Annotated in this window: 43 protein-coding genes and 2 pseudogenes (1 of these 45 cut by a window edge); 13 read left to right on the top strand and 32 right to left on the bottom strand. The window is 72.6% G+C overall.

Features of this window, described 5'->3' with window-relative positions:
* Nucleotides 1-424: 424 nt before the first annotated feature.
* Nucleotides 425-1,043: pseudogene (locus tag AB0H53_RS19850) on the top strand (LacI family DNA-binding transcriptional regulator).
* A gap of 304 nt (nucleotides 1,044-1,347) precedes the next feature.
* Nucleotides 1,348-2,529: a TerD family protein gene (locus tag AB0H53_RS19845; RefSeq protein WP_362114673.1), complete on the top strand. Its 1,182-nt coding sequence runs from the start codon at nucleotides 1,348-1,350 to the stop codon at nucleotides 2,527-2,529.
* Here AB0H53_RS19845 and AB0H53_RS19840 read toward each other — a convergent pair.
* Nucleotides 2,504-5,623, bottom strand: coding sequence for a cytochrome P450 (locus tag AB0H53_RS19840; protein WP_362114656.1), 3,120 nt, complete (start codon nucleotides 5,621-5,623; stop codon nucleotides 2,504-2,506). The two genes, AB0H53_RS19845 and AB0H53_RS19840, sit on opposite strands and share 26 nt — an antisense overlap.
* Nucleotides 5,624-5,723: 100 nt before the next feature.
* On the opposite strand from AB0H53_RS19840, the gene AB0H53_RS19835 reads away from it, so the two are divergent.
* A complete protein-coding gene (locus AB0H53_RS19835) occupies nucleotides 5,724-6,371 on the top strand; it encodes a PAS domain-containing protein (protein WP_362114653.1) in 648 nt (215 codons plus the stop codon).
* Nucleotides 6,372-6,694: 323 nt separating this feature from the next.
* Here AB0H53_RS19835 and AB0H53_RS19830 read toward each other — a convergent pair whose 3' ends face one another.
* Nucleotides 6,695-8,143: a hypothetical protein gene (locus AB0H53_RS19830; protein ID WP_362114651.1), complete on the bottom strand. Its 1,449-nt coding sequence runs from the start codon at nucleotides 8,141-8,143 to the stop codon at nucleotides 6,695-6,697.
* A gap of 192 nt (nucleotides 8,144-8,335) precedes the next feature.
* Between AB0H53_RS19830 and AB0H53_RS19825 the strand changes: the two genes are divergently transcribed.
* Complete coding sequence (locus AB0H53_RS19825) at nucleotides 8,336-10,186, top strand: endonuclease/exonuclease/phosphatase family protein (protein WP_362114648.1); 1,851 nt, start codon at nucleotides 8,336-8,338, stop codon at nucleotides 10,184-10,186.
* Between the two features lie 226 nt (nucleotides 10,187-10,412).
* Here AB0H53_RS19825 and AB0H53_RS19820 read toward each other — a convergent pair whose 3' ends face one another.
* From AB0H53_RS19820 to AB0H53_RS19795, 6 genes and pseudogenes are all read right to left on the bottom strand, one after another.
* Complete coding sequence (locus tag AB0H53_RS19820) at nucleotides 10,413-10,706, bottom strand: DUF4235 domain-containing protein (RefSeq protein ID WP_362114645.1); 294 nt, start codon at nucleotides 10,704-10,706, stop codon at nucleotides 10,413-10,415.
* On the bottom strand, nucleotides 10,703-10,993 hold the full coding sequence (locus AB0H53_RS19815) for a DUF3618 domain-containing protein (RefSeq protein WP_362114642.1): 291 nt from the start codon (nucleotides 10,991-10,993) through the stop codon (nucleotides 10,703-10,705). The genes AB0H53_RS19820 and AB0H53_RS19815 overlap by 4 nt, the downstream gene beginning before the upstream one ends.
* Complete coding sequence (locus AB0H53_RS19810; RefSeq protein ID WP_362114639.1) at nucleotides 10,990-11,379, bottom strand: phage holin family protein; 390 nt, start codon at nucleotides 11,377-11,379, stop codon at nucleotides 10,990-10,992. Before AB0H53_RS19810 ends, AB0H53_RS19815 begins: the two co-directional genes overlap by 4 nt.
* 701 nt (nucleotides 11,380-12,080) lie before the next feature.
* Entirely contained in the window at nucleotides 12,081-12,308 is a 228-nt protein-coding gene (locus AB0H53_RS19805; RefSeq protein ID WP_362114636.1) for a hypothetical protein, read from the bottom strand.
* An 88-nt stretch (nucleotides 12,309-12,396) separates the two neighbouring features.
* A complete protein-coding gene (gene dapD / locus AB0H53_RS19800; protein ID WP_362114633.1) occupies nucleotides 12,397-13,380 on the bottom strand; it encodes a 2,3,4,5-tetrahydropyridine-2,6-dicarboxylate N-succinyltransferase in 984 nt (327 codons plus the stop codon).
* Nucleotides 13,381-13,474: 94 nt separating this feature from the next.
* Nucleotides 13,475-13,685 (bottom strand): annotated as a pseudogene (locus tag AB0H53_RS19795) (SMR family transporter); the annotation flags it as partial.
* Nucleotides 13,686-13,786: 101 nt separating this feature from the next.
* On the opposite strand from AB0H53_RS19795, the gene AB0H53_RS19790 reads away from it, so the two are divergent.
* Complete coding sequence (locus AB0H53_RS19790) at nucleotides 13,787-14,944, top strand: hypothetical protein (RefSeq protein ID WP_362114630.1); 1,158 nt, start codon at nucleotides 13,787-13,789, stop codon at nucleotides 14,942-14,944.
* An 89-nt stretch (nucleotides 14,945-15,033) separates the two neighbouring features.
* On the opposite strand, the gene AB0H53_RS19785 is transcribed toward AB0H53_RS19790, so the two are convergent.
* Genes AB0H53_RS19785 through AB0H53_RS19750 form a run of 8 tightly spaced genes read right to left on the bottom strand, consistent with a single transcriptional unit; the run spans nucleotide 15,034 to nucleotide 21,593 of the window.
* A complete protein-coding gene (locus tag AB0H53_RS19785; RefSeq protein WP_362114627.1) occupies nucleotides 15,034-15,372 on the bottom strand; it encodes a metal-sulfur cluster assembly factor in 339 nt (112 codons plus the stop codon).
* Entirely contained in the window at nucleotides 15,369-15,833 is a 465-nt protein-coding gene (gene sufU, locus AB0H53_RS19780; protein WP_362114624.1) for a Fe-S cluster assembly sulfur transfer protein SufU, read from the bottom strand. The genes AB0H53_RS19785 and sufU overlap by 4 nt, the downstream gene beginning before the upstream one ends.
* An 11-nt stretch (nucleotides 15,834-15,844) precedes the next feature.
* On the bottom strand, nucleotides 15,845-17,101 hold the full coding sequence (locus AB0H53_RS19775; protein WP_362114621.1) for a cysteine desulfurase: 1,257 nt from the start codon (nucleotides 17,099-17,101) through the stop codon (nucleotides 15,845-15,847).
* On the bottom strand, nucleotides 17,098-17,862 hold the full coding sequence (sufC, locus tag AB0H53_RS19770; RefSeq protein ID WP_362114618.1) for a Fe-S cluster assembly ATPase SufC: 765 nt from the start codon (nucleotides 17,860-17,862) through the stop codon (nucleotides 17,098-17,100). The genes AB0H53_RS19775 and sufC overlap by 4 nt, the downstream gene beginning before the upstream one ends.
* A 7-nt stretch (nucleotides 17,863-17,869) precedes the next feature.
* On the bottom strand, nucleotides 17,870-18,187 hold the full coding sequence (locus tag AB0H53_RS19765) for a bifunctional 3-phenylpropionate/cinnamic acid dioxygenase ferredoxin subunit (RefSeq protein ID WP_362114615.1): 318 nt from the start codon (nucleotides 18,185-18,187) through the stop codon (nucleotides 17,870-17,872).
* Nucleotides 18,187-19,368: a Fe-S cluster assembly protein SufD gene (gene sufD, locus AB0H53_RS19760; protein ID WP_362114612.1), complete on the bottom strand. Its 1,182-nt coding sequence runs from the start codon at nucleotides 19,366-19,368 to the stop codon at nucleotides 18,187-18,189. The genes AB0H53_RS19765 and sufD overlap by 1 nt, the downstream gene beginning before the upstream one ends.
* A gap of 60 nt (nucleotides 19,369-19,428) precedes the next feature.
* Entirely contained in the window at nucleotides 19,429-20,844 is a 1,416-nt protein-coding gene (gene sufB, locus AB0H53_RS19755) for a Fe-S cluster assembly protein SufB (protein WP_362114609.1), read from the bottom strand.
* Nucleotides 20,841-21,593, bottom strand: coding sequence for a metalloregulator ArsR/SmtB family transcription factor (locus tag AB0H53_RS19750; protein WP_362114606.1), 753 nt, complete (start codon nucleotides 21,591-21,593; stop codon nucleotides 20,841-20,843). The genes sufB and AB0H53_RS19750 overlap by 4 nt, the downstream gene beginning before the upstream one ends.
* Before the next feature lie 327 nt (nucleotides 21,594-21,920).
* On the opposite strand from AB0H53_RS19750, the gene AB0H53_RS19745 reads away from it, so the two are divergent.
* From AB0H53_RS19745 to AB0H53_RS19735, 3 genes are read left to right on the top strand one after another with little or no spacing between them, the layout of a single operon-like run.
* Nucleotides 21,921-22,844, top strand: a complete 924-nt coding sequence (locus tag AB0H53_RS19745) for an ABC transporter ATP-binding protein (RefSeq protein ID WP_362114603.1) — start codon at nucleotides 21,921-21,923, stop codon at nucleotides 22,842-22,844.
* Nucleotides 22,844-23,611, top strand: coding sequence for an ABC transporter permease (locus AB0H53_RS19740; protein WP_362114600.1), 768 nt, complete (start codon nucleotides 22,844-22,846; stop codon nucleotides 23,609-23,611). Before AB0H53_RS19745 ends, AB0H53_RS19740 begins: the two co-directional genes overlap by 1 nt.
* Nucleotides 23,612-23,665: 54 nt before the next feature.
* Nucleotides 23,666-24,640, top strand: coding sequence for a COX15/CtaA family protein (locus tag AB0H53_RS19735; protein WP_362114597.1), 975 nt, complete (start codon nucleotides 23,666-23,668; stop codon nucleotides 24,638-24,640).
* Here AB0H53_RS19735 and AB0H53_RS19730 read toward each other — a convergent pair.
* The 3 genes from AB0H53_RS19730 to AB0H53_RS19720 form a co-directional block, all read right to left on the bottom strand.
* A complete protein-coding gene (locus AB0H53_RS19730; RefSeq protein ID WP_362114594.1) occupies nucleotides 24,627-25,715 on the bottom strand; it encodes an amidohydrolase family protein in 1,089 nt (362 codons plus the stop codon). The genes AB0H53_RS19735 and AB0H53_RS19730 overlap by 14 nt on opposite strands.
* Before the next feature lie 78 nt (nucleotides 25,716-25,793).
* On the bottom strand, nucleotides 25,794-26,165 hold the full coding sequence (locus tag AB0H53_RS19725) for a hypothetical protein (protein WP_362114591.1): 372 nt from the start codon (nucleotides 26,163-26,165) through the stop codon (nucleotides 25,794-25,796).
* 96 nt (nucleotides 26,166-26,261) lie between these two features.
* The gene (locus AB0H53_RS19720; RefSeq protein WP_362114588.1) at nucleotides 26,262-27,179 is read right to left on the bottom strand and encodes a heme o synthase; all 918 of its coding nucleotides are present in this window, start codon (nucleotides 27,177-27,179) and stop codon (nucleotides 26,262-26,264) included.
* 433 nt (nucleotides 27,180-27,612) lie between these two features.
* On the opposite strand from AB0H53_RS19720, the gene tkt reads away from it, so the two are divergent.
* Genes tkt through pgl form a run of 5 tightly spaced genes read left to right on the top strand, consistent with a single transcriptional unit; the run spans nucleotide 27,613 to nucleotide 34,299 of the window.
* Nucleotides 27,613-29,700 carry a transketolase gene (gene tkt, locus AB0H53_RS19715; RefSeq protein ID WP_362114586.1) on the top strand — a complete coding sequence of 696 codons (2,088 nt, stop codon included), beginning with the start codon at nucleotides 27,613-27,615 and terminating at the stop codon, nucleotides 29,698-29,700.
* Nucleotides 29,701-29,735: 35 nt separating this feature from the next.
* Entirely contained in the window at nucleotides 29,736-30,854 is a 1,119-nt protein-coding gene (gene tal, locus AB0H53_RS19710) for a transaldolase (RefSeq protein ID WP_362114583.1), read from the top strand.
* 3 nt (nucleotides 30,855-30,857) lie between these two features.
* Nucleotides 30,858-32,390, top strand: a complete 1,533-nt coding sequence (zwf, locus tag AB0H53_RS19705) for a glucose-6-phosphate dehydrogenase (RefSeq protein ID WP_362114580.1) — start codon at nucleotides 30,858-30,860, stop codon at nucleotides 32,388-32,390.
* The gene (opcA, locus tag AB0H53_RS19700) at nucleotides 32,387-33,496 is read left to right on the top strand and encodes a glucose-6-phosphate dehydrogenase assembly protein OpcA (protein WP_362114577.1); all 1,110 of its coding nucleotides are present in this window, start codon (nucleotides 32,387-32,389) and stop codon (nucleotides 33,494-33,496) included. Before zwf ends, opcA begins: the two co-directional genes overlap by 4 nt.
* Entirely contained in the window at nucleotides 33,493-34,299 is an 807-nt protein-coding gene (gene pgl / locus AB0H53_RS19695; RefSeq protein WP_362114574.1) for a 6-phosphogluconolactonase, read from the top strand. The genes opcA and pgl overlap by 4 nt, the downstream gene beginning before the upstream one ends.
* Nucleotides 34,300-34,488: 189 nt before the next feature.
* Here pgl and AB0H53_RS19690 read toward each other — a convergent pair whose 3' ends face one another.
* From AB0H53_RS19690 to uvrC, 13 genes are all read right to left on the bottom strand, one after another.
* Nucleotides 34,489-36,015, bottom strand: coding sequence for a PH domain-containing protein (locus AB0H53_RS19690; RefSeq protein WP_362114571.1), 1,527 nt, complete (start codon nucleotides 36,013-36,015; stop codon nucleotides 34,489-34,491).
* Nucleotides 36,012-36,515 (bottom strand): PH domain-containing protein, encoded by a 504-nt coding sequence (locus AB0H53_RS19685; protein ID WP_362114568.1) that lies wholly within the window; start codon nucleotides 36,513-36,515, stop codon nucleotides 36,012-36,014. The genes AB0H53_RS19690 and AB0H53_RS19685 overlap by 4 nt, the downstream gene beginning before the upstream one ends.
* Nucleotides 36,516-36,519: 4 nt before the next feature.
* Nucleotides 36,520-38,181, bottom strand: coding sequence for a glucose-6-phosphate isomerase (pgi, locus tag AB0H53_RS19680; protein WP_362114565.1), 1,662 nt, complete (start codon nucleotides 38,179-38,181; stop codon nucleotides 36,520-36,522).
* Nucleotides 38,182-38,316: 135 nt separating this feature from the next.
* Nucleotides 38,317-38,652, bottom strand: a complete 336-nt coding sequence (locus AB0H53_RS19675) for an RNA polymerase-binding protein RbpA (protein WP_003957010.1) — start codon at nucleotides 38,650-38,652, stop codon at nucleotides 38,317-38,319.
* A gap of 110 nt (nucleotides 38,653-38,762) precedes the next feature.
* Nucleotides 38,763-38,993: a preprotein translocase subunit SecG gene (secG, locus tag AB0H53_RS19670; protein ID WP_362114562.1), complete on the bottom strand. Its 231-nt coding sequence runs from the start codon at nucleotides 38,991-38,993 to the stop codon at nucleotides 38,763-38,765.
* A 221-nt stretch (nucleotides 38,994-39,214) separates the two neighbouring features.
* Entirely contained in the window at nucleotides 39,215-39,991 is a 777-nt protein-coding gene (gene tpiA, locus AB0H53_RS19665) for a triose-phosphate isomerase (protein WP_362114559.1), read from the bottom strand.
* A gap of 7 nt (nucleotides 39,992-39,998) precedes the next feature.
* Nucleotides 39,999-41,210 carry a phosphoglycerate kinase gene (locus tag AB0H53_RS19660; RefSeq protein WP_362114556.1) on the bottom strand — a complete coding sequence of 404 codons (1,212 nt, stop codon included), beginning with the start codon at nucleotides 41,208-41,210 and terminating at the stop codon, nucleotides 39,999-40,001.
* Between the two features lie 105 nt (nucleotides 41,211-41,315).
* Nucleotides 41,316-42,320, bottom strand: coding sequence for a type I glyceraldehyde-3-phosphate dehydrogenase (gap, locus tag AB0H53_RS19655; protein WP_362114553.1), 1,005 nt, complete (start codon nucleotides 42,318-42,320; stop codon nucleotides 41,316-41,318).
* A 197-nt stretch (nucleotides 42,321-42,517) separates the two neighbouring features.
* Nucleotides 42,518-45,481, bottom strand: a complete 2,964-nt coding sequence (locus AB0H53_RS19650; protein WP_362114550.1) for a M14 family zinc carboxypeptidase — start codon at nucleotides 45,479-45,481, stop codon at nucleotides 42,518-42,520.
* Between the two features lie 270 nt (nucleotides 45,482-45,751).
* Nucleotides 45,752-46,741 carry a DNA-binding protein WhiA gene (whiA, locus tag AB0H53_RS19645; RefSeq protein ID WP_362114547.1) on the bottom strand — a complete coding sequence of 330 codons (990 nt, stop codon included), beginning with the start codon at nucleotides 46,739-46,741 and terminating at the stop codon, nucleotides 45,752-45,754.
* Nucleotides 46,732-47,754 (bottom strand): uridine diphosphate-N-acetylglucosamine-binding protein YvcK, encoded by a 1,023-nt coding sequence (gene yvcK, locus AB0H53_RS19640; protein WP_362114544.1) that lies wholly within the window; start codon nucleotides 47,752-47,754, stop codon nucleotides 46,732-46,734. The genes whiA and yvcK overlap by 10 nt, the downstream gene beginning before the upstream one ends.
* Entirely contained in the window at nucleotides 47,751-48,656 is a 906-nt protein-coding gene (gene rapZ / locus AB0H53_RS19635; protein WP_362114541.1) for an RNase adapter RapZ, read from the bottom strand. Before rapZ ends, yvcK begins: the two co-directional genes overlap by 4 nt.
* 190 nt (nucleotides 48,657-48,846) lie before the next feature.
* A protein-coding gene (gene uvrC, locus AB0H53_RS19630; RefSeq protein WP_362114538.1) for an excinuclease ABC subunit UvrC crosses the window boundary here: on the bottom strand, nucleotides 48,847-49,029 show its 3' end. It continues 1,815 nt past the right edge of the window; 183 of the gene's 1,998 nt are visible here — the last part of the coding sequence; the start codon falls outside the window, past its right edge; it ends in the stop codon at nucleotides 48,847-48,849.

Below are 49,029 nucleotides of genomic sequence, written 5' to 3'. Positions count from 1 at the left end.
ACACCGCCGGTCTGCACAACGTGGCCATGACGTCCAGCCCTTTCATCGGTCCTGAACGCAGGATCACCCCACCCACCACCACCCCGCGCGCCGAGAAATCCCCTCCGGCCCCCTGCTCCGAAGCGGTGACACGGGCCCCCCGGCGCGCCGCCGGCGGTGTCCGGCACGCCCCGCCGGCGGCCCGCGGGGCCCGCCCCGCCCGCCCCCCGGCCGCCGTCCCGCGCCGCCCGGCGGCCCGGCCCGCGCAACTCGGCGCCGTGCGCCCGGCCACCGCCGGTCACCGGGGAAGCGCACGCCGGAGCGCCGAACGGGGGGGTACCGGGAGCTCACGGGCGGGTAACACCCGCGACCGGCGGGTCGGGCGCACCGGCCCGTGGTGCTTCCATGGGGCCCCGCCGAAGGCCGGGTGCCGGGAGGTGACGCGATGGTGACGAGGCGACGCGCGGGCGTGCCCACGCCCGAGGAGGTGGCCGCGCTCGCGGGCGTGGGGCGGGGCACCGTCTCCCGGGTCATCAACGACGCGCCCGGGTGCGGGACTCCACCCGCTCCCTGGTCCAGCGGGCGATCGCCGAGCTCGGCCATGTGCCCGACCGGGCCGCCCGGGCGCCGGCGGGCAGCCGCGCCGGCGCGGTGGCGCTGGTGGTCCCCGAGCCGACGCGGTGGTTCTTCACCGAACCGTTCCGCTCCGACGTCGGGCCCGGCGCCGGCGCCGGGCTCACCGACGCCGATGTGCAGCTGATGCCGACGCTGGTGCGCACCGGCGCTGGACGCGGTGTGCGCCGCGTCGGACGTGATGGCCGCGGGCGCGCCGCACACGCCGCGGGCGGCGGGACGGGCGGGTGCACGGACGACGTGGCGGTGGTCGGGTTCGACGACTCCCCGTCGCCCGGCACACCGATCCCCGGCTGACCTCGGTGGGCCAGCCGGTGGAGGGGATGGGCCGGGCCATGGCCCGGGTGCTGCTGGAGGCGGTCGGCGACCGGGGCGCGGCCCGGCGCCAGGCCGTCCTCGGCACGGAGCTGGTGAGACGCGCGTCGGCGTGAGCCGCCCCGACCGGCCCCGGTGACACGGCGGTTGACGGGTGACGTCCGCCCGGTGCGGCGGCCGGCCTCCCGTGCTGGGACCTCCCGTCCGCCCGGGTGCCCGGGGACGAGTCCCGGGACGACCCGGAGCAGTACGCCGGGAGGCCGGCCGGCGCGCACCGGGAACCGGACGGCACCCTCCGGCCCACGCCCGTCCGGGTGGCGAGTTCCGCGCGGACCCGCCCCCGTGGCGGTACCGGGCCCCGGGCGGTCCCGGGCGGGGGAACGGCGGGGCGGGCTCGCTCGTTACCCCGGCATGACAGCTATGACCCCCGGCTCGAACATCCCTCTCCCCGTCGCCCGGGTGGCGGTGGACGTCGCCGCGCCCGTGCGGCTCGACGTATCGGGCCTGCTGCTCACCGCCGACGGCAAGGTGCGCTCGGACGACGACTTCATCTTCTACAACCAGCCGGCCGGCCCCGGTGTGACGTACCGGTCCGGTGGCGGCGGCGCGCCCGACGCGATCGTGGTGGACACCACCGCCGTCCCGGCCGGCATCGAGAAGATCGTGGTCACCGCGAGCCCGGACGCGGCGGGGCAGACGTTCCAGGGCATCGAACCGACCGCGACCGTCCGTGACGCCGACAGCGGCGGCGAGCTCGCCACCTTCACGCCTCCCGGTCTCGGCACCGAGACCGCGCTGATCGTGGTGGAGATCTACCTGCGGGGCGGCGTGTGGAAGGTCCGGGCGGTGGGGCAGGGTTACGCGAACGGGCTGGCCGGGATCGCCACCGACTTCGGCGTCTCGGTGGACGAGGAGCCCGCCGCCGCGCCGGCCCCGGCGGCCGTTCCCCAGGTCCCCGCGGCCCCGCAGGCCCCCGTCGCCCCGCAGGCACCGGCCGCTCCCCCGGCACCGCCGGCCGGCTCCGGGAAGATCAACCTGGACAAGGGCCGGGTCAGCCTCCGGAAGAACCAGACCGTCTCCCTCGTCAAGGGCGGCCGCCCACTGCTGTCCCAGGTCAAGATGGGCCTGGGCTGGGAGCCGGCCTTCCGCGGCCGGGACATCGACCTCGACGCCTCCGTCATCGCCTACGGCCCCCGGCGCAACCACCAGGACAGCTGCTACTTCGGCAAGCTGTCCATCCTCAACGGCTCCATCAAGCACTCCGGCGACAACCTGACCGGCGAGGGCGCCGGTGACGACGAGGTCATCGTGGTCGACCTGGGGCGGCTGCCCGCCGACACCACCGGCCTGGTGTTCACGGTCAACTCCTTCTCCGGGCAGAAGTTCACCGAGGTCGCCAAGGCCTACTGCCGCCTGATGGACGCGGCGACCGGCGAGGAACTGGTCCGGTTCGACCTCACCACCGCCGAGCCGCAGACCGGCGTGATGATGGCCAAGCTCATCAAGCAGTTCTCCGGCGAGTGGGAGATGACCGCGCTGGGCGACTTCGTGAAGTCCCGGACCGTCCGCGGCATGGTCAAGCCGGCCGCCCAGGCGCTGTAGCGGCGTAGACGTCCTCCACGTACCGCCCCTCGGCGACGAGGCGGTCCAGCCACTCCCCGGCCGCCGCGTCGTCGGCGCCGGGGTTGTGGCGCGTGTACACCGCTCGGAACGCGGCGCGTACGCCGGGCGCCATCCGGGCGGCGTCCCCGCACACGTACACCCGGGCGCCCGCCGCCAGCAGCGGCCACAGCTCGGCGGACTCCGCGTCGATGCGGTGCTGGACGTAACGCTGCCCGGCGACCGGTGCCCGGCTGAAGACCGGGCGCATCGACACGGCGCCCGCGTCCTGCGCCGCGCTCAGTTCCCCGGCGTGCAGGTAGTCGGCGTCCGGGGCGTCGCAGCCGAAGTAGCACAGGGCCGGGCCCAGGCGGCCGCCCGACGCCAGCAGCGCCCGGCGGTCGGCGACGACGCCCCGGAAGGGCGCGAGTCCGGTCCCGGCGGCCACCAGGATCAGCGGCCGGGTGCCGTGGGGCACCCGGAACGCCTCGCGGCACGGCTGGATCCGGGCGAGGACCGTGTCGCCGGGGCGGACCGAGGCCAGGTACGCCGAGCCGGTGCCGGGCGTGTCCGGGCTCACCGAGACCATCAGGTCGACGTGGCCGGGGTCGACGGCCGGTGAGGAGGAGACCGAGTAGGTGCGCGGGCGCATCGGCTCCAGCAGGTCGAGCAGCACCGGCCAGGTCAGCGCCTCCCGCAGCGCAGGGTGGGCCTCGATCAGGTCCAGCAGGCCTGCCGCGCCCGGCTGTGCCGCCCGCAGCGCCGCCCGCTCCGGCGGGCAGGGGTTGAGCTCGGCGAGCCGGGCGAGCCGGCGCGCGTCCGGCCGGTGCCCCAGGTCCACGTGGTGGGTGAGCAGGTCCCGTACGGTCACGGGCCGGTCCACCGCGAGGGCTGCGCGCCCCGGGCGGGCCGGGACCACGTGCAGGACGGTGCCGGGGTCGGCGCCCAGCAGCCGCAGGGCGCGGTCGACCCGCCCGGGCGGGTTGGCGGGCAGCACGGTGAGGTGGTCGGCCGTGCGGTACGAGACGCCCTCCGGCAGCGCCAGCCGGACGAACCGCTTCACCCGGGGGTGCGCCGGGTCGGTCAGGCTCCGGGCGGCGGTCACCGCCATGGGCACGACGCCGTGCCGGGCGGCCAGCGCGTCCAGCGGGCCGCCGGTGAGCTCGGTGACCGTGTACGCGGGCCCTTCGGCGGCCTCCTCGACCGCGGACGCCGGGTCGCCGTACCGCTCCAGCAGGGCCCCGCGCAGGGCGTCGGTGAACGCGCGTACCGCGCCTCCCAGGTCACCGGAGGCGTCCGCCTCGGCCCGGGCGGTCAGCCGGGTGCCGCCCAGTTCGGCGAGCCGGTCGTCGACCAGTCCGGGCACGCGCTGGTAGGTGGCGGCCCAGGTGCGGTCGCCGACGCCCAGCACGGCGTACGGCACGCCCCGCGCCGCGCCCGCCTGCGCCTCCTCCAGCCACTGGACGAACGCGGCGGCGTCATCGGTGGGGCGGCCGTTGTAGGAGGCGGCGACGATGACCACCGGCCGGTCCGCGGGCAGCCCGCCCGCACAGGAGTCCAGCGGCGCGACCGCCGTCTCGCAGCCGATGCCCTCGGCGACGGCGGCCAGGTCCTCCGCGAATCCCCGGCACGTGCCGTAGTTGCTGCCGTGCAGCACCAGCAGCCCGGTGCCGGGACGCACCCGCGCCGGGGCGGTGCCGGCGGTGGCCCGCGCCGGGGCGGCCGGCCGCTCCCGGCGCGGGGAGCGCCGCGTGCGGGGCACGACCATGAGAGTGAGCCCCTCGGGCTTGAGCGTGAGGGACTCCTTGACGCTCAGCAGGTAACCGGTGTGGTCCACCAGCCGGTAGCGGTGCACCAGCATCGCCAGCAGCATGGTCGCCTCGTGCAGCGCGAACTGCCGTCCGATGCAGGCGCGTTCCCCGGTGCCGAAGGGCTTGTAGGCGTGCGCGGAGCGGGCCGCCTCCGCCTCCGGGTCGAACCGGGAGGGGTCGAACAGCTCGGGGTTGTCGCCCCAGACGTCCCCCGCGCGGTGCAGCATCGGCGTCAGGACCACCGCGGACTCCCCGGCGCGCAGCGGGATCCGACCACCGAGCAGGGTGTCCTCACGCGCCTGGCGGCTGAACGCGGCGGCCGTCGGCCACAGCCGCAGCGCCTCGTTGAGCACCTGCCGGGTCCGCCGCAACAGGCCCACCTCCTCGAACGACGGTTCCGGGTCCGGCGCGTCGCCCCACAGCCCGTCCACCTCGCGCTGGAGGGCGCGCAGTTCACCGGGGTGCTTGGAGAGGTAGTACAGCGCGAAGGACAGGGCACCGGAGGTGGTCTCGTGGCCGGCGATGAGGAAGGTGATGACCTGGTTGCGGATGTTCTCGTGGGTCAGACCGGAACCGAGCATGAGACCCATCAGGTCGTCGCCGCCCCGCTCCCCCGACGCCGTACGGGCGCCGATCACGTCGTCCACCACGGAGGCCAGGTGGTCGGCGTCCGCGCGGAACGCCGCGTCCGCCTCGCGGTGGTCCTCCTCCGGGAGCCGCCCGAGGCGGTTCATGCTCCACTCCAGGCAACGCACCATGGCCTGGACGAACGGGTGTCCCTCGGGGCGCTCGAAGGAGCCGAAGTCGTAGCCGAAGCCGGCCAGTCCGATGGTGTCGAGGGTCATCCTCGTCATGTCCTCGGGGACGTCGACGGGCCGGCCGGCCGCCATCCGCGCGTCCCAGGAGCGGATCAGCCGCCGGGCCACCCGCAGCATCACCGGGTGGTAGGTACGCATCGAGCCGAGCGCGAAGGCGGGCATCAGCACGTCGTGCGCCCTGGTCCAGTTCGGTTCGTCGTTGTACGCGGTGAACAGTCCGTCGTGCGCGAACTCACGGACGTTCTCCAGGGCGGGGCCGACGAACTTGGTGAACCGCCGCTCGTCGCAGAGTTCGGCGACCAGGCCGGGATCGCTGACGAAGAGGGTGTCACGGCCGTGCAGCCGGCGCAGGAACACGGGACCGTGGCCGCGTACGAGGTCCATGGCCTGCTGGACGGGGGTGGCCGTCGGGCCGGTGGCGGTGATGTCCACGACGGGTACGCCGGGAAGGGTGGGGCTCTGGGTCATGCCACCACCCTCGCTCCGGGGCCCCGGCCACCTTCGCGTGCGCACTACATGATTCTGTAGTCGGGTGCGGGGATCACGCGGAGACGAGAGCCAGTTGGGCGTGCCGGAGGACATCCTGGACAGCGGGGACCTGGTGGACTGGCGCAATCGCGCGCTGCTGGTCTTCGACCGGGTTCCGGTGCCCATCGCGGTCTGCCGGACGGACGGTCTGATACTGCTGGCCAACCCGGCGATGGCGGCGGAGTGGGGCACCCGCCCGGGCCGGCTGCCCGGCCGCAACGTGCTGGAGCTGTTCCACCCGCGCTCGGCCGACCAGGTGCACCGCATCGTGGAGGCGGTCCGGCTGGGCCACCGGTCCCGCTACCCGGTGCAGGTCCACTGGTCCGCGCCGGACGGCCGCGAGCGGCACGGGGAGCTGACCGCCGACACGGTCAGCGACTCGGCCGACGCCCCGCTGTGGCTGCTGGTGCTGCTGCGGGTGCTCGGCGACCGCCCGGCGCCCCGGCGGGAGGCGGCGGAGGTGGGCCCGGCCGAGAAGCGGATCCTCGCCCTGGCGGCGGGCGGCGCCACCACCGACCGCATCGCCCGGTCGGTCGGCCTCACCGTCGACGGCGTCAACTACCACCTCACCCGGCTGGCCCGGCGCTGGGCCGTCCCCAACCGCACGGCCCTGATCGCCCGCGCGTACGTCCTGGGCGTCCTGTCCCCGGACGCCTGGCCGCCGACGGCCCGCGAGGACACCCCCTGACCGGCCGCCGGGCCGGCCGGGCCGGGCCGGGCGGGGCGGACCGGGCCGGGGAGCGGGTACGGCCGGCGGGCCGTACGGCCGGCCGCCACAAGCGGGGAGCCGGTGCGGACGGGAAGCGGACGGGCCGGGGAGCCGGCGGGCCGGGGAGCGGACGGGCCGGGGAGCCGGCGGGCGGCCGGCGGGTCACCGGCGCCGACACCCGTACGGTCCGGCGGCCGGCGGCGTCCGGTCCGACGGGCCACGGGCGCGACCGCCCCAGGGGCCGGGGGCCGGGCCCGTCGGGACGGGGGGCGCCCCGACGGCCCCGGTCGTCCGGTCCGGGATCAGGCGCCGGCGCGGGAGCGGGCCTTGAAGGCGGCCTTGCGGGCCTCCTTGGCCATCCGCTTGTCCCGGTGCAGCCGGCCCATCGCCTCCAGCACCTCGGGCGTCGCCGGGTGCTCCACCCGCCACGCCGCCTCGAAGAAGCCGCTGTGCTGCCCGGTCAGGCCCTCGACCAGGTCCTGGAGCTCGTCCAGGTCGCCCTCGGCGTCCAGTTGCGCCGCGATGGTGTCGACCGCCAGCCAGAAGATCATGGACTCCGGCGGCGCGGGGACGTCCGCCGCGCCCCGCTCGGCGAGCCACACCCGGGCCAGGCCGCCCAGCTCCGGGTCGTCCAGCACCTCCCGGACGGCCGGCTCGGCGTCGGCGCCGACCAGGGCGAGTGCCTGCTGGCAGTGCAGCCGGCGCAGCGGCGATCCGGCGTCGGCGCCCTTCGCCGCGGCGAGCAGCTCGCGTGCCGCGGGCAGCGGCTCCCGCCCGGCCAGCCACTGGGCCGTCTCCGCCCGGGCGGACGGCTCGGGGAAGCGGGCGAGCCCGTCGAGCAGCGCGTCGGCGCCCTTGTCGGCCAGGTCACCGACGGCCGGGGCGTCCACACCGGCCTCCAGCAGCCGGGAGCGCACCCCGTACAGGCCGAGCGGGGTCAGTCCGACCATGCCGTACCGGGTGACGTCCTCGTCGTCGACGGGCGGCGCGGGCTCCTCGCCCTCCTCCGCCATCAGCGCCTCGTCGACCGGCGTGTACTCGACCAGGCCGGCCGGCTCCAGCACCCGGAACTGGTCGTCCAGCCGCATCATCGCCTCCGACACCTGCTCCAGCACGTCGTCGGTGGGTTCGGCCATGTCGTCGGGGACGATCATGGACGCGGCGAGCGCGGGCAGCGGCACCGGCCCCTCCCCCGGGCCGCCCTCGGTGACGGTGAGCAGGTACAGGTTGCCCAGTACGCCGTCGAGGAACTCGGCCTCCGCCTCCGGGTCCCAGTCCAGCGCGTCCAGGTCGAGTTCGCCCGCCTCGCCCGCGACGTCCGCGATGCCGTCGAGCAGGGGGGCGGTGGCGTCGGCGAACGCGGTCTCCAGGGCGTCCAGCCAGAGCCCCAGGATGTCCTGCGGCGAACCGCCGGTGACCAGTGCGAGGTTGTCGCCGGCGGTCGCCGTCCCGTCGCCGGCCTCGTGGTCCGTCGGGTCCGTCACGACGACGAGCCCGGTGTCGACGGCGACCCGCCACGCCTCACTCGCGTACGCCATGCCGTCGTCGTCGGCCTCCAGGCCGAGCACCGCGGCGGCCTCCGGCAGCTGTTCCTCGACCAGTTCACCGCCGGTGCCGACCCTGGTGGCGGGCCCCGACCAGCGAGCGAGCCGGACGGCCCGGGCCAGCAGGGGGGCGGCGAGCGCGTCCCGCGCCAGCTCCGCGTCCGAACGCAGCCGCACCGGCGGCAGGGTGGGGCGGTCTCCCGACATCAGGGGTATCTCCTCGGGCGTACGTGGTTCCAGGCGGCCCCCAGCGTAGACGTATTCGGGCGCCTCCCCCTCGGTTCATGTACCGGTCAAGCCCCGTCCACCCGGGAACCCTTGACAACCCCCCTCCTCACACAAGACATTGACGCGCGTAGATCACGTTCTGCCCCCACCTCCCACCCTCGGAGCTCTGTGATGTCCTCATCCCTGCCGGCCGCCATGCCGAGAACCGCCGCCGTCTCGGCCGCCGTCGCCGCCGCCCTGGCCGCCGGCCTGCTCACCGGCTCGGCCGCCAGCGCCGCCGGCACCGCCGCCGAACCCGTCCGCATCCACGACATCCAGGGCACCACCCGCATATCCCCGCTCGTCGGGCAGCAGGTCACCGGGGTGTCCGGCGTCGTCACCGGGGTGCGGACCCACGGCTCGCGCGGCTTCTGGTTCCAGGACACCCAGGTCGACGCCGACCCCGCCACCAGCGAGGGCGTCTTCGTCTACACGGGCTCCGCCCCGGCGGTCGCCGTCGGTGACGCGGTCACCGTCTCCGGCACCGTGGGCGAGTACGTACCCGGCGGCGCGAACTCGGGCAACCAGTCCCTCACCCAGATCACCAAGCCCACCGTCACCGTGGTCTCCTCGGGCAATCCGGTGCCCGCGCCCGTGACGGTCTCCGACCGGTCCGTCCCCTCGGCGTACACCCCCGCCGGGGACCCGGCGGCCGGCGGTTCCGTCAACGGCCTGCCACTCCAACCGCGTTCGTACGCCCTGGACTACTACGAGTCCCTGGAGGGCGCCAATGTCCGGATCGGCTCCTCCCGGGTGGTCGGCGCCACCGACCCGCACGCCGAGCTGTGGGTGACGGTGAAGCCCCGTGAGAACGCCGGCGCGCGCGGCGGGGCCGTCTACGGCTCGTACACCGCGCAGAACACCGGCCGTCTGCAGATCCAGTCGCTCACCCCGGTCTCCCAGCAGCCCTTCCCGAAGGCGAACGTCGGCGACTGGCTGACCGGTACGACCGAGGGTCCGCTGGACTTCAACCAGTACGGCGGCTACACCCTCGCCGCCCGTACCCTGGGCACCGTCAGCGACCGGGGCCTGGAGCGCGAGACGACCGAGAAGCAGCGCCGGGGTGAGCTGGCGGTGGCGACGTACAACGTCGAGAACCTCGACCCGACCGACCCGCAGGCGAAGTTCGACGCGCTGGCGAAGGCCGTGGTGGAGAACCTGGCCTCGCCCGACGTCGTCGCCCTGGAGGAGATCCAGGACAACAACGGCGCCAGGAACGACGGGACGGTCGCCGCCGACGAGACGCTGAGGAAGTTCACGGCCGCGATCGTGGCCGCCGGTGGCCCGGCGTACCAGTGGCGTTCGATCGACCCGGTGAACAACAAGGACGGCGGCGAGCCGGGCGGCAACATCCGCCAGGTCTTCCTCTTCAACCCCGAGCGGGTGTCGTTCACCGACCGCGCGGCCGGTGACGCCACGACCGCGACCGGTGTCGTACGGGAGAAGGGCCGGGCCGCCCTCACGCACTCGCCCGGCCGGATCGACCCGGCGAACACCGCCTGGGACAACAGCCGCAAGCCGCTGGCCGGCGAGTTCTCCTTCCGGGGCCGCACCGTGTTCGTGATCGCGAACCACTTCGGCTCCAAGGGCGGCGACGAGTCGCTGGTCTCGCACCACCAGCCGCCGAACCGTTCCTCCGAGACCAAGCGCCTCCAGCAGGCCCAGGCGGTCAACACGTTCGTCAAGGACGTCCTGGGCGTCCAGCGCGACGCCGCGGTCGTCGTCCTCGGCGACATCAACGACTTCGAGTTCTCGCCGACCACGAAGGCGCTGACGGACGGCGGCGCGCTGTACCCGGCGGTCATGTCGCTGCCGCGGAACGAGCGCTACTCGTACGTCTTCCAGGGAAACAGCCAGGTGCTGGACCAGATCCTGACCAGCCCGTCGATCCGCCGCTTCGAGTACGACAGCGTGCACATCAACGCCGAGTTCGCCGAACAGGACAGCGACCACGACCCGCAGGTGCTGCGCTTCCGCCCGTAGGGCCGCGTCCGCCGGCCCGGCCGCCCGCGCCGCGCACCGGCGCGGACGGTCCGGCGCGGACGGTCCGGCCGGCGGGGTTCGGCTGGGGGTCGCTCGCCGGCGACCCCGCTCCGGCTCCACCGGGCAAGGTCCCGGCAGTGTCACGGGCCGCCGCGCGGACGCCCCGGGGCGTCGGCGCGGCGGCCCGTGACATCCCCGGTGGTCCGGGGGCCGGCCGGAGCCGGGGTCAGCCCGGCCAGGTACCGGTCAGACGGCGGACGCCCACCGCGCCGCCGCGGTCCACGGCCGCCTTCACCACGGCGAAGATGGCACCCTGCACGGCAGCCGCCAGCAGGATCTCCTTCCACTCCCGGTCCTCGTCCATCGCGTCCGGCGCGTCGCCGTTCCCGATCGCCGCCCACGCCCGCGAGAACAGCGTGCTCGCCAGGGCACCGCCGCCGAAGCCCAGGAGCATCCCGACCGGCCGGTAGAGCAACTTCTGCTTGCGCTTGCGCTTGTTCTTCTCCGCCACCGCGCTCACCCCCACTTCCCGCGGCGCCGGAGCTGCCGCACGACGATTCCCGCTACGACCACCGCGACCAGGGCCGCGATGACGGGGCCCTGGTGGCGCCGGCCGGTCTCCACGGCCTGGAGCGCCGTGTCGCGCACCGCCTCGGGGGTCCGGTCGTGGACCGCCTGGGCCGCGCGCCGCTTCACATCGGTCTTCGCCATGAGCTGGTCGATGGTGTCGCCCAGCTCCTGCCGTTTGCGCGCCGCCTCCCGGCGGAGCTCGTCGGGCCCCGGCTTGCCGGGTGTCTCAGGTGTCATCGGTGGACCCTCTCCTTGATCTCGTCGACGTCCGAGCGCACACTGTCGATCGCCCGTTCCGGCTTGGGCGGCACCGCCTTCTTCAGCTGCTTGCGACCCAGGACGGCCAGCACGCCGGCCACGGCGAGGAAGACGACGGTCGCGATCAGGACGGCCGCCCACACGTCGAGCGCCAGCGCCAGCAGCGCGGCCAGCGTCGCCCATACGCCGATCAGCCCGACGTACCCGAGGGCCGCCGCGGCTCCCAGCAGGCCGCCGCCCTTGCCCGCGCGTTTGCCCTTCTGCGCCATTTCGGCCTGCGCGGTGCGCAGCTCGGTCCTGACCAGGTCGGAGAGCTGCTCCGACGCCTGCTTCACCAGCTCACTGACCGACGGTTCTCCGGCCACGCGGATCGCCTCCCATCTCGTTACGGGGCGTACAGGGTCGTACGGGAAGGCTCGGGTACCCCGGCGGGGCGGTTGTGGAACCACGCCGTCGCACCGATGGCGCACCGGCCGACGCGGCGCACTGTCCAGCGAGGCTTCCACCGGGGGGACCCCACGGCCCCTCCACCCCGTCCGGCCGCGCGCTCCGCGCGATGGTGAGGCCTGCGCCGCCGCCGGCCGGCTCGGCCCGGACCGGGCGCGAGCTCGCCGCCTCCCTGGTGGCGGACGCTGCCCCGGGCTGTTCCTGAACGGCCACCGGTGAGCCCCCGCCGACCGGGCGACGAGAGGACGGCGCCGGTACGGGCGGTGCGCGAGGCTGCCGGGCCGCGCACCCGCCGGCGTACGACTCGGGCGGTGCGGGGCTGCGCCCGCCCCGGTACGCGGTGGGCGGCGCGGGCTTCGGGCTTCATCAGCACGGTGAGGGGCCGATGGTGGCGCCGGGCCGCCGCGCGCGGTACTCAACGCCGCCGACGCGGTGGCACGGCGGAGGCCGCCCGGCTCAACGCCCTGCCGCTGCCGGCGGCGCTGACGAGGGCGTCCGGGGCGTGCCGGGCACGGTGATCGTGAAGGTGCTGGCCGGCCGCGGGACCGGTGCGCGAACCGGTGCGGCCCGCGGACCGGGAGACGGTCCGCGGGCCGCGGGCGGCGTGCCGGGAGCTGCTTCAGCCGGCGGAGTTCTCGGTCATGTGGGTGGCGCCGAGGACCGTGGCGTGCTCCAGGACGTCCTCCAGCGGGTCGTCGATCTGCCCGGTCGAGATGAGCGCGATACGGGGACCGTTGTCGGAGCCCTGGTGCGTCTCGTCGGCGTACGCCACCGAGGAGGTGAGCGCGACGGGCAGCGCCGCCGCCAGCGTCAGCACACCTGAAACGATCAACCTGCTGGTCTTCATGTCGGTTCCTCGCCTTGCCTGTTCGTCCGATCGGTGCCGACCTGTTTATCCACCCGACCGGCCCAAAGGTCACGCACCATCACACGAATCAGTTGTGGCTGTGCAGGATGTCGTTCAGACCGCCCCAGACCGCGTTGTTGGGGCGGGCCTCGACCGTGCCGGTGACGGAGTTGCGGCGGAAGAGGATGTGGGAGGCACCGGACAGCTCGCGGGCCTTGACGATCTGCCCGTCGGGCATGGTGACCCGGGTACCGGCGGTGATGTAGAGACCGGCCTCGACCACGCACTCGTCGCCGAGGGCGATGCCGACGCCCGCCTCGGCACCGATCAGGCAGCGCTCCCCGACGGAGATGATCACGTTGCCGCCGCCGGAGAGGGTGCCCATGGTGGAGGCGCCGCCACCGATGTCGGAACCGTCGCCGATGACGACGCCGGCGGAGATGCGGCCCTCGACCATGGAGGTGCCGAGCGTCCCGGCGTTGAAGTTGACGAAGCCCTCGTGCATGACGGTGGTCCCGGCGGCGAGGTGGGCGCCGAGCCTGACGCGGTCGGCGTCGGCGATGCGGACACCCCTGGGGGCCACGTAGTCCGTCATGCGCGGGAACTTGTCGACGCTGGTGACCTGCAGGTGCAGGCCCTCGGCGCGGGCGTTGAGCCGCACCCTCTCGATGTCGTCCACGGCCACGGGACCCAGGCTGGTCCACGCCACGTTGGCGAGCAGCCCGAAGATGCCGTCCAGGTTCTGGCCGTGCGGCTTGACCAGGCGGTGGCTGAGCAGGTGCAGGCGCAGGTAGGCGTCGTGCGCGTCGAGCGGCTTGTCGTCCAGCGAGGCGATGACCGTGCGGACGGCGATCACCTCGACGCCGCGCCGGGCGTCCACGCCGACGGCCTTGGCCGCGCCCTCACCCATGAGGTTGACGGCCTCGTCGGCGGTGAGCCGCCGGGTGCCGGAGGGGCCGGGCTCGGCCGTGAGCTCGGGAGCGGGGAACCAGGTGTCGAGAACGGTGCCGTCGCCGGCGACGGTGGCGAGTCCGGCGGCGACGGCGCCGGTGGTGCGAGGTGCAGAAGTCATGACACGAAACCTAACCGGCGGCGCCCCGCCCGGGCGAACCGGTCTCAGGTCCCGGTCGGCACGGCACCGCCGGCGGCCCTCCGGAATGCCTCTTCGCGTACGCCGTTCCCACCGGCAGGGTGCGCGGTGTCCGCCGAGCAGGGCGAAGGCGAGCAGGTGAAGGCGAGCAGGTAGCCCGCCGCGGTGAGCAGCGAGGGCCAGAGCCGGGTGAAGCCGTGGCGGTACTTCACGGCCGCCGTGCCGGCCACCTCCGCCGCGACCGCCGCGGCCGGCAGTCCGTATCCCGTGCGTACGAGCGTGCGCACGGCTGTGTACAGGCGTACGCATCGGTGCCGGATAACGTGTCCACGTCAGAAGACCGGCTCGGCCGACCGGGCCGGGGATCGACAGGGAGTGACGACGACGCATGACGCACACCATCGCGGGGGACCAGCCTCCGGGCGCGCACGGACCACGGGACCCGCACGCCCCCCAGGGCCCCGGTGCCCCGGGTGGCCCGCAGGGCCCGGGCGCCCCGTACGGCTGGGGTGGTGGCTGGGCCCCTCCCCCGCCGCCCAGGCCGGGCGTGATACCCCTGGCTCCGCTGGGCCTCGGTGACATCCTGGGCGGCGCCTTCACCACGCTGGGCCGCCACTGGAGGACGCTGCTGGGCGTCGCGCTCGCCGTGTACGGCACGGCGGCCCTGGTGATCGGCGCCGGGCTGGGCGCGGCGTACCTGGCGGTCGGGAGCCGGCTGGACCGGATGCTGCACTGGACGGGCGGGGTGTCGCCGGCCCCGGGCGACTTCCTGCCGCTGGTGTACGCCTTCGCCGGGGCGTACCTCTTCGCCGCGGTGGTCCTGCTGATCGCCGGCGCCATGGTCCAGGCGAGCTGCGCGGCCGTGCTCCAGGAGGCGGTCCTGGGCCGGCCGGCCACGTTCGGCGCGGTGTGGCGCCGGGCGTGGCGGCGGATGGGAGCGGTACTCGGCACGGTGCTGCTGGTCGCGCTGGTCGCGGCCGTCCCGGCGCTGCTGCTGCTGGGCGCCTTCGTCGGACTGGTCCTGTCGTTCGTCTCGATGGCCCTCGACGGCTCGTCCGGGTTCGGGCTGTTCCTGCTGTGCCTGCTGGGCGCGCTGGTCACCGGCCCGGTGGCCGCCTGGCTGTGGGTGCGCTACAGCCTCGCCCCGGCCGTCGCGGTCTTCGAGGGGGCGGGCGCCCGGACGGCGATGAGCCGCTCGGCCCAGCTCGTGCGCGGCTCCTGGTGGCGGATCTTCGGCATCGCGCTGCTCGGCTACGCCATCGCCGCCCTCGCCAACTACCTCGTCCAGCTGCCGCTGTCGCTGCTGAACATGCTGCCCTCCACCCTGACGGACCCGGACGAGACCTCCGGCAGCGCCCTCGCCGTCACGCTCCTGCTCACGACCCTGGTGGTCGGCCTGATCGCCGTGGTGGTCGGGCAGATCCTCACGGCGGCCTTCCCCGTCCTGGTGACCGGCCTGCTCTACGTCGACCAGCGCATCCGCAAGGAGGACCTGGCGGCGGCCCTGGCCCGGGCGGCGGGCGCCGATTCCCCCGCCGGCCCCTGACGCGCGAACGGCCGTGCCCGCCAGTACGCACTGGCGGGCACGGCCGTCGCGGGCCCGGGGCCGAACGCCCCGGGCCGGAAGACAAGGTGTCAGACGTTGAAGCCGAGGGCGCGGAGCTGCTCCCGGCCGTCATCGGTGATCTTGTCCGGGCCCCACGGCGGCATCCAGACCCAGTTGATCTTCAGGTCGCTGACGATGCCGTCGGTCGCGGACTTGGCCTGGTCCTCGATCACATCGGTCAGCGGGCAGGCCGCCGACGTCAGCGTCATGTCCAGCGTCGCCACGTTCGACTCGTCGACGTGGATGCCGTAGATCAGGCCGAGGTTGACGACGTCGATGCCCAGCTCGGGGTCCACGACGTCGTACAGCGCCTCGCGGACCTCCTCCTCGGACGCCGGCTTCATCTGGACCGTCTCGTTCTCGCTCATGCGCTCTTCCTCTCCGCGCCCTCACCCAGTGCCTGGGCCGTCGCGTCCTTCCACGCCATCCAGCTCAGCAGCGCGCACTTCACCCGGGCGGGGTACTTGGAGACACCGGCGAACGCGACGGCGTCCTCCAGGACGTCCTCCATCCGCTCGTCGGGCTCGATCCGGCCCTTGGACTGCATCAGCTCCAGGAAGGTGTCCTGGATCGTGCGCGCCTCGTCGAGCTCCTTGCCAACCAGCAGTTCGTTCAGCACGGAGGCGGAGGCCTGGCTGATGGAGCAGCCCTGCCCCTCGTACGAGACGTCCGCGATGCGCGAGCCGTCGTACTTCACCCGCAGGGTGATCTCGTCGCCGCAGGTGGGGTTGACGTGGTGCACCTCGGCGTCGCCGTCCCGCAAGCCCCGCCCGTGCGGGTGCTTGTAGTGGTCCAGGATGACGTCCTGGTACATCGAATCCAGCTTCACGCGTCAGCCCCTCATCCGAAGAAGTTGCGGACGTGCTCCAGGCCGTCGACCAGGGCATCGACCTCGGCCGGCGTGGAGTACAGATAGAAAGACGCCCGGGTGGTCGCGGGAATTCCGTACCGCAGGCAGACCGGCCGCGCGCAGTGGTGGCCCACCCGGACCGCGATGCCCTGCTCGTCCAGTACCTGGCCCACGTCGTGCGGGTGGATGTCGCCGAGCGTGAAGGAGATCGCCGCGCCCCGGTCCTCGGCCGTCACCGGGCCGACGATCCGCAGGTCGGGAACCTCCTGGAGGCGGCGCAGCGCGTACTCGGTGAGCGCGTGCTCATGTGCGGCGATCTTGTCCATGCCGATCGCCGACAGGTAGTCCACCGCCGCGCCCAGACCGACCGCCTGGGCGATCGGAGGCGTGCCCGCCTCGAACTTGTGCGGCGCGGGAGCGTACGTCGAGGAGTTCATCGACACGGTCTCGATCATCTCCCCGCCACCCAGGAACGGCGGGAGGTCCTCCAGCAGCTCCTGGCGCCCCCACAGCACGCCGATGCCGTTGGGGCCGCACATCTTGTGGCCGGTGAAGGCCACGAAGTCGGCCTGGAGGGCCTGCACGTCCAGCACCATGTGCGGGGCGGCCTGCGAGGCGTCGATGCAGACCAGCGCGCCCACGTCCTGGGCGCGGCGCACGATCGCCTCGACCGGGTTGCGGGTGCCCAGGATGTTGGAGGCCAGCACAAAGGAGACGATCTTCGTCTTCTCGTTGATGATCTCGTCGATACCGGAGAGGTCGAGGCGGCCGTCGTCGGTCAGCCCGAACCACTTCAGCTTCGCGCCGGTGCGCTGCGAGAGCAGCTGCCACGGGACGATGTTGGAGTGGTGCTCCATCTCCGTGATGACGATCTCGGTGTCCTGGTCGACCCGGTAGGGCTCGTCGGCCCAGCCGAGCATGTTGGCGACGAGGTTGAGCGACTCGGAGGCGTTCTTGGTGAAGATCACCTCGTTGCGGCTCGGCGCGTTGATGAAGGCGGCGACCTTGTCGCGCGCTCCCTCGTACAGCGCCGTGGCCTCCTCGGCCAGCACGTGCACGCCACGGTGCACATTGGCGTTGTGCTGCTCGTAGTACTCGCTGAGCACGTCGAGCACCTGGCGCGGGAGCTGCGAGGTCGCCGCGTTGTCCAGGTACACGAGCTTCTTGCCGTCGTGGAGCACCCGGTCGAGGATCGGGAAGTCCTTGCGGATCGCCTCGGTGTCGAGGAGGCCCGGCAGCTGCGTCACGCGGATACGCCACCCTTCGTGTATGCCTCGTAGCCCTCGGCCTCCAGCTTGTCGGCGAGCTCGGGGCCGCCCGACTCGACGATCCGGCCGCCGGCGAAGACGTGGACGTGGTCGGGCTTGATGTACCGCAGGATGCGCGTGTAGTGCGTGATCAGCAGGGTGCCGACCTCACCGGTCTCGCGGACCCGGTTGACGCCCTCGGAGACGATGCGCAGCGCGTCGACGTCCAGGCCGGAGTCGGTCTCGTCCAGGACGGCGATCTTCGGCCTGAGCAGTTCGAGCTGAAGGATCTCGTGGCGCTTCTTCTCACCGCCCGAGAAGCCCTCGTTGACGTTGCGCTCGGCGAAGGCCGGGTCCATGTTGAGGCGCTGCATGGCCTCCTTGACCTCCTTCACCCAGGTGCGCAGCTTGGGGGCCTCGCCGCGCATCGCGGTGGCGGAGGTGCGCAGGAAGTTGGAGACCGACACACCGGGGACCTCGACCGGGTACTGCATCGCCAGGAACACGCCGGCGCGGGCACGCTCGTCGACGGACATCTCCAGGACGTCCTCGCCGTCGAGCGTGACGGTGCCGCCGGTGACCGTGTACTTGGGGTGGCCGGCCAGCGAGTACGCGAGGGTCGACTTGCCGGAGCCGTTGGGGCCCATGATGGCGTGGGTCTCGCCCTGCTTCACGGTCAGGTCGACGCCCTTGAGGATCTCCTTCGTGGCGTTGTCGGCCTCGACGGAGACGTGCAGGTCGCGGATTTCAAGCGTTGCCATGGGTGACTCAGGACTCCTGGGTGACGGAGACGAGCACATCGTCCCCTTCGATCTTTACGGGATATACGGGGACGGGGCGCGTCGCGGGAAGGCCGGACGGCTTGCCGGTACGGAGGTCGAAGCTGGAACCGTGCAGCCAGCACTCGATGGCACAGTCCTCCACCTCGCCCTCCGACAGCGAGACGTTCGCGTGCGAACAGATGTCGTTGATCGCGAACACCTCCCCGTCGGTCTGGACCAGGGAGACCGGCGTGCCGTCGATTTCCACCCGCTTCGGGGTGTCCTCCTCCAGCTCGCTCAGCCCGCAGGCTCGGACGAAGGCCATCAGACGGACGCCTCCAGCTCCGCCTCGATCTTGGTGAGGAGGCGCTCCTCCACGTCCGGCAGACCGATCTGCTGGACGAGCTCGGCGAAGAAGCCGCGGACGACGAGACGGCGGGCCTCGACCTCCGGGATGCCCCTGGCCATCAGGTAGAAGAGCTGCTCGTCGTCGAAGCGGCCGGTGGCCGAGGCGTGGCCGGCACCGGCGATCTCACCGGTCTCGATCTCCAGGTTGGGCACGGAGTCGACCCGGGCGCCGTCGGTCAGAACCAGGTTGCGGTTCATCTCGTAGGTGTCGGTGCCCTCGGCCGCCGCGCGGATGAGGACGTCACCGATCCACACGGCGTGCGCCTGGTCGCCCTGGAGGGCGCCCTTGTACACGGCGTTGGACTTGCAGTGCGGGGTGTTGTGGTCGACCAGCAGGCGGTGCTCGTGGTGCTGGCCCTTGTCGGTGAAGTACAGGCCGAACAGCTCCGCCTCGCCGCCGGTGCCGGCGTAGCTGACGCGAGGGTGGAGACGGACCAGGTCACCGCCGAAGGTGACGATGACGGACTTGAAGCTCGCGTCCCTGCCGACCAGCGCGTTCTGCTGGGCGACGTGGACGGTCTTCTCGTCCCAGTCCTGGACGGAGACGACGGTGAGCTTGGCGCCGTCGCCCAGGACGTAGTCGACGTTGGCGGCGAGCACCGCGTCGCCGGTGTGGTCGATGACCACGACGGCCTCGGCGAACGCGCCGAGCTCGACGACCTGGTGGGCGAAGGCCGTGCCGCCCTCGCCGTGCACGGCGATCCTGACCGGCTCGGTGAGCACGGTGTCCTTGGGCACGGTGACGACCGAGGCCTTCTCGAAGGCGGAGTACGCCTGGGCGGCGATCCGGTCCACCGGGGTGCCGGCCCTGCCGAGCCGCGCGTCGTCGCGGCCGACCGTCTCGACGGTGACGCCCTCGGGCGCCTCCACCTCCACCCGCACCCCGTCGCCGGTGGCGATCGCGGTGCCGTCGTGCAGCCCGCGCAGGCGGTCCAGCGGAGTGAACCTCCACTCCTCCTCGCGGCCGTGCGGGACGGGGAAGTCCGCCACGTCGAAGGACGGGGGCGCGCTCATCCGGGTGGCGACGGTGGACTCGGCGGCCACCGCGATGGAACCGGCGGTGGTCGAGCCCGCCGGGATGTTCTGGGCCTCAGCCATGGCTGTCGTGGTGCTCGCTTTCTCAGTCAAGAAGTCTGGCGCTGCTGCGTGCGGGGGGCGTCAGCCCACCGCGCCTTCCATCTGCAGCTCGATCAGCCGGTTGAGCTCCAGCGCGTACTCCATGGGCAGCTCCTTGGCGATCGGCTCGACGAAGCCGCGCACGATCATCGCCATCGCCTCGTCCTCCGACAGGCCGCGGCTCATCAGGTAGAAGAGCTGGTCCTCGGAGACCTTGGAGACGGTCGCCTCGTGGCCCATGGACACGTCGTCCTCCCGCACGTCCACGTAGGGGTACGTGTCGGAACGGGAGATCGTGTCGACGAGCAGCGCGTCGCACAGCACGTTGGACTTGGACCCGGCGGCACCCTCGCCGATCTCGATGAGACCGCGGTAGGAGGTGCGGCCGCCGCCCCGCGCCACCGACTTGGAGACGATGTTGGAGGAGGTGTTCGGGGCCATGTGGACCATCTTGGCGCCGGCGTCCTGGTGCTGGCCCTCGCCCGCGAAGGCGATGGACAGGGTCTCGCCCTTGGCGTGCTCGCCCATCAGGTAGACGGCCGGGTACTTCATCGTCACCTTGGAGCCGATGTTGCCGTCGACCCACTCCATGGTCGCGCCCTCGTAGGCGACGGCGCGCTTGGTGACCAGGTTGTAGACGTTGTTCGACCAGTTCTGGATGGTCGTGTAACGGCAGCGGGCGCCCTTCTTGACGATGATCTCGACCACGGCGCTGTGCAGCGAGTCCGAGGAGTAGATCGGGGCGGTGCAGCCCTCGACGTAGTGGACGTAGGCGTCCTCGTCGACGATGATCAGCGTCCGCTCGAACTGGCCCATGTTCTCCGTGTTGATGCGGAAGTAGGCCTGGAGCGGGATCTCGACGTGCACGCCCTTCGGCACGTAGATGAACGAGCCGCCGGACCACACCGCGGTGTTCAGCGACGCGAACTTGTTGTCGCCGACCGGGATGACCGTGCCGAAGTACTCCTGGAAGAGCTCCGGGTGCTCCTTGAGCGCGGTGTCGGTGTCGAGGAAGATGACGCCCTGCTCCTCCAGGTCCTCGCGGATCTGGTGGTAGACGACCTCGGACTCGTACTGCGCGGCGACACCGGCGACCAGGCGCTGCTTCTCCGCCTCGGGGATGCCGAGCTTGTCGTACGTGTTCTTGATGTCCTCCGGCAGGTCCTCCCAGGACTCGGCCTGCTTCTCGGTGGACCGGACGAAGTACTTGATGTTGTCGAAGTCGATGCCCGACAGGTCGGAGCCCCAGCTCGGCATGGGCTTCTTGTCGAACAGGCGCAGACCCTTCAGCCGAAGCTTCAGCATCCACTCGGGCTCGTTCTTCTTCCCCGAGATGTCGCGGACGACGTCCTCGGAGAGACCGCGCTTGGCGGTGGCGCCGGCCGCGTCCGAGTCGGCCCAGCCGTACTCGTACCGACCCAGGCCCTCAAGCTCGGGGTGGCTGATCTCGGTGGTCATGCGGGGTTCCTCCCGGCCGTACTGGTGGATGCTGATGGGGTTGTGGTCTGCGGGGTGCCGTGCGTCGGGATGTACGTGGTGCACACCCCGTCTCCGTGCGCGATGGTCGCCAGCCGCTGGACGTGGGTCCCCAGGAGCCGGGAGAAGATCTCCGTCTCCGCCTCGCACAGCTGGGGGTACCGCTCCGCGACGTGCGCGACCGGGCAGTGGTGCTGGCACAGCTGCTGTCCGACCGGGGCGTTGCGCGCCGTCGCAGCGTACCCGTCCGCGCTGAGCGCTCTGGCGAGCGCCTCGGCGCGCTTCTCGGGCGGCGCCGCCTCGACGGCCTCGCGGTACGCCTCGGCCTGGGTCCGGATCCGGTCCCGGGCGAAGGCCGCGACGGCGGCCTCCCCTTCGGGGCCGCCGCCCGCGGCGCGCTCGATCCAGCGCAGGGCGTCGACCGCGAGCTTGTCGTAGGACTGGTCGAAGGCGTCCCGGCCGCAGTCGGTCAGGGCGAACACCTTGGCCGGCCGTCCCCGGGTGCGGGCGCCGTAGACCCGCTGCTCGCGGGGGGCCACGACGTCGTCGGCGACCAGGGCGTCGAGGTGGCGCCGGACGGCGGCCTGGGTCAGCCCGAGGCGCCCGGCCAGCTCCGCCACGGTGGACGGGCCGTGGTCCAGGATGGACCGCGCGACCCGGTTGCGCGTCGAGCGCTCTCCGGTCGCGAGCTCCTCCCCTGGAGTCGTGGGGGCCTCGCCAACGTTTTTCACAACGCCATTGTTGCGTAATTCCCGAGGGAGTGACAAGCGGCGTCGGGATCACCGGCGGTGCCGTACATCACTAAGGGAAACCTAACCTGACCTGCGGAAACGATCACCTGACGGCGACTTCCGGCCTGCCGCCGGGGCCGCGCCCACGGCGCTCGCCACACCTCCGGGACCCCCTCTGACCGGCGCCTTCGGCATTCCGCCGGGCCGGCGGCGGCCGTTCCCGGCGCCCTCTTCCGGACGCGTCCGCCCCTTTGCGTCCGATCGGGTGGGGCACCGTCCCGCGCCCCCGTGCCCCGCCGGGCCGGGGACGCTCCTTAGACTCCCCCCATGCGATACGAGTCCGTCGTCCAGGTCCGGGGCCTGGTCAAGCGGTACGGGACCAAGACCGCGGTGGACGGCCTCGACCTCGATGTCGGCGCCGGGACGGTCACCGCCGTCCTCGGCCCCAACGGGGCCGGCAAGACCACCACCGTGGAGACCTGCGAGGGCTACCGCCGCGCCGATTCCGGCACCGTGCGCGTCCTCGGCCTGGACCCCGTCACCGACGCGGCGCGGCTGCGGCCCCGCGTCGGCGTGATGCTCCAGTCCGGCGGCGTCTACTCCGGCGCCCGCGCCGACGAGATGCTGCGGCACATGGCCAGGTTGCACGCCCACCCCCTGGACGTGGACGCGCTGATCGAGCGCCTCGGACTCGGCTCCTGCGGGCGCACCACCTACCGCCGGCTCTCCGGCGGCCAGCAGCAGCGCCTGGCGCTCGCCATGGCCGTCGTCGGCCGGCCCGAGCTGGTCTTCCTGGACGAGCCGACCGCCGGCCTGGACCCGCAGGCCCGCCGGTCGACCTGGGAGCTGGTGCGCGAGCTGCGCGCCGACGGGGTCACGACCGTGCTGACCACGCACTACATGGACGAGGCCGAAGAGCTCGCCGACGACATAGCGATCATCGACGCGGGCCGGGTCGTCGCCCAGGGCAGCCCCGAGGAGCTGTGCCGGGGCGGCGCCGAGAACACCCTGAGCTTCACCGGCCGTCCCGGCCTGGACCTCGCCTCGCTGCTGAAGGCACTGCCCCACGGGACGGCCGCCGCCGAGCTCACCCCGGGCGCGTACCGCATCAGCGGCACGGTCGATCCCCAGCTGCTCGCCACGGTCACCACGTGGTGCGCGCAGCACGGGGTGATGCCCGAGGGCATCGCGGTCGAGCGCCACACCCTCGAAGACGTGTTCCTCACGCTCACCGGCAAGGAGCTGCGCTGATGAGCGCCGGTACCCACACCCCCAGGCCGGGCGCCGCGCCGGTCGGCAGGATGATCGTCGCGCAGGCCGCGTTCGAGACCAGGATGCTGCTGCGCAACGGGGAGCAGCTGCTGCTCACCGTGGTGATCCCGTCCCTCCTGCTGGTGCTGTTCTCCACGGTCGACGTCGTCGACACCGGCGAGGGCCGGGCGGTGGACTTCCTCGCCCCGGGCGTCCTGGCGCTCGCCGTGATGTCCACGGCCTTCACCGGCCAGGCCATCGCGACCGGCTTCGAGCGGCGGTACGGGGTGCTCAAGCGGCTGGGCGCCTCCCCGCTGCCCCGCTGGGCGCTGATGACCGCCAAGACCCTGGCGGTGCTGGTCACCGAGGTGCTCCAGATCGTCCTGCTGACGGTGATCGCCCTGGCGCTGGGCTGGTCGCCGCGGGGCAACCCGCTGTGGGTGCTGCTGCTGCTCGTACTGGGTACGGCGGCGTTCTCGGGCCTCGGGCTGCTGATGGCCGGCACGCTGCGGGCGGAGGCGACCCTGGCCGCCGCCAACCTGGTGTTCCTGCTGCTGCTGGTGGGCGGCGGGGTGATCGTGCCGCTGGACAGGTTCCCCGGGGCGGCGCGGTCGGTGCTGGAGCTGCTGCCCATCTCGGCGCTCTCCGAAGGGCTGCGGGACGTGCTGCGGCACGGGGGCGGGCTGCCGGGCGCCGAGCTGGGGATCCTGGCCGCGTGGGCGGTGCTGGGGCTGGGCGCGGCGGCGCGGTTCTTCCGCTGGGAGTGAGCCCCGTGTCCGTTCCGCACCCCTCGTGAATCCGTGCACAAGCGCCCGCCTACCATGGAGCGCGTGTTGACCCCCCTCGCCCACATCGCCCGGCGCTGGACGCCCTCCCCCAGGACGCTCCGGCGCGCCGCGCTCTCCGCCGTCGTCATGACCGTCGTGATCATCGTGACCGGTGGCGCCGTCCGGCTGACAGGTTCCGGCCTCGGCTGCGACACCTGGCCCAAGTGCACGGACGACAGCCTGTTCACCACCTCCGAGCAGGGTGTCCACGGCGCGATCGAGTTCGGCAACCGGATGCTGACGTACGTGGTGTCCGCGGCGGTGGGCTGGGTGATCGTCGCGGCCCGTGCCGCCAAGCCGTGGCGGCGGCGGTTGAGCCGTCTGGGCTGGCTGCAGTTCTGGATCGTGGTGCTCAACGCGGTGATCGGCGGCATCACCGTGCGGCTGGAGCTCAACCCGTGGACGGTGGCCGTCCACTTCCTCGCCGCCAACGCCCTGCTCACGGTGACCGTGATCACCTGGGTACGCGCCGGTGAGGGCGACGGCCCGGCGCGCCCGCGGGTGCCGGGACCGGTGCGCAAGCTCGGCTGGACACTGGTGGTGGTGGCCGGACTGCTGGTGGCGGCCGGTACGACCGTGACGGGCTCCGGCAAGCACGCCGGCGACAGCAGCGACGTGCCGCGCATGCCGTTCGACTACACGTCCGTCGCCCAGGTCCACGCGCTCTTCGCGTGGGTGGTGTGCGCGCTCGCGCTGGCCATGTTCTTCGTGCTGCGGGTGGTGGACGCCCCCCGCGACACCCGGGCCCGCGCCCGGGACCTGCTGCTGGTACTGGTGGCCCAGGGCGGCATCGGTTACGTGCAGTTCTTCACCGGGGTCCCCGAGGTACTGGTGGGCCTGCACATGCTCGGCTCGGCGCTGATGTGGATCGCGGTGCTGCGCCTGGCACTGTCCCTGCGCGAGCGTCCGGCCGCCCGGGCCGCCGACGAGGCACCCGTCCGGCCGGACGGGGCGCTCACGACCGCCTGAGCCCGTAGACGCGCCGGGCGTTGCCCGAGGCGATCATGCCGGCGACCCGCTCCGCGTCCCGGCGCGACCAGGCCCCGTCGCCGGCCCAGTCGGCCAGCACCCGGCCCAGCCCCTCCCGGAAGACCCGGGCGCCGACCAGGTGCAGCTCGGGCAGCGTCCCCCCGCCGCTGGAGAACATCAGCTTCCCGAACGGCGCGAGCTCCAGGGTCTCGGCCAGTACGGCCGCCGCCCGCGCCCCGGTCCGCGCCAGGGCGTTACCCAGGAGGTCGGCGTACACATGCGGGTGGACGGCCGCCAGGTACGCGACCTGCCGGTGGTACGGGTAGCCGTGCAGGAGCACCAGGTCGGTGCCCAGTCCGGCGGTGGCCTCGGCGAAGGCGGCGAGCGGTACGGGGCCGGCCACGCCGACGTGGAGCTGGAGCGGCCGTCCCGAGGACACCGCGATCCACAGCAGGTGCCGCAGCAGCACCGGGTCGGTGAGTTCGTCGCCGGCCCGCCGCCCGGCCAGCCAGCGGCCCGCGGCGCCCCGCACCTCACCGGGCCCGGGCGGCTCGGGCGTCAGGGCCAGGGCGGGGCGCACCCCGGCGGCCGAGGCGAAGGCGACGGCGGAGCCGGCCGCTGCGTGGACCGCCTCGGCGAGGTTGGCGAGCAGGGCGTCCACGGTGCCGGAGGTGTCGGCGACCTGCTGGGCCAGCGGTTCCAGGCGGACGACCTCATGGGCCTCGGCCGCGCCGGCCGCGGCCATCTCCACCGGCCCGGTCAGGTCGCCGGGCAGCCCGGTGTCCACCAGATAGGTGTCGATCCCGGTGGCCCTCAGCAGCCGCCGGCCCGTCTCCAGGACGCCGAGCTCCCGTCTTCGGGCCAGGTAGTGGGCGGGCGGGCAGTGCGGCTCCAGACCGAGCAGCGGCGGGCACCAGCGCCGTACCGCGAACCCGGTCTGGGTGTCGAAGAAGGTGGTGCCGGGCGCGGGCGGCCCGGCGCCGGGGCCCAGGCGCGCCTCGAACGTGCCGAGACCCAGCTCGGTGCGGAGCACCCCGTGGCAGTACTGGTCCACCAGCGTCGGGGTGTCGATCATCACGAGGGCTCCCTGCGGGACGCGGTGGACGGCTGCTTCCACCGGTCCCAACGGGCGAACCCGGCGCGAGGTGTTGCCTCAGTCGGTCCGGTCGTTGGACGGGCCGCCGACCTGGATGCCGGCCATCCGGCTCCACTCGTACGGGCCGGTGCGCACCTTCGCCGCGAACTCGCCGTCGAAGTTCTCGTGCAGGGTGATCCCGGCCAGGTCGGCGGCGCGCCGCGCGACCTGGTGCGTGGGCGCGACGAGGTCGCCCCAGCCGCCGTCCTCGCCGACGAGGACGATCCGGGTGCCCATCTGCCCGAGGTGGGCGAGCTGCCCCTCGGCGCCGCCGTGCTCCCCGGCGAACGCCTGGATCTGCTTGGCGAGCCGGGCGGCCTTGCGCTCGGCGCGGGCGTCCTGCCCGGCGTCCTGCTCGCTGGTCTCAACGCTCTGTGCGGTCTCTGCCATGGAACAGGATGCTACTCGCGGGTAGATCGAACTGGCGACGGGCGGGCCACGTGGCCTTGACCACGTGGTCCGCCCGTCGGCGGGGCCGGGGGGCCGCTAGCGCAGGAAGGGGTCCACCGCCACGGCGACGAACAGCAGGGAGACATAGGTGATGGACCAGTGGAACAGCCGCATCTCCTTGAGCTTGCCGCCGGTCTCGCCCGCCTTGGCCCGGTTCTGCAGCCCGTGCGCCTCCCACAGCCACCAGCCGCCGGTCGCCAGCGCCACCGAGGTGTAGAACCAGCCGGTGTAGCCGAGCGGCGTCAGCAGCAGCGAGACGGCGACCATGACCCAGCTGTAGAGGACGATCTGGCGGGCCACGACCTTGTTGGAGGCGACGACCGGGAGCATGGGCACGCCCACCCGCGCGTAGTCCTCCTTCACCTTCATCGACAGCGGCCAGTAGTGCGGCGGAGTCCAGAAGAAGATGACGAGGAAGAGGATGACGGCGGCCCAGGACATCGAGTCGGTGACGGCGGACCAGCCGATCAGCACCGGCATGCAGCCCGCGATACCGCCCCAGACGATGTTCTGGGCGGTACGCCGCTTGAGGATCATCGTGTAGACGACGACGTAGAAGAGCAGCGCGCCCAGCGACAGCCAGGCGGACAGCCAGTTGACCAGCAGGCCGAACCAGAGCGTGGAGACCACGGCCAGGGTGAGGCCGAAGACCAGGCCCTCGCGGGGCGAGACCATCCCGGTGACCAGGGGCCGCTGCGAGGTGCGGTCCATCAGGGCGTCGATGTCGCGGTCGATGTACATGTTCAGCGCGTTCGCGCCGCCCGCGGAGAGGTAGCCGCCCAGGCAGGTGGCGAGCACCAGCCACAGGTCGGGGACGCCCTGTTCGGCGAGGAACATCACCGGGACCGTGGTGATCAGCAGCAGCTCGATGATCCGCGGCTTCGTCAGCGCCACGAAAGCCTTGACACGGGCCCCGAACGGCCGCTTGCCCGCGCTCGTCCCGAGCTCCCCCATAGCCCTTCGGGCCTGGGAGGTACCCACACCCGCCGGACGGGATTCGACGGCCGTCACGCACACCCCTGACAGAGACATCCCAGCGAGCCGCTCCGGACGGTGAGGGCCCGGTCGAGACTCGCGCGTACCACGCCACTGTAGACGTTGCCCATACCTCGTCCTCCGGTGGGGTGGGTCGTGTTGGACCGGGTGCGTGAAAGGGCGGATTGCCGCTCGATTGAGCTAAGGAAGAGGCGCGAATGAGCGGTCAGATGAGCGGCCCCGTATACACATGGTGAATGGGCGACGGCCCAGTCAGGAGGCGGACAGCGACCGCTGCCCGCACTCTGGAATGACTCGAAAAAATGCACGTTCCCACGGGGGTAGGCTCGACAACGGCCGGTGGGATCTACGTCACCGGTATTCGACATGTGGAGAGGAGCCCTGACTCAGGGTGAGCACCAAGCCGACCACCACAGACCTCGAGTGGACCGAATTGGACCAGCGGGCCGTTGACACCGTCCGTGTCCTGGCCGCGGACGCCGTACAGAAGGTCGGCAACGGCCATCCTGGTACGGCGATGAGCCTGGCCCCGGCCGCGTACACCCTCTTCCAGAAGGTGATGCGGCACGACCCGGCGGACGCCGACTGGACGGGCCGTGACCGCTTCGTGCTGTCCGCGGGCCACTCGTCCCTGACGCTGTACATCCAGCTCTACCTGGCCGGCTTCGGCCTGGAGCTGGACGACCTGAAGGCCTTCCGCACCTGGGGCTCGAAGACCCCGGGCCACCCGGAGTACGGCCACACGGTCGGCGTCGAGACGACGACCGGCCCGCTGGGCCAGGGTGTGGCCAACGCCGTGGGCATGGCGATGGCCGCCCGCTACGAGCGCGGCCTGTTCGACCCGGAGGCGGCGCCCGGCACCTCGCCGTTCGACCACTTCGTCTACTGCATCGCCGGTGACGGCTGCCTCCAGGAGGGCATCTCCGCGGAGGCGTCCTCGATGGCCGGGCACCAGAAGCTCGGCAACCTGGTGCTGCTGTGGGACGACAACCACATCTCGATCGAGGGCGACACCGAGACCGCCGTCTCCGAGGACGTCACCAAGCGGTACGAGGCGTACGGCTGGCACGTGCAGCGCGTGGAGCCCAAGGAGAACGGCGACCTCGACCCCGAGGCGCTCTTCGCGGCGATCCAGGCCGCCAAGGCCGAGACCGAGCGCCCCTCGTTCATCGCGATGCGCTCGATCATCGCCTGGCCCGCGCCCAACGCGCAGAACACCGAGGCCGCGCACGGCTCGGCGCTCGGCGACGAGGAGGTCGCGGCCACCAAGCGGGTCCTCGGCTTCGACCCGGAGCAGAGCTTCGAGGTCTCCGACGAGGTCATCGCGCACACCCGCGCCGCCCTCGACCGCGGCCGCGAGGCCCGCGCCGAGTGGGAGAAGAGCCTCCAGGAGTGGCGCGACGCCAACCCCGGGCGCGCCGCCGAGTTCGACCGCATCGCCGCGGGCGAGCTGCCGGCCGGCTGGGAGGAGAAGCTCCCGGTCTTCGAGTCCGGCAAGGCGATCGCCACCCGCGCCGCCTCCGGCAAGGTCCTCCAGGCGCTGGGCGGTGTGATCCCCGAGCTGTGGGGCGGCTCCGCCGACCTGGCCGGGTCCAACAACACCACCATCGACAAGACGTCGTCGTTCCTGCCCAAGGGCAACCCGCTGCCGGAGGCCGACCCGTACGGCCGCACCGTCCACTTCGGCATCCGCGAGCACTCCATGGCCGCGGAGATGAACGGCATCGCGCTGCACGGCAACACCCGCATCTACGGCGGCACCTTCCTGGTGTTCTCCGACTACATGCGCAACGCCGTCCGGCTGTCCGCCCTGATGCACCTGCCGGTGACGTACGTGTGGACGCACGACTCGATCGGTCTGGGCGAGGACGGCCCGACCCACCAGCCGGTGGAGCACCTGGCCTCGCTGCGCGCCATCCCGGGCCTGAACGTGGTCCGCCCGGCCGACGCCAACGAGACCGCCATCGCCTGGCGCGAGGTCCTGCGCCGCTGGACCAAGGAGTTCGGCAAGGGCGCCCCGCACGGTCTGGCGCTGACCCGCCAGGGCGTTCCGACGTACGAGCCCAACGAGGACACCGCGCGCGGTGGTTACGTGCTGGCCGAGGCCGAGGGCGGCGAGCCGCAGGTCGTGCTGATCGCCACCGGCTCCGAGGTGCACCTGGCCGTGGAGGCCCGCGAGCGGCTCCAGGCGGAGGGCGTGGCCACCCGGGTCGTCTCGATGCCGTGCGTCGAGTGGTTCGAGGAGCAGGACCAGGGGTACCGGGATGCCGTGCTGCCGCCGTCGGTGAAGGCGCGGGTCGCGGTCGAGGCCGGGATCGGCCTGACCTGGCACCGGTACGTGGGTGACGCGGGCCGCATCGTCTCGCTGGAGCACTTCGGTGCCTCGGCGGACGCCAAGGTGCTCTTCCGGGAGTACGGCTTCACGGCGGAGAACGTGGCCGCCGCCGCCCGGGAATCGCTCGAAGCCGCAGCGCGCTGACGCCGGTATCCGAACTAGTAGGAGATGCAATTCTCATGACAGACGCACTCAAGCGCCTCTCCGACGAAGGCGTCGCGATCTGGCTGGACGACCTGTCGCGCAAGCGGATCACCTCCGGCAACCTGGCCGAGCTGATCGACCAGCAGCACGTCGTGGGCGTCACCACCAACCCCTCGATCTTCCAGAAGGCCATCTCGCAGGGCGACGGCTACGACCAGCAGCTGTCGGACCTGGCGGCCCGTGAGGTGACCGTCGAGGAAGCCATCCGCATGATCACGACGGCGGACGTCCGCGACGCCGCCGACATCCTGCGCCCGGTCCACGACGCGACCCAGGGCCAGGACGGCCGGGTCTCCATCGAGGTCGACCCGCGCCTGGCGCACCACACCAGGGCGACGGTCGCCGAGGCCAAGCAGCTCGCGTGGCTGGTGGACCGGCCGAACACGCTCATCAAGATCCCGGCCACCGAGGCGGGCCTGCCGGCGATCACCGAGGTCATCGGCCTCGGCATCAGCGTCAACGTCACGCTGATCTTCTCGCTGGAGCGCTACCGCAAGGTCATGGACGCCTACCTGGCCGGCCTGGAGAAGGCCAAGGAGCGCGGCCTGGACCTGTCGAAGATCCACTCCGTGGCGTCCTTCTTCGTGTCCCGGGTGGACACCGAGATCGACAAGCGGCTGGACTCGCTGGGCACCGACGAGGCCAAGGCGCTGCGCGGCAAGGCGGCCCTCGCCAACGCGCGGCTGGCGTTCCAGGCGTACGAGGAGGTCTTCTCCTCCGACCGCTGGGCGGCGCTGGACAAGGCGCAGGCCAACCGGCAGCGTCCGCTGTGGGCTTCGACCGGTGTGAAGGACCCGGCGTACAAGGACACCCTGTACGTCGACGACCTCGTCGCCCCGGGCACGGTGAACACCATGCCGGAGGCCACCCTGGAGGCCACCGCCGACCACGGCGACATCCGGGGCAACACCATCGCCGGCACCTACGAGCAGGCCCGTGCCGACCTGGACGCCTTGGAGAGGCTGGGCATCTCCTACGACGAGGTGGTCCGGCTCCTCGAGGACGAGGGCGTCGACAAGTTCGAGGCGTCCTGGAACGACCTGCTCAAGTCGACCGAGGCGGAGCTCAAGCGCCTCGCCCCTTCGGAGGCGTAAACCTTGAACGCAGTTCATGGAGCGAATCCGCTCCGTGACGCCGCTGACCGACGGCTCCCGCGCATCGCGGGGCCGTCGGGTCTGGTGATCTTCGGCGTCACGGGCGATTTGTCCCGTAAAAAGCTGATGCCTGCTGTCTACGACCTGGCCAACCGCGGTCTGCTGCCGCCGGGCTTCTCGCTGATCGGCTTCGCCCGTCGCGAGTGGCACGACGAGGACTTCGCCGACGAGGTCTACCAGGCGGTCAAGCAGCACGCCCGTACGCCGTTCCGGGAGGAGGTCTGGCAGCAGCTGAGCCAGGGCATGCGCTTCGTCCAGGGCAACTTCGACGACGACGAGGCGTTCGAGACCCTGAAGAAGACGATGGAGGAGCTCGACCAGGCCCAGGGCACCGGTGGCAACTTCGCCTTCTACCTCTCCGTACCGCCCAAGTTCTTCCCCGTGGTGGTCCAGCAGCTGAAGAAGCACCAGCTCGCCGAACAGGCGGGCGGTTCCTGGCGGCGCGCGGTCATCGAGAAGCCCTTCGGTCACGACCTGGCCTCCGCCAAGGAGCTCAACGAGATCGTCCACGAGGTCTTCGCGCCCGACCAGGTCTTCCGGATCGACCACTACCTGGGCAAGGAGACCGTCCAGAACATCCTGGCGCTGCGCTTCGCCAACACCCTCTTCGAGCCGATCTGGAACCGGTCCTACGTCGACCACGTCCAGATCACCATGGCCGAGGACATCGGCATCGGCGGCCGTGCCGGGTACTACGACGGCATCGGCGCCGCGCGTGACGTCATCCAGAACCACCTGCTCCAGCTGCTCGCGCTGACCGCGATGGAGGAACCCGCCTCCTTCGACGCCGACGCGCTGGCCGCCGAGAAGACCAAGGTGCTGGGCGCGGTACGGCTGCCCAAGGACCTGGGCAGGTCCACGGTGCGCGGCCAGTACGCGGCCGGGTGGCAGGGCGGCGCCAAGGCCGTCGGCTACCTGGAGGAAGAGGGCATCGACCCCCGGTCGAAGACCGACACCTACGCCGCGATCAAGCTGGCGATCGACAACCGCCGCTGGGCGGGCGTCCCCTTCTACCTGCGGACCGGCAAGCGCCTGGGCCGCCGCGTCACCGAGATCGCGGTCGTCTTCCAGCGCGCCCCGCACTCCCCCTTCGACCACACGGCGACGGAGGAGCTGGGCCACAACGCCCTGGTCATCCGCGTCCAGCCGGACGAGGGCGTGACCATGCGGTTCGGCTCCAAGGTGCCGGGCACCTCGATGGAGGTGCGGGACGTCTCCATGGACTTCGCGTACGGCGAGTCCTTCACGGAGTCCAGCCCGGAGGCGTACGAGCGGCTCATCCTCGACGTCCTGCTCGGTGACTCCAACCTCTTCCCGCGCACCGAGGAGGTCGAGCTGTCCTGGAAGATCCTCGACCCGATCGAGCAGTACTGGGACCGGCACGGCAAGCCCGCGCAGTACCAGTCCGGGACCTGGGGTCCGGTCGAGGCGGACGAAATGCTCGCACGAGACGGACGGAGCTGGCGCCGGCCATGAAGATCGACCTTACGGACACCACGTCGAGCAAGATCAACAAGGCGCTGGTGCAGGGACGGCGGGCCATCGGAACGCCGGCCGTCGGCATGGTGCTCACCCTGGTCATCGTCACCGACGAGGAGAACGCCTACGACGCCCTCAAGGCCGCCAACGAGGCGTCCCGCGAGCACCCCTCGCGCAAGCTCGTCGTCATCAAGCGCGTCTCGCGCTCCCCCCGGGACCGTGCCCAGGCGCGCCTGGACGCCGAGGTCCGGGTGGGTATCGACGCGGGCACCGGCGAGACGGTGGTGCTGCGGCTGTACGGCGAGGTCATCGACCACGCCCAGTCGGTGGTCCTGCCGCTGCTGCTGCCGGACGCCCCCGTGGTGGTCTGGTGGCCGGTGAACGCCCCGCTGGACCCGGCCAAGGACCCGCTGGGCGCGCTGGCCCAGCGCCGGGTCACCGACACGTACAACGCGGAGCACCCGGTCAAGGAGCTGACCGCGCGCGCCGAGGCGTACACCCCGGGTGACACGGACCTGTCCTGGACCCGGATCACCCCTTGGCGCTCGATGCTGGCGGCGGCTCTGGACCAGGTCGCCTGCGAGGTCAACGCGGCCGAGGTGGAGGGCGAGGAGTTCAACCCCAGCGTGGAGCTGCTGGCCATGTGGCTGGCCGACCGGCTGAAGATCCCGGTGAAGCGCTCGCAGTCGCAGGGGCCCGGGCTGACCGCCGTACGGCTGGAGACGGACGCCGGTCCCATCGTCCTGGACCGCGCGGACGGTTCTCTGGCCACCCTCTCCATCGAGGGCCAGCCGGACCGCGCGGTGGCGCTCAAGCGCCGCGAGACCTCCGAGCTGATCGCCGAGGAGCTACGCCGGCTGGACCCGGACGACACCTACGCTTCCGCGCTGCGCTACGGGGTCGACCGGCTGGGCGAGCAGGCCCGCGAGGGCTCCGGCGGGGCCGGCGGCGAGACGGCCGGGACCACCGGGACCACCGGGGACAACACCGGGGCGGGCCCGTCGGCCGGTGAGGGCGCCGGCGAAGGCGCGCCGGCCGGGGGCAAGGCCGCCCCGGGCGCGAAGAAAGCGTCGGCCGCGGCCAGGAAGGCGGCCACCAAGTGAGCGTCGCGCCGCGGCTCGTGGTGCACCGCGACAAGGAGCTGATGGCGCAGGCCGCGGCGGCCCGGCTGATCACGGCCGTCGTGGACGCCCAGGCCGCCCGGGGCTCCGCCTCGGTGGTCCTCACCGGCGGCCGCAACGGCAACGGCCTGCTCGCGGCGCTCGGTTCGGCTCCGGCCCGGGACGCGGTCGACTGGTCGCGCCTGGACCTGTGGTGGGGCGACGAGCGGTTCCTGCCGGACGGCGACCCGGACCGCAACGACACCCAGGCCCGCGCGGCGCTGCTCGACAGCGTCCCGCTCGACCCGGCGCGGGTGCATCCGATGCCGGCCGCGGGCGGGGCGCACGGCACGGACGTGGACGCCGCGGCCGCGGCGTACGCGGAGGAACTGGCCGGGGCGGCCCGGCGCGAGCACGGCGGGCCGGGCACGGCGGGCGATGTCCTGGTGCCCGCGTTCGACGTCCTGCTGCTGGGCGTCGGGCCGGACACGCATGTCGCCTCCCTCTTCCCGGAGTCGCCGGCGGTACGGGAGACCGGGCGCGCGGTCGTCGGCGTGCGCGGTGCGCCCAAGCCGCCGCCGACCAGGATCTCCCTGACGCTCCCGGCCATCCGGGCGGCGCGTGAGGTGTGGCTGCTGGCGGCGGGCGAGGACAAGGCGGAGGCGGCGGCGGTCGCCCTGTCGGGCGCGGACGAGGTACGGGCCCCCGCGGCCGGTGCCCACGGCCGCTCCCGGACGCTGTGGCTGCTGGACGAGGCGGCCGCCTCCCGGCTGCCGCGCGGCCCGCGCCGGCCCGACACGGCCTGAGCGTCCGTCGGCCCACCTGGGCCGGGGCCCGGTTCCGCCGACAGGGCGGACCGGGCCCTTCGCCGTCCGGGCGGGCCGCTCGGCCGGCCGCGGGCCGGGCGGCGACCAGGACCGGCCGTGCCCGCTCGGGCCGGCGGTGTCCATCCGCGCAAGGCGCCTGGGCCGGCTTACGGGCGCGCGGGCCGGGGCTCACGCGTCGCCCGGCTCGCTTCGTTCCAGGAACGGCTCCAGCAGGCCGGGGACGGCCGCGGCCGCGAACCCCAGCCCTTCGCTCTGTCCGGCGTCGTACACGTGATACGCCCCGGAGCCGGCCGCCGTCGTCGCGGTCAGCGTGAGCAGTCCGGCACGGCGCTGGAAGTACGACTGCCGCACCGTCCAGCCGATGACCCCGGGCCGCTGGAGGGCGGCCGTGGTGCGCCGCACCGTGCCGGAGCGGGTCACCAGGTAGCCGCCGGTGATGCCGTGCCCCAGGGCGCGGTACGCGTCGAGAGCCAGGACCACCGCGAGCGGCACCAGTACCAGCGCGCAGACCCCGGCGACGTACAGCAGGACGTCGGTGAGTACGGCCCCGAGGACGGCGAGGGCCACCACCGGCACCAGCGCGGCCGTCAGGGACCAGCGCAGGCGCCGGGCACGGGCCGCGCGCGGGTGGCCGGTGAGCGGCGCGCCGGTGGGCGCGGCGCTCTCGCGCAGGACCCGAGCCGCCACCTCGTCGGCCAGCGCTCGGGGCACCGCCGGCAGCAGCGTCCTGTGGTCGCCGTGCCGGTCGTCCTTCCCGGCGGTGATGCCGGTGGCGATCGCGTCGACCCGGGCGGCGCGGCACGTCCGGACGCCGAGCGGCTCGACAAGCTCCACCCCGCGCAGCCGCCGCTCCTCGACGGACAGGGAGCGGGAGGTGAGCAGGCCCCGCCGGACCCGGAGCGTGCCGCCGGGCTCGCGTTCCAGCCGGTAGTTCCACCACATCTCGACCCACAGGCCGAGGGAGCCGACGACGCCCGCGAGGAGGGCGGCGGCGGCGAGTGCCACCACGGTCCACACCAGTGGCGTGTCCGCGAACCGGTCGCCCATCCAGTCGATGACCTGGCGCTGGGCACCGAACCAGTCGCTGACCTGCATCACGGAGCCCGCCGCCGCGCCGCCCAGCAGGGGGGCGACGAAGGAGAGCGGGGCGTACCGGATCCAGCCGGGGTCGAGAGCGGCCAGTTCCCCGTCCGGGTGGCTTCCGGGCCCGGGGTCCCGGGCGCGGTCGAGCAGTTCACGCCGCAGCCGCTCGCCCTCGGCCCGGGTGACCGGGTCCAGCTCCAGCGTGGACTCGCCGCCGCCGGTGTGCTCACCGGTGCCGATGCGGACCTTCACCAGCCCGAGGAGGCGCAGCAGCGGATGCGCCGTCAGATCGACGCTGCGGATCCGCTCACGGGCCAGCGAACGGCGCTTCACCAGGAACAGCCCGGTGTGCAGCTCGGCCCGGTCGGCTCCGAGGCGGTACCGGGTGCGGCGCCAGCGTACGTAGTCGGCGCCCACCGCCCCGGCGACGAGCAGCACCGCTCCGGCGAGCACCAGGCCGAGCGCCCGGGGGGCGGGCAACGCGCCGGCCAGTCCGAGGAAGACCGGCACCGAGCCGCCGGCCGCCACCCCGGCCATGGCCAGGGCGGTGACCAGCAGGGTGCGCCGGTCGAGCCGGAGCCAGCCGTCCCGGTGCCCGCCGGGCCCGGTCATGTCGCGTCCCCGGGTGTGGCCCGGGTGATGCGGGTCAGCCGCTCGGCGAGTTCGGCGGCCAGCTCGTGGTCGAGGCCCTCGATCCTGACGGCGCCCTTGGCGGAGGCGGTGGTGACGGTGACCGTGGCGAGCCGGAACGCCTGCTCCAGCGGGCCGCGCACGGTGTCCACGGTCTGGATCCGGGACATCGGCGCGATCCGCCACTCCTGCCGGAGGTAGCCGGTGCGGACGTAGACGGCGTCGTCCGTGACCTCCCACCGGTGGACCGTGTACCACCAGCGGGGGAGGAACGCGGCGCAGACCGCCCCGAGCACCGCCAGGACCGCCGCCGGGACCAGCAGCCAGGTCCTGGCGGGCTGGATGACCGCCGCCAGCACGGCCAGGACCGCCACCGGCACGGCGGTCAGCAGCAGCCACTGGGTGCGCCACCAGGCGACGACCCGCTCGTTCAGCGTGTGACGCGGCGGTCGCAGCCGTACCGCGCTCTCCCCCGTGGTCATCGGTTCAGCGACCTCGCAGCGCGCGGTAGCGGTCGGCGAGCGCGGCGGTCGAACTGTCCAGCCGCTCGCCGGTCCCCCCGCCGGTGAGCACCGGTTCGATCCGCTTGGCCAGCACCTTGCCGAGCTCGACGCCCCACTGGTCGAAGGAGTCGATGTTCCAGATCGCGCCCTGGACGAAGACCTTGTGCTCGTACAGCGCGATGAGCTGCCCCAGTACGGACGGGGTCAGTTCGTCGGCCAGCACGGTGGTGGTGGGGTGGTTGCCGCGGAAGGTCTTGTGCGGCACCAGCTCCTCCGGGACGCCCTCGGCCCGTACCTCGTCGGGCGTCTTGCCGAAGGCCAGCGCCTGGGTCTGGGCGAAGAAGTTGGCCATCAGCAGGTCGTGCTGCGCGACCAGGCCGGGCCGCAGGTCCTCGACCGGCTTGGCGAAGCCGATGAAGTCGGCCGGGACGACCTTGGTGCCCTGGTGGATCAGCTGGTAGTAGGCGTGCTGCCCGTTGGTGCCGGGGGTGCCCCACACGACCGGTCCGGTCTGCCAGTCCACCGGCCTGCCGTCGCGGTCGACGGACTTGCCGTTGGACTCCATGTCGAGCTGCTGGAGGTACGCCGTGAACTTCGACAGGTAGTGGCTGTAGGGCAGCACGGCGTGGGACTGCGCGTCGAAGAACGCGCCGTACCAGACACCCAGCAGACCCAGCAGCAGCGGCGCGTTCTCCTCGGGCGGCGCGGTGCGGAAGTGCTCGTCGACCAGGCGGAAGCCGTCGAGCATCTCCCGGAAGCGGTCGGGTCCGACGGCGATCATCAGGGAGAGGCCGATGGCGGAGTCGAACGAGTACCGGCCGCCGACCCAGTCCCAGAACTCGAACATGTTGGCGGTGTCGATGCCGAAGTCCTCGACCTTCCCGGCATTGGTCGACAGCGCCACGAAGTGCTTGGCGACGGCCTCCTGACCGGCATTCAGCCCGGTGAGCAGCCAGTCGCGCGCGGAGGTGGCGTTGGTGATCGTCTCGATGGTGGTGAAGGTCTTGGAGGCGATGACGAACAGCGTCTCGGCCGCGTCCAGGTCGCGGATCGCCTCGTGCAGGTCGGCCCCGTCGACGTTGGAGACGAACCGGAAGGTCAGGTCGCGCCGGGTGTAGGAGCGCAGCGCCTCGTACGCCATGGCCGGGCCCAGGTCCGAACCGCCGATGCCGATGTTCACCACGTTCTTGATCGGCCTGCCGGTGTGGCCGGTCCACTCGCCGGAGCGGATCCGCTCCGCGAAGGCGGCCATCCGGTCGAGCACCGCGTGCACCGCGGGGACCACGTTCTCGCCGTCGACCTCGATCACCGCGTCGCGCGGGGCGCGCAGCGCGGTGTGGAGGACGGCCCGGTCCTCGGTGGTGTTGATCCTCTCGCCGCGGAACATCGCGTCCCGCAGTCCGACCACCCCGGTGGCCGCGGCGAGCTCGCGCAGCAGCCCCAGCGTCTCGTCGGTCACCAGGTGCTTGGAGTAGTCCAGATACAGGTCACCGACGCGCAGGGTGTACGCGGCGCCCCGCCCGGGGTCGGCGTCGAACAGCTCCCGCAGGTGGGTGTCGCCCAGTCGCTCACGGTGCTCGCCGAGCGCGGTCCACTCGGGCATCCGATTGAGCCTGGTACGGCTTTCTGCTTTCTTCTCGGACATCAGCCCACTTCTCCTCGTACCTGCCTGCTTGCCCCGCTGCCCCTCCAACCTAATTGATCAGCCGGGCGAACGGCGCGCCCCCCGCGCATGACGAGGGGCCCTGCCCGCACAAGGCGGGCAGGGCCCCTCAACTGATCAGATCTCGCCGCGGAGTTTCGCGAGCGCCTCGGCCAGGATCGCCTCACCGTCCGCGTCGCTGCGCCGCTCCCGCACATACGCCAGATGCGTCTTGTACGGCTCGGTGCGCGGCGGGTCCGGCGGGTTGTCCCGGTCCTGGCCTGCCGGGAAACCGCACCGCGGACAGTCCCAGGTGTCCGGCACCTGCGCGTCACTGGCGAAGCTCGGCTGCGTCTCGTGCCCGTTGGAGCACCAGAAGGAGATGCGGAGACGCGGCGCGGATTCGCCCCGCTCGGCCTCCCCCATCGGCCCCGCTCCGACCCGGCTTCCCCGGATCGCGTTGCCACTTGCCACGGTCGTAACTCCCTGCGTGATGGTGCTCGAAGATGCCCCAGTCTACGTAAGGCCCAACGCGCGTCCAGTGATTGGAGTTACACCCCTTCCCGAGACGCGGAACCGATGGCTCAGCCGTCCAGCTTCACCAGCAGCGCGAGAACGACAATGCAGGCGAACCACAGCAGACCGACCACCACGGTGATCCGGTCCAGGTTGCGCTCGGCGACGGACGAGCCACCGACGGACGACTGCATACCGCCGCCGAACATGTCGGAGAGACCGCCGCCCTTCCCCTTGTGCATCAGCACCAGCAGCATCAGCAGCGCGCTGAAGACGAGCAGGGCGATCGAGAACCCCATAACCACGGCTGGTCCCTCTTCCTGGCAAATCTCTCGGACTTCTACGGACGGCGGGGGCCGGCGGCTCTTCACGAGCCTGCCCGGCCCCCGCAAGGGTACGACGGATCCGCCCCACCGCATACTCTCGGCCGCCGGTCCGCCCCGGGGGGCGGACCGGGGCCCGTACCGGTGGCCGGCCCGCCGGGCCGCTCCCCGCCCGGGCACGGGCCCCGCCCGTCAGCTCACTGGTCGCGGAACCGAACGATCTTGACGAACTCGTCCGCGTCCAGCGCCGCGCCGCCCACCAGGGCGCCGTCCACGTCCGGCTGCGCCATGATCGCGGCGACGTTGGAGGACTTGACGGAACCGCCGTACTGGATGCGCACCTTGTCGGCCAGTTCCTGGGAGTACAGCTCGGCGAGCCGGCCGCGGATCGCCCCGCAGACCTCCTGCGCGTCCTCGGGGGTGGCGACCTCGCCGGTGCCGATGGCCCACACCGGCTCGTAGGCGATCACGACCGTCCCGGCCTGCTCGGCCGGGATGTCCTTCAGGCCGCCGTCGAGCTGGGCGAGCGTGTGGGGAACCTGCTCGCCGGCCTTGCGGACGTCGAGGCCCTCGCCGACGCAGAGGATCGGGGTGAGCCCGTGCTGGAAGGCGGCCTTGACCTTGGTGTTGCAGAGCTCGTCGCTCTCGCCGTGGTACTGGCGGCGCTCGCTGTGGCCGACGGCCACGTACGTGCACTTCAGCTTGGCGAGCATGGAGCCGGAGATCTCACCGGTGTACGCGCCGGACTCGTGCGCCGAGATGTCCTGGGCGCCGTACTTGATCTTCAGCTTGTCGCCGTCGACCAGGGTCTGGACCGACCGCAGGTCGGTGAAGGGCGGCAGGACCGCGACCTCGACGTGGTCGTAGTCCTTGTCGTTCAGCGCGAAGGCGAGCTTCTGGACGTGGGCGATGGCCTCGAGGTGGTTGAGGTTCATCTTCCAGTTGCCCGCCATCAGCGGGGTGCGGGTACTCATAAAAGGCTCAGTCCTCCAGTGCGGCGAGGCCGGGAAGCGTCTTGCCCTCGAGGTACTCGAGGCTGGCGCCGCCACCGGTCGAAATGTGTCCGAATGCGTTCTCGTCGAAGCCCAGGGTGCGCACGGCGGCGGCCGAGTCGCCACCGCCGACGACGGTGAATCCGTCGCAGTCCAACAGGGCCCGGGCCACGGCCTTGGTGCCGCCCGCGTAGTCGGGGTGCTCGAAGACCCCCATCGGTCCGTTCCAGAACACCGTGCCGGCGTCGGCGAGCTTCGAGGCGTACAGCTCGCGCGTCTTCGGGCCGATGTCCAGGCCCTCCTGGTCGGCCGGGATGGCGTCCGCGGCGACGGTCTGCGGGTGGGCGGGCGCCTTCGTCTTCAGGTCCGGGAAGTCGGCCGAGACCAGGACGTCGACCGGGAGGACGAACTCCACACCGCGCTTCTCGGCGCGCTCCAGGTACTCCAGGCAGGCCGGGACCTGGTCCTCCTGGAGGAGGGAGATGCCGACCTCGTGGCCCTTGGCCTTGAGGAAGGTGTACGCCATGCCGCCGCCGATCAGGATGCGGTCGGCCTTCTCCAGCAGGTGGTCGATGACACCCAGCTTGTCGGAGACCTTGGCGCCGCCGAGCACGACGACGTAGGGGCGCTTGACGTCGTCGGTGAGCTTCCTGAGGACGCCGACCTCGGTGGCGATCAGGTAGCCGGCGTAGGCCGGCAGCAGGCGCGGCAGGTCGTACACGGAGGCGTGCCCCCGGTGCACGGCGCCGAAGCCGTCGCCGACGTACACGTCCGCGAGGGCGGCCAGGCGGGCGGCGAACTCGGCCCGCTCGGCGTCGTCCTTGGACGTCTCACCGGCGTTGAAGCGCAGGTTCTCCAGGACGGCGACCTGGCCGTTCTCCAGGCCGGCGACGGCGGAGTGGGCCTCGGAGCCGATGGTGTCGCCGGCGAAGGCGACGGGCCTGCCGAGCAGCTCGCCCAGCCGCGCGGCGGCGAAGCGCAGGGTGAACGCGGGGTCCGGGGCGCCCTTGGGGCGGCCCAGGTGCGAGGCCACGACGACCTTGGCACCGGCGTCCAGGAGCGCCTTGACGGTGGGCAGGACGGCGCGGATGCGGCCGTCGTCGGTGATGGTGTCGCCGTCCAGCGGCACGTTGAGGTCGGCGCGGACGAATACCCGCTTGCCCTCGACCCCTTGGCGGAGAAGTTCGTCGATCGTCTTCATGTGTTTCTGACTCCTTGGAAGATCAACGCAAGCCGCAGGGCTCGTACAGCGCGCCGTCGCGCTGCCCGAGCCCTGTGCTCACATCGAGGTGCCTGCCCTTGGTGCTTAGAGCTGGCCGCCGACGAAGACGGTCAGGTCGACGAGGCGGTTGGAGTAGCCCCACTCGTTGTCATACCAGCCGACGACCTTGACCTGCTTGCCCTGGACCATGGTGAGCAGCGAGTCGAAGGTGCAGGAGGCCGGCCAGTTGACGATGTCCGAGGAGACGATCGGGTCCTCGGTGTACTCCAGGATGCCCTTGAGCTGACCCTCGGCGGCCTTCTGGAAGGCGTTGTTGACCTCGTCCTTGGTGACCTCGCGGTCCAGCTCCAGGACCAGGTCGGTGACCGAGCCGGTGGGGACCGGGACGCGCATGGCGATGCCGTCCAGCTTGCCCTTGAGCTGCGGGAGGACCAGGGCGGTGGCCTTGGCGGCACCGGTCGAGGTCGGGATGATGTTCTCCGCGGCGGCGCGGGCGCGGCGCATGTCCTTGTGCGGGAAGTCCAGGATGCGCTGGTCGTTGGTGTACGCGTGGACCGTGGTCATCATGCCCTTGACGATGCCGAAGTTCTCGTCGAGGACCTTGGCCATCGGCGCCACGCAGTTGGTGGTGCAGGAGGCGTTGGAGATGACGTGGTGGTTGGCCGCGTCGTACTTGTCCTGGTTGACGCCCATCACGATGGTGATGTCCTCGCCGCTGGCCGGAGCCGAGATGAGGACCTTCTTGGCGCCACCGGCGATGTGCTTCTCGGCGTCGGCCTTCTTGGTGAAGATGCCGGTCGACTCGATGACGATGTCGACGCCCAGCTCGCCCCAGGGGATGTCGGCCGGGTCGCGCTCGGAGAGCACCTTGATGGTGTGGCCGTCGACGGTGATGGTGTCGGCGGTGTGCGACACCTCGGCCTTGAGGCGGCCGAGGATGGTGTCGTACTTCAGCAGGTGGGCGGTGGTCGCGGTGTCACCCAGGTCGTTGACAGCCACGATCTCGATGTCTGCACCCTGCTCCAGCAGCGCGCGGAAGTAGTTACGACCGATGCGGCCAAAGCCGTTGATGCCTACGCGGATCGTCACGAAACCGATCTCCTCGTTGGTACGCCGGTTTGTGATGCCGGCGAGTTGTATGGGATGTCCCCGACCGCTTACGACCCTACCTCCCCGGCGGTCACGGAGTGACATCGAGCGCACCCGTACGACCCGGGTCGGGCCCCCGGTTCCCGCCTACCGGCGGGTAGGTCCCCGGGGGCCGTCGTATCCGCGGCTACTGGCTGTCAGCGCCGCAGCGCGCGGAGCGCCCCGCCGAGGAGGCGGGTCCGCTCGGCGGACCCGGGCACGTGTTCCAGTCCGAAGCCGAGCAGGACGGTGTCACGGGTGGTGACGGCCGCGCTGGAGTGGAACAGCGCGGGCGAGCGCGTCCAGTCGCCCCGGCCGCCGGGGCTGCCGGGCGGCGGCCCGGGGAGGGACCAGTCGCCGAGCGAGACCTCGAAGCCCTCGGTGCCGCGGGCGGCGCCGCCGACGACCAGCTCGGTGGCGTCCACGAAGGCGCCGGTGCCGCCGGTGCCCGAGTCCGTGACGTACGACAGGGAGAGCTCGACCCGCTTGCCCGCGTAGGCGCTCAGGTCGACGCCGGCGCTCCGCCAGCCGTTGGAGGCACCGGTGAACGCGTGCCAGCTCCCGGTGGTGCCGGTGGCGGCGCAGCCGTCGGGGCCCAGGGTGAGGTAGCGGGCGAGGAAGGGGTGGCCTCGCAGGTAGAAGCCCTCGCCGCAGTCGGCGGGCACCTGGGTGGAGGTGTTGCCGCCGAGGTCGGGCAGGGTCGTCCAGTCGTCCCCTCCGGCGGTGCGGGCTTCCACGATCACGTGGTCGTAGCCGGGTTCGGTGTCGTGGCTGAGCCGGAAGCGCAGGGCGGGCCGGGCGGACGCCGCCACACCGGTCAGGTCGACGGTGCGGGTCAGCCGCATCCAGGCGTTGTCCGCGTGCCCGGCGGCGGCGAAGGAGGAGCCCTCGTACGGCTCGAACGGGGTGCGCGTGCCCGGATAGTCACCGGCCGGGGCGCTGCGGAACCGGGGGAACCGGTCCGGCGGCAGGGTCTGCGAGGTGACCGTGTAGGCGCCGGCGTCGTCCAGCGGATTGCCGGGCGCCGCGGCGAGCGGGGCCCTCACGCCGGTGAGGCGGCCGGCGCCGGCGAAGGCGGCCGGCGCGGAGAGCCCGCTGCGCCGGTACGCCCCGAGGTAGTACTGGGCGAAGTCGTCGGAGTCCGCCCGCCCGATGCCGACCCGGCCGCCCGCCCGCTCACCGGCGTTGATCAGCTTGCCGCCCTCGTTGAGGTAGTCGCGCACGGCGAGCGTGGTGGGCCCGCCGGGCCGCTCCGCGCCGGTGTACCACAGGACCGTCCGGAAGTGGCCGAGCACCCCGAGCGGGTGGGGCGTGCCCTGGGTGGCGACGTCCCAGACGGCGGCCCGGCGGCCGTTGCCGGCGAGCGCCTCGCGGTAGGCGGCGGAGTGCCGGGCGGGCGCGGTGCCGCCCTCCTCGGCCAGCACCAGGACGTCACCGCGCGGGCGCGGCGCGATGGTGTAGGTGAAGGGGGTGGAGGCGACGCGCCTGCCGTCGCGGGTGCGGGCGGTGAACCAGACCTCGACCGTGTCGCCCGGTTCGCCGTCCTGGACCCGGGCCCGGTACTGGTCGTAGTAGATGTTGTCCTCGCCGCCGTACGTCTCGCCGCCCTGCCAGGCTTCGAGCCGCTGGTCGTGCGTCCGGCCGCCGTTGACGCGGTACTTCAGCTCCTTGTCGCGCAGTGACTTGCGGGCGGTGACGGAGACCTCCTGGTCGGCGCCGTCGTACGCGTAGGAGGTGGTGAAGGCGTCCGGGACGAAGTCGGGCGCGGGCGTGCCGACCGGGGACACCGGCCGGTCGGGGCGGGCGGCCGACTCGGCGACGGCGAGCGCGAACGGGACGTTCTTGGCGAACTCCTGCTGGATCAGCTTCTCGTCGTCGGGGAAGGTGAAGATGGAGGCGCAGTCGGCCGGATTCCAGGCGTCGGCGGGGTCCACCCGGGAGGCGGTGGCGCAGGTCGACATCTCCGGGGTGAACATCTGCATGCCGTTGACGTTGGCCGCGTGTCCGTCGGCCTCGCCGTTGGTGGTGTAGAGCTCGGAGGACACCTGCGGGCGGTAGCCCGGCACGGCGGGCTGGGCCGGCGTGCCGGCGAGCGCCTTGAGGGCCACGTCGTCCGGGGTGTCGGTGGCGACCTGCCAGCCCACGCCGTACAGGATCAGCTGGGCGGCGGAGTGGTAGTTGACGCCGTACTGGAAGCCGATGCGGCGCTGGAAGGCGTCCAGCGCCCTGGTCTCGGGCTCGGACATGGGGCCGGTGCCGCGATAGGTCTCGCTCGCCGGGTCCGGTGACGAACCCTCGTTGTCGTAACCCCACTTGTAGGAGAAGTTGCGGTTCAGGTCGACGCCGTCGCCGGGGGCGATCCGTCCGTCGCCGTCGTTGTCGCGCAGGTTCTTGCGCCAGAGGCGGTTGGCGGGGGCGGCGTGGGTGTGGTCGTAGCCGTCGGGATTGGCCGAGAGCACGAACCACAGTTCGGTGGTGTCGACGATCCGGGTCAGGCGCGGGTCCTTGCCGTAGCCGGCGAGGTAGTGGTGGAGCAGCCGCCGGGTCATCTCGGGGGTGATCCACTCGCGGGCGTGCTGGTTGGACAGGTACAGCGTGGCGGGCTTGCTGCCGTCCCGGGACTTCCTGGCGCCCTTGGTCACCTTGAGGGCGAGGATGTCCTGGCCCTTGACGCTCCTGCCGATGCTGACGACCTTGGTGAGGGCCGGATGGGCCCGGGCGGTCGCCAGGATCTCCTCCTTGAGGCCGCCCGCCCCGCCGTACGGGCGGAAGACGCCGTCGCCGGCGGCGGCGACCCGTTCGCGGGCGGTGGCCGGCAGGGTGTGCTCGGTGAGGCGGACGCCCTTGGCCCGCAGCTCACCGGCCTGCCGGCCGGTGAGGTACAGCTCGACGGTGGCCGCGCCCCTCGGGGGCACCTGTTCGCTCAGCTCGTGGCCGTCGGTGCCGGCTTCGAGCAGCAGTGGTACCTGTTCCCTGGTCACGTGCGCGCGCCATACGGACAGGGCGGACCGGTCGTCGCCGTCCGCGCCGTCGTTCCGCTCGGCTCCGGCGGCGGACGGTGTCGCCAGCCCGGCCACCAGCACGGAAACCGCGGCGAGGATCGCTCCCGCTCTGCGTCTCATGAGCCCCCCTTGCTGTTGGGTGCCACAGGTGTGGACGGACGTCAGGCTGGTGAGACTTCATGATCATGTCAATACCGCGTCGCGGGGGCGGCCCCGGGCGGGAGGGCCGGGTGGCCGGGACAGGCCGGTGCGCCCGGGCCGCGGGGCGGCCGGCCGCGGTGCGGGTGGGGCGAGGCGGGTGAACCGGGCCGGAGTGGGGCGGGTGGCCGGGGCACCGCCGCCGGCACTCGGGGGCGCCGGCAGCGGTCGGTGGTCGGGACGGGCAGCGGGTCAGCCGACCAGGCCGTCCGCCATCTCCTCCGTCAGGTTGGACTCCGTACCCGGGATGCCCAGGTCCTGCGCCCGCTTGTCGGCCATGGCCAGCAGCCGGCGGATCCGGCCGGCGACGGCGTCCTTGGTCAGCGGCGGGTCGGCCAGCGCGCCCAGCTCCTCCAGCGAGGCCTGCTTGTGCTCCATGCGCAGCCGGCCGGCCGCCGCGAGGTGCTCGGGCACCTCCTCGCCGAGGATCTCCAGCGCGCGCTGCACCCGGGCGCCGGCCGCGACCGCCGCGCGGGCCGAGCGACGCAGGTTGGCGTCGTCGAAGTTGGCCAGCCGGTTGGCGGTGGCCCGGACCTCGCGCCGCATCCGCCGCTCCTCCCAGGCCAGCACCGAGTCGTGTGCGCCCAGCCGGGTCAGCAGTGCCCCGATGGCGTCCCCGTCCCGTACCACCACCCGGTCCACGCCCCGGACCTCGCGGGCCTTGGACGGGATGGAGAGCCGGCGGGCGGCGCCGACCAGCGCGAGCGCGGCCTCCGGGCCCGGGCAGGTCACCTCCAGGGAGGACGAACGGCCGGGCTCGGTCAGCGAACCGTGCGCCAGGAAGGCACCGCGCCAGGCCGCCTCGGCGTCACAGGTGGCGCCGGAGACCACCTGCGGGGGCAGGCCCCGGATGGGGCGGCCCCGGCCGTCGACCAGACCGGTCTGCCGGGCCAGCTGGTCGCCCCCGGCCACCACCCGCACCACGAAACGCGAGCCACGGCGCAGACCACCGGGAGCCATCACGATCAGCTCCGAGCCGTGCCCGAAGATCTCCGCGACGTCCCGTTTCAGGCGGCGTGCCGCCATCGCCGTGTCCAGCTCCGCCTCGATCACGATCCGGCCGCTGACCAGATGCAGTCCGCCCGCGAATCGCAGGATCGACGAGACCTCCGCCTTTCTGCAGCAGGTCCGGGTGACGGGGAGTCGGGAGATCTCGTCCTTCACCGCTGCCGTCATCGCCATGGGCCGATCCTTCCATGCATCCGAAAAATACGGTCGTACGCGGCGGCCAGCAGCTCCGGGTCGTGCTTCGGGGAACCGTCCGGCCGGGCCACCGGGGCCAGCTCGACCGCGGCGCCCAGCCGCTTGGCGGCGTCGGCGAGAGACTCGCGGTCGGGCACGGCGGCCTCGTCGGCCAGCACCACGTCCAGGGCGAGTTTAGGGGCGTGTCGTCCCAAAACCTCCAAATGACGCTGCGGAGAGAAGCCCGCCGTTTCGCCGGGCTGCGGCGCGAGGTTCAGCGAGAGGACCCGGCGGGCCTTGGTCTGGACGAGGGCGTCCAGCAGCTCGGGCACGAGCAGGTGCGGGATCACCGACGAGAACCAGGAGCCCGGGCCCAGCACCACCCAGTCCGCGTCCAGCACGGCCGCCACCGCCTCCGGCACGGCCGGCGGGTCGTTCGGCACGAGGTGCACCGACTGCACCTCACCGGGGGTGAGCGCCACCGTCGCCTGGCCGCGGACGGTGTCCACGTCCTCCGGGCGTGCCGGGTCGTGGCCCCTGACCAGCGCCTGGAGCTCCAGCGGCACGGCGGACATGGGCAGCACCCGGCCGTGCGCGCCCAGCAGCCTGCCGACCAGGTCCAGGGCCTGCACATGGTCGCCGAGCTGCTCCCACAGGGCGACGATCAGCAGATTGCCCACCGCGTGCTCGTGCAGGTCGCCCTTGGACTGGAAGCGGTGCTGGATGACGCGGGCCCAGGTCTGGCCCCAGTCGTCGTCGCCGCACAGCGCCGCCAGGGCCTTGCGCAGGTCCCCGGGCGGCAGCACGCCCAGCTCCTCCCGGAGCCGGCCGCTGGAACCCCCGTCGTCGGCGACCGTGACCACCGCGGTCAGGTCACCGGTGATACGGCGCAGGGCGGCGAGGGACGCGGACAGGCCCATGCCGCCGCCGAGGGCGACGACCTTGGGCTGGGTACCGCGTCGGCGGAGCGTACGGACCGACAGGGAACTCGTACGCCGGCGGTACGGCTTCACTCGCGCCCCATGTCCCGGTGGACGACGACGGTCTCGACCCCTTCGGAGGCGAGGCGGGCGGCGAGCTTCTCGGACATGGCCACGGACCGGTGCTTGCCGCCCGTGCAGCCGACGGCGACCGTGACGTACCGCTTGCCCTCGCGGCGGTAGCCGGTGGAGATCAGCTGGAGCAGCTCGGTGTACCGGTCGAGGAACTCCTTGGCGCCCGGCTGGTTGAACACATAGCCCGACACCTCCTCGTTGAGACCGGTGTACGGGCGCAGCTCCGGCACCCAGTGCGGGTTGGGCAGGAACCGGCAGTCCACCACCAGGTCGGCGTCGACCGGCAGCCCGTACTTGTAGCCGAAGGACATGACGGTGGCGCGCAGCTCCGGCTCCTCGTCCCCGGCGAACTGGGCGTCCATCTTGGCGCGCAGCTCGTGGACGTTGAGGCTGGAGGTGTCGATCACCAGGTCGGCGTCGCCGCGCAGCTCGCGCAGCAGGTCGCGCTCGGCCGCGATGCCGTCCACGATCCGGCCGTCGCCCTGGAGCGGGTGCGGGCGGCGCACCGACTCGAAGCGGCGTACCAGGGCCTCCTCGGACGACTCCAGGAAGACGATCCGGCGGGTCACCTGCTTGGCGTCGAGCAGGGCCAGGGACTCGCGCAGGTTGTCGAAGAACTGGCGGCCGCGCACGTCGACCACGACGGCGATGCGGGCCACATTGCCCTGGGAGCGGGCGCCGAGCTCCACCATGGTGGGGATCAGCGCGGGCGGCAGGTTGTCCACGACGAACCAGCCGAGGTCCTCCAGGCACTTGGCGGCGGTGCTGCGGCCCGCGCCGGACATGCCGGAGATGATCACCAGCTCGGGAATGGCCGCCTCGGCGGCCTCGCCGGCCTCGATCGTCGTGCCCGTACTCACGTGTGCTGCTCCGTCTTCTGTGTCTTCGCCGGCCTGGCCGGCAGCGGCCGGCGGGCCGGCCGGGGCCGCCTCCGCGCCGGCGGGGGTGCCCGCCGGGCCCGGCGCCCCGGGGATCCCGGCGCCCGTGGCCGCCGGGGCGGGGGCGGGTGCGCCGCTGTCCGCGGTCGCTCTGTCGTCGGCCGGTCCGTGCTCAGTCATCTCTCGTTCCCCCGTCGTCGTCCATGATCTCTCCTGTCGCCGTGTTCACGGCGGGGGCCGCGGGAGCCGCCTCAGCAAGGGCAACAGCCACGGCTTCCGCGGTCTTCCGGCCCAGCCCGGGGACCTCGCAGATCTGCTCGATCGTCGCCTGCCTCAGCCGCTTCACCGAGCCGAA

Origin of the sequence: Streptomyces sp. NPDC050856, from assembly GCF_040653855.1 — a bacterium.
In the GTDB taxonomy this organism is placed as follows: domain Bacteria; phylum Actinomycetota; class Actinomycetes; order Streptomycetales; family Streptomycetaceae; genus Streptomyces.
The sequence above is the reverse complement of the archived record's forward strand: the minus strand, read 5'-3'. Positions and strand labels throughout refer to the sequence as shown.

What these genes read in the sequence shown, in the direction of transcription:
- AB0H53_RS19845 (WP_362114673.1), top strand. Translation starts at nt 1,348, where the DNA reads ATGACCCCCGGCTCGAACATCCCTCTCCCCGTCGCCCGGGTGGCGGTG.
- AB0H53_RS19840 (WP_362114656.1), bottom strand. Translation starts at nt 5,623, where the DNA reads ATGACCCAGAGCCCCACCCTTCCCGGCGTACCCGTCGTGGACATCACC.
- AB0H53_RS19830 (WP_362114651.1), bottom strand. Translation starts at nt 8,143, where the DNA reads ATGTCGGGAGACCGCCCCACCCTGCCGCCGGTGCGGCTGCGTTCGGAC.
- AB0H53_RS19825 (WP_362114648.1), top strand. Translation starts at nt 8,336, where the DNA reads ATGTCCTCATCCCTGCCGGCCGCCATGCCGAGAACCGCCGCCGTCTCG.
- AB0H53_RS19815 (WP_362114642.1), bottom strand. Translation starts at nt 10,993, where the DNA reads ATGACACCTGAGACACCCGGCAAGCCGGGGCCCGACGAGCTCCGCCGG.
- AB0H53_RS19805 (WP_362114636.1), bottom strand. Translation starts at nt 12,308, where the DNA reads ATGAAGACCAGCAGGTTGATCGTTTCAGGTGTGCTGACGCTGGCGGCG.
- dapD (WP_362114633.1), bottom strand. Translation starts at nt 13,380, where the DNA reads ATGACTTCTGCACCTCGCACCACCGGCGCCGTCGCCGCCGGACTCGCC.
- AB0H53_RS19790 (WP_362114630.1), top strand. Translation starts at nt 13,787, where the DNA reads ATGACGCACACCATCGCGGGGGACCAGCCTCCGGGCGCGCACGGACCA.
- AB0H53_RS19785 (WP_362114627.1), bottom strand. Translation starts at nt 15,372, where the DNA reads ATGAGCGAGAACGAGACGGTCCAGATGAAGCCGGCGTCCGAGGAGGAG.
- sufC (WP_362114618.1), bottom strand. Translation starts at nt 17,862, where the DNA reads ATGGCAACGCTTGAAATCCGCGACCTGCACGTCTCCGTCGAGGCCGAC.
- AB0H53_RS19765 (WP_362114615.1), bottom strand. Translation starts at nt 18,187, where the DNA reads ATGGCCTTCGTCCGAGCCTGCGGGCTGAGCGAGCTGGAGGAGGACACC.
- sufD (WP_362114612.1), bottom strand. Translation starts at nt 19,368, where the DNA reads ATGGCTGAGGCCCAGAACATCCCGGCGGGCTCGACCACCGCCGGTTCC.
- sufB (WP_362114609.1), bottom strand. Translation starts at nt 20,844, where the DNA reads ATGACCACCGAGATCAGCCACCCCGAGCTTGAGGGCCTGGGTCGGTAC.
- AB0H53_RS19745 (WP_362114603.1), top strand. Translation starts at nt 21,921, where the DNA reads ATGCGATACGAGTCCGTCGTCCAGGTCCGGGGCCTGGTCAAGCGGTAC.
- AB0H53_RS19740 (WP_362114600.1), top strand. Translation starts at nt 22,844, where the DNA reads ATGAGCGCCGGTACCCACACCCCCAGGCCGGGCGCCGCGCCGGTCGGC.
- AB0H53_RS19735 (WP_362114597.1), top strand. Translation starts at nt 23,666, where the DNA reads ATGGAGCGCGTGTTGACCCCCCTCGCCCACATCGCCCGGCGCTGGACG.
- AB0H53_RS19730 (WP_362114594.1), bottom strand. Translation starts at nt 25,715, where the DNA reads ATGATCGACACCCCGACGCTGGTGGACCAGTACTGCCACGGGGTGCTC.
- AB0H53_RS19725 (WP_362114591.1), bottom strand. Translation starts at nt 26,165, where the DNA reads ATGGCAGAGACCGCACAGAGCGTTGAGACCAGCGAGCAGGACGCCGGG.
- AB0H53_RS19720 (WP_362114588.1), bottom strand. Translation starts at nt 27,179, where the DNA reads ATGGGGGAGCTCGGGACGAGCGCGGGCAAGCGGCCGTTCGGGGCCCGT.
- tal (WP_362114583.1), top strand. Translation starts at nt 29,736, where the DNA reads ATGACAGACGCACTCAAGCGCCTCTCCGACGAAGGCGTCGCGATCTGG.
- opcA (WP_362114577.1), top strand. Translation starts at nt 32,387, where the DNA reads ATGAAGATCGACCTTACGGACACCACGTCGAGCAAGATCAACAAGGCG.
- AB0H53_RS19690 (WP_362114571.1), bottom strand. Translation starts at nt 36,015, where the DNA reads ATGACCGGGCCCGGCGGGCACCGGGACGGCTGGCTCCGGCTCGACCGG.
- AB0H53_RS19685 (WP_362114568.1), bottom strand. Translation starts at nt 36,515, where the DNA reads ATGACCACGGGGGAGAGCGCGGTACGGCTGCGACCGCCGCGTCACACG.
- pgi (WP_362114565.1), bottom strand. Translation starts at nt 38,181, where the DNA reads ATGTCCGAGAAGAAAGCAGAAAGCCGTACCAGGCTCAATCGGATGCCC.
- secG (WP_362114562.1), bottom strand. Translation starts at nt 38,993, where the DNA reads ATGGGGTTCTCGATCGCCCTGCTCGTCTTCAGCGCGCTGCTGATGCTG.
- tpiA (WP_362114559.1), bottom strand. Translation starts at nt 39,991, where the DNA reads ATGAGTACCCGCACCCCGCTGATGGCGGGCAACTGGAAGATGAACCTC.
- AB0H53_RS19660 (WP_362114556.1), bottom strand. Translation starts at nt 41,210, where the DNA reads ATGAAGACGATCGACGAACTTCTCCGCCAAGGGGTCGAGGGCAAGCGG.
- AB0H53_RS19650 (WP_362114550.1), bottom strand. Translation starts at nt 45,481, where the DNA reads ATGAGACGCAGAGCGGGAGCGATCCTCGCCGCGGTTTCCGTGCTGGTG.
- whiA (WP_362114547.1), bottom strand. Translation starts at nt 46,741, where the DNA reads ATGGCGATGACGGCAGCGGTGAAGGACGAGATCTCCCGACTCCCCGTC.